General features: G+C 63.0%; 53 protein-coding genes and 1 riboswitch (2 of these 54 only partly in view). Of the genes, 26 read left to right on the top strand and 27 right to left on the bottom strand.

Features of this window, described 5'->3' with window-relative positions:
• The 7 genes from ABID44_RS02780 to ABID44_RS02750 all read left to right on the top strand — a co-directional run.
• On the top strand, positions 1-879 hold the 3' portion of the coding sequence (locus tag ABID44_RS02780) for a trimethylamine methyltransferase family protein (protein WP_354150144.1). Its footprint begins 696 nt before the window's first position; the window shows 879 of its 1,575 coding nt (coding positions 697-1,575); its start codon lies beyond the left edge, outside the window; its stop codon occupies positions 877-879.
• 96 nt (positions 880-975) lie between these two features.
• On the top strand, positions 976-1,677 hold the full coding sequence (locus ABID44_RS02775; protein WP_354150143.1) for a hypothetical protein: 702 nt from the start codon (positions 976-978) through the stop codon (positions 1,675-1,677).
• A gap of 98 nt (positions 1,678-1,775) precedes the next feature.
• Entirely contained in the window at positions 1,776-2,453 is a 678-nt protein-coding gene (locus ABID44_RS02770; RefSeq protein ID WP_354150142.1) for a FadR/GntR family transcriptional regulator, read from the top strand.
• 38 nt (positions 2,454-2,491) lie between these two features.
• Positions 2,492-3,772, top strand: a complete 1,281-nt coding sequence (locus ABID44_RS02765; RefSeq protein WP_378226797.1) for a CynX/NimT family MFS transporter — start codon at positions 2,492-2,494, stop codon at positions 3,770-3,772.
• Positions 3,773-3,827: 55 nt separating this feature from the next.
• Entirely contained in the window at positions 3,828-4,388 is a 561-nt protein-coding gene (locus ABID44_RS02760; protein ID WP_354150140.1) for an RNA polymerase sigma factor, read from the top strand.
• Between the two features lie 2 nt (positions 4,389-4,390).
• Positions 4,391-6,379, top strand: coding sequence for a vWA domain-containing protein (locus tag ABID44_RS02755; RefSeq protein WP_354150139.1), 1,989 nt, complete (start codon positions 4,391-4,393; stop codon positions 6,377-6,379).
• Between the two features lie 134 nt (positions 6,380-6,513).
• Positions 6,514-6,777, top strand: coding sequence for a hypothetical protein (locus tag ABID44_RS02750; RefSeq protein WP_354150138.1), 264 nt, complete (start codon positions 6,514-6,516; stop codon positions 6,775-6,777).
• Here ABID44_RS02750 and bmt read toward each other — a convergent pair whose 3' ends face one another.
• On the bottom strand, positions 6,778-7,788 hold the full coding sequence (gene bmt / locus ABID44_RS02745) for a betaine--homocysteine S-methyltransferase (RefSeq protein ID WP_354150137.1): 1,011 nt from the start codon (positions 7,786-7,788) through the stop codon (positions 6,778-6,780). It abuts the gene before it with no gap.
• A 318-nt stretch (positions 7,789-8,106) separates the two neighbouring features.
• Between bmt and ABID44_RS02740 the strand changes: the two genes are divergently transcribed.
• Entirely contained in the window at positions 8,107-9,483 is a 1,377-nt protein-coding gene (locus tag ABID44_RS02740; RefSeq protein ID WP_354150136.1) for an aspartate aminotransferase family protein, read from the top strand.
• 328 nt (positions 9,484-9,811) lie between these two features.
• Here ABID44_RS02740 and mmsB read toward each other — a convergent pair whose 3' ends face one another.
• On the bottom strand, positions 9,812-10,696 hold the full coding sequence (gene mmsB / locus ABID44_RS02735) for a 3-hydroxyisobutyrate dehydrogenase (RefSeq protein ID WP_354150135.1): 885 nt from the start codon (positions 10,694-10,696) through the stop codon (positions 9,812-9,814).
• Between the two features lie 75 nt (positions 10,697-10,771).
• Positions 10,772-11,941 (bottom strand): isobutyryl-CoA dehydrogenase, encoded by a 1,170-nt coding sequence (locus tag ABID44_RS02730; RefSeq protein ID WP_354150134.1) that lies wholly within the window; start codon positions 11,939-11,941, stop codon positions 10,772-10,774.
• A 192-nt stretch (positions 11,942-12,133) separates the two neighbouring features.
• Between ABID44_RS02730 and ABID44_RS02725 the strand changes: the two genes are divergently transcribed.
• On the top strand, positions 12,134-13,603 hold the full coding sequence (locus ABID44_RS02725; RefSeq protein ID WP_354150133.1) for a cobyric acid synthase: 1,470 nt from the start codon (positions 12,134-12,136) through the stop codon (positions 13,601-13,603).
• Between the two features lie 3 nt (positions 13,604-13,606).
• Here the strand turns inward: ABID44_RS02725 and ABID44_RS02720 are convergent, their stop codons facing one another.
• Positions 13,607-14,392 (bottom strand): TSUP family transporter, encoded by a 786-nt coding sequence (locus ABID44_RS02720; RefSeq protein ID WP_354150132.1) that lies wholly within the window; start codon positions 14,390-14,392, stop codon positions 13,607-13,609.
• A 168-nt stretch (positions 14,393-14,560) separates the two neighbouring features.
• Between ABID44_RS02720 and ABID44_RS02715 the strand changes: the two genes are divergently transcribed.
• A complete protein-coding gene (locus ABID44_RS02715; protein WP_354150131.1) occupies positions 14,561-14,992 on the top strand; it encodes a TerB family tellurite resistance protein in 432 nt (143 codons plus the stop codon).
• 2 nt (positions 14,993-14,994) lie between these two features.
• On the opposite strand, the gene ABID44_RS02710 is transcribed toward ABID44_RS02715, so the two are convergent.
• The 5 genes from ABID44_RS02710 to ABID44_RS02690 all read right to left on the bottom strand — a co-directional run bounded on the left by ABID44_RS02710 (position 14,995) and on the right by ABID44_RS02690 (position 21,296).
• Positions 14,995-16,629, bottom strand: coding sequence for an ABC transporter ATP-binding protein (locus ABID44_RS02710; protein ID WP_354150130.1), 1,635 nt, complete (start codon positions 16,627-16,629; stop codon positions 14,995-14,997).
• The gene (locus tag ABID44_RS02705) at positions 16,626-17,447 is read right to left on the bottom strand and encodes an ABC transporter permease (RefSeq protein WP_354150129.1); all 822 of its coding nucleotides are present in this window, start codon (positions 17,445-17,447) and stop codon (positions 16,626-16,628) included. The genes ABID44_RS02710 and ABID44_RS02705 overlap by 4 nt, the downstream gene beginning before the upstream one ends.
• Entirely contained in the window at positions 17,444-18,391 is a 948-nt protein-coding gene (locus tag ABID44_RS02700) for an ABC transporter permease (RefSeq protein WP_354150128.1), read from the bottom strand. Before ABID44_RS02700 ends, ABID44_RS02705 begins: the two co-directional genes overlap by 4 nt.
• Before the next feature lie 31 nt (positions 18,392-18,422).
• On the bottom strand, positions 18,423-19,901 hold the full coding sequence (locus ABID44_RS02695) for an ABC transporter substrate-binding protein (protein WP_354150127.1): 1,479 nt from the start codon (positions 19,899-19,901) through the stop codon (positions 18,423-18,425).
• A gap of 99 nt (positions 19,902-20,000) precedes the next feature.
• Complete coding sequence (locus ABID44_RS02690; protein WP_354150126.1) at positions 20,001-21,296, bottom strand: acetylornithine deacetylase/succinyl-diaminopimelate desuccinylase family protein; 1,296 nt, start codon at positions 21,294-21,296, stop codon at positions 20,001-20,003.
• Between the two features lie 183 nt (positions 21,297-21,479).
• Here ABID44_RS02690 and ABID44_RS02685 point away from each other — a divergent pair, with 183 nt between their 5' ends.
• The 4 genes from ABID44_RS02685 (at position 21,480) to ABID44_RS02670 (ending at position 26,551) form a co-directional block, all read left to right on the top strand.
• Positions 21,480-21,911 carry a L,D-transpeptidase gene (locus ABID44_RS02685; RefSeq protein WP_354150125.1) on the top strand — a complete coding sequence of 144 codons (432 nt, stop codon included), beginning with the start codon at positions 21,480-21,482 and terminating at the stop codon, positions 21,909-21,911.
• Between the two features lie 96 nt (positions 21,912-22,007).
• Positions 22,008-24,854, top strand: coding sequence for a molybdopterin oxidoreductase family protein (locus ABID44_RS02680; RefSeq protein WP_354150124.1), 2,847 nt, complete (start codon positions 22,008-22,010; stop codon positions 24,852-24,854).
• Positions 24,851-25,624 carry a 4Fe-4S dicluster domain-containing protein gene (locus ABID44_RS02675; RefSeq protein ID WP_354150123.1) on the top strand — a complete coding sequence of 258 codons (774 nt, stop codon included), beginning with the start codon at positions 24,851-24,853 and terminating at the stop codon, positions 25,622-25,624. The genes ABID44_RS02680 and ABID44_RS02675 overlap by 4 nt, the downstream gene beginning before the upstream one ends.
• A gap of 3 nt (positions 25,625-25,627) precedes the next feature.
• Positions 25,628-26,551, top strand: a complete 924-nt coding sequence (locus tag ABID44_RS02670) for a dimethyl sulfoxide reductase anchor subunit family protein (RefSeq protein WP_354150122.1) — start codon at positions 25,628-25,630, stop codon at positions 26,549-26,551.
• Positions 26,552-26,626: 75 nt separating this feature from the next.
• Here the strand turns inward: ABID44_RS02670 and ABID44_RS02665 are convergent, their stop codons facing one another.
• The 6 genes from ABID44_RS02665 to ABID44_RS02640 all read right to left on the bottom strand — a co-directional run bounded on the left by ABID44_RS02665 (position 26,627) and on the right by ABID44_RS02640 (position 31,805).
• A complete protein-coding gene (locus ABID44_RS02665; protein WP_354150121.1) occupies positions 26,627-26,791 on the bottom strand; it encodes a hypothetical protein in 165 nt (54 codons plus the stop codon).
• Between the two features lie 105 nt (positions 26,792-26,896).
• Positions 26,897-27,880: a lipid A biosynthesis lauroyl acyltransferase gene (locus tag ABID44_RS02660; protein ID WP_354150120.1), complete on the bottom strand. Its 984-nt coding sequence runs from the start codon at positions 27,878-27,880 to the stop codon at positions 26,897-26,899.
• Between the two features lie 13 nt (positions 27,881-27,893).
• On the bottom strand, positions 27,894-28,922 hold the full coding sequence (locus tag ABID44_RS02655; protein ID WP_354150119.1) for a zinc-binding dehydrogenase: 1,029 nt from the start codon (positions 28,920-28,922) through the stop codon (positions 27,894-27,896).
• 81 nt (positions 28,923-29,003) lie between these two features.
• Complete coding sequence (locus ABID44_RS02650) at positions 29,004-30,275, bottom strand: beta-ketoacyl-ACP synthase (RefSeq protein WP_354150118.1); 1,272 nt, start codon at positions 30,273-30,275, stop codon at positions 29,004-29,006.
• Positions 30,276-30,290: 15 nt separating this feature from the next.
• Complete coding sequence (locus ABID44_RS02645) at positions 30,291-31,478, bottom strand: beta-ketoacyl-ACP synthase (protein WP_354150117.1); 1,188 nt, start codon at positions 31,476-31,478, stop codon at positions 30,291-30,293.
• A 45-nt stretch (positions 31,479-31,523) separates the two neighbouring features.
• Positions 31,524-31,805, bottom strand: coding sequence for an acyl carrier protein (locus ABID44_RS02640; protein WP_354150116.1), 282 nt, complete (start codon positions 31,803-31,805; stop codon positions 31,524-31,526).
• Positions 31,806-31,983: 178 nt separating this feature from the next.
• Here ABID44_RS02640 and ABID44_RS02635 point away from each other — a divergent pair, with 178 nt between their 5' ends.
• The gene (locus ABID44_RS02635; protein ID WP_354150115.1) at positions 31,984-32,418 is read left to right on the top strand and encodes a GFA family protein; all 435 of its coding nucleotides are present in this window, start codon (positions 31,984-31,986) and stop codon (positions 32,416-32,418) included.
• 5 nt (positions 32,419-32,423) lie between these two features.
• Here the strand turns inward: ABID44_RS02635 and ABID44_RS02630 are convergent, their stop codons facing one another.
• Positions 32,424-32,972 (bottom strand): histidine phosphatase family protein, encoded by a 549-nt coding sequence (locus ABID44_RS02630; RefSeq protein ID WP_354150114.1) that lies wholly within the window; start codon positions 32,970-32,972, stop codon positions 32,424-32,426.
• Between the two features lie 256 nt (positions 32,973-33,228).
• Here ABID44_RS02630 and ABID44_RS02625 point away from each other — a divergent pair, with 256 nt between their 5' ends.
• Both ABID44_RS02625 and ABID44_RS02620 read left to right on the top strand, forming a co-directional pair.
• Positions 33,229-34,686, top strand: coding sequence for an NAD-dependent succinate-semialdehyde dehydrogenase (locus ABID44_RS02625; RefSeq protein WP_354150113.1), 1,458 nt, complete (start codon positions 33,229-33,231; stop codon positions 34,684-34,686).
• Positions 34,687-34,845: 159 nt separating this feature from the next.
• Positions 34,846-35,289, top strand: coding sequence for a FixH family protein (locus ABID44_RS02620; RefSeq protein ID WP_354150112.1), 444 nt, complete (start codon positions 34,846-34,848; stop codon positions 35,287-35,289).
• A 19-nt stretch (positions 35,290-35,308) separates the two neighbouring features.
• On the opposite strand, the gene ABID44_RS02615 is transcribed toward ABID44_RS02620, so the two are convergent.
• A complete protein-coding gene (locus tag ABID44_RS02615; protein WP_354150111.1) occupies positions 35,309-35,758 on the bottom strand; it encodes an Lrp/AsnC ligand binding domain-containing protein in 450 nt (149 codons plus the stop codon).
• Positions 35,759-35,929: 171 nt separating this feature from the next.
• Between ABID44_RS02615 and putA the strand changes: the two genes are divergently transcribed.
• Entirely contained in the window at positions 35,930-39,541 is a 3,612-nt protein-coding gene (gene putA / locus ABID44_RS02610; protein ID WP_354150110.1) for a bifunctional proline dehydrogenase/L-glutamate gamma-semialdehyde dehydrogenase PutA, read from the top strand.
• A 173-nt stretch (positions 39,542-39,714) separates the two neighbouring features.
• Here the strand turns inward: putA and hmuQ are convergent, their stop codons facing one another.
• Together hmuQ and ABID44_RS02600 are read right to left on the bottom strand one after the other, a co-directional pair.
• On the bottom strand, positions 39,715-40,029 hold the full coding sequence (gene hmuQ / locus ABID44_RS02605; protein ID WP_354150109.1) for a heme-degrading protein HmuQ: 315 nt from the start codon (positions 40,027-40,029) through the stop codon (positions 39,715-39,717).
• Between the two features lie 31 nt (positions 40,030-40,060).
• Positions 40,061-40,453 (bottom strand): hypothetical protein, encoded by a 393-nt coding sequence (locus ABID44_RS02600; RefSeq protein ID WP_354150195.1) that lies wholly within the window; start codon positions 40,451-40,453, stop codon positions 40,061-40,063.
• A 473-nt stretch (positions 40,454-40,926) separates the two neighbouring features.
• On the opposite strand from ABID44_RS02600, the gene hemP reads away from it, so the two are divergent.
• Genes hemP through ABID44_RS02575 form a run of 5 tightly spaced genes read left to right on the top strand, consistent with a single transcriptional unit; the run spans position 40,927 to position 45,035 of the window.
• Complete coding sequence (hemP, locus tag ABID44_RS02595; protein WP_354150108.1) at positions 40,927-41,136, top strand: hemin uptake protein HemP; 210 nt, start codon at positions 40,927-40,929, stop codon at positions 41,134-41,136.
• Positions 41,137-41,162: 26 nt separating this feature from the next.
• Positions 41,163-42,224, top strand: a complete 1,062-nt coding sequence (locus tag ABID44_RS02590) for a hemin-degrading factor (protein WP_354150107.1) — start codon at positions 41,163-41,165, stop codon at positions 42,222-42,224.
• 10 nt (positions 42,225-42,234) lie between these two features.
• Positions 42,235-43,125, top strand: coding sequence for a heme/hemin ABC transporter substrate-binding protein (locus ABID44_RS02585; protein WP_354150106.1), 891 nt, complete (start codon positions 42,235-42,237; stop codon positions 43,123-43,125).
• A 13-nt stretch (positions 43,126-43,138) separates the two neighbouring features.
• On the top strand, positions 43,139-44,239 hold the full coding sequence (locus tag ABID44_RS02580) for a FecCD family ABC transporter permease (protein ID WP_354150105.1): 1,101 nt from the start codon (positions 43,139-43,141) through the stop codon (positions 44,237-44,239).
• A gap of 7 nt (positions 44,240-44,246) precedes the next feature.
• Positions 44,247-45,035, top strand: coding sequence for a heme ABC transporter ATP-binding protein (locus tag ABID44_RS02575; protein WP_354150104.1), 789 nt, complete (start codon positions 44,247-44,249; stop codon positions 45,033-45,035).
• A 115-nt stretch (positions 45,036-45,150) separates the two neighbouring features.
• Here ABID44_RS02575 and rirA read toward each other — a convergent pair whose 3' ends face one another.
• Entirely contained in the window at positions 45,151-45,648 is a 498-nt protein-coding gene (rirA, locus tag ABID44_RS02570; protein WP_354150103.1) for an iron-responsive transcriptional regulator RirA, read from the bottom strand.
• A gap of 316 nt (positions 45,649-45,964) precedes the next feature.
• On the opposite strand from rirA, the gene ABID44_RS02565 reads away from it, so the two are divergent.
• Entirely contained in the window at positions 45,965-46,519 is a 555-nt protein-coding gene (locus ABID44_RS02565) for a GNAT family N-acetyltransferase (protein ID WP_354150102.1), read from the top strand.
• Positions 46,520-46,596: 77 nt separating this feature from the next.
• Here ABID44_RS02565 and ABID44_RS02560 read toward each other — a convergent pair whose 3' ends face one another.
• The gene (locus tag ABID44_RS02560) at positions 46,597-47,790 is read right to left on the bottom strand and encodes an aq_1923 C-terminal domain (protein ID WP_354150101.1); all 1,194 of its coding nucleotides are present in this window, start codon (positions 47,788-47,790) and stop codon (positions 46,597-46,599) included.
• 198 nt (positions 47,791-47,988) lie between these two features.
• Here ABID44_RS02560 and parC point away from each other — a divergent pair, with 198 nt between their 5' ends.
• Positions 47,989-50,256: a DNA topoisomerase IV subunit A gene (parC, locus tag ABID44_RS02555; protein WP_354150100.1), complete on the top strand. Its 2,268-nt coding sequence runs from the start codon at positions 47,989-47,991 to the stop codon at positions 50,254-50,256.
• 247 nt (positions 50,257-50,503) lie between these two features.
• A complete protein-coding gene (locus ABID44_RS02550) occupies positions 50,504-51,685 on the top strand; it encodes an AI-2E family transporter (RefSeq protein ID WP_354150194.1) in 1,182 nt (393 codons plus the stop codon).
• A gap of 21 nt (positions 51,686-51,706) precedes the next feature.
• On the opposite strand, the gene ABID44_RS02545 is transcribed toward ABID44_RS02550, so the two are convergent.
• The 6 genes from ABID44_RS02545 to ABID44_RS02520 form a co-directional block, all read right to left on the bottom strand.
• Entirely contained in the window at positions 51,707-52,606 is a 900-nt protein-coding gene (locus tag ABID44_RS02545) for a DMT family transporter (protein WP_354150099.1), read from the bottom strand.
• A gap of 97 nt (positions 52,607-52,703) precedes the next feature.
• Complete coding sequence (locus tag ABID44_RS02540; protein ID WP_354150098.1) at positions 52,704-53,456, bottom strand: arginyltransferase; 753 nt, start codon at positions 53,454-53,456, stop codon at positions 52,704-52,706.
• A gap of 52 nt (positions 53,457-53,508) precedes the next feature.
• Positions 53,509-53,955 (bottom strand): fluoride efflux transporter CrcB, encoded by a 447-nt coding sequence (crcB, locus tag ABID44_RS02535; protein ID WP_354150097.1) that lies wholly within the window; start codon positions 53,953-53,955, stop codon positions 53,509-53,511.
• An 86-nt stretch (positions 53,956-54,041) separates the two neighbouring features.
• A riboswitch (Fluoride riboswitch) is annotated at positions 54,042-54,103 on the bottom strand.
• A gap of 35 nt (positions 54,104-54,138) precedes the next feature.
• Complete coding sequence (locus ABID44_RS02530; RefSeq protein ID WP_354150096.1) at positions 54,139-54,609, bottom strand: RDD family protein; 471 nt, start codon at positions 54,607-54,609, stop codon at positions 54,139-54,141.
• A 78-nt stretch (positions 54,610-54,687) separates the two neighbouring features.
• Positions 54,688-55,041: a DUF423 domain-containing protein gene (locus ABID44_RS02525; protein ID WP_354150095.1), complete on the bottom strand. Its 354-nt coding sequence runs from the start codon at positions 55,039-55,041 to the stop codon at positions 54,688-54,690.
• Positions 55,042-55,118: 77 nt separating this feature from the next.
• Positions 55,119-56,155: the 3' portion of an MFS transporter gene (locus tag ABID44_RS02520; protein WP_354150094.1), read on the bottom strand. It continues 220 nt past the right edge of the window; only the last 1,037 of its 1,257 coding nucleotides appear in the window; its start codon lies beyond the right edge, outside the window — the gene reads right to left on this strand; the stop codon is at positions 55,119-55,121.

Genomic DNA, 56,155 nt, shown 5'->3' with positions numbered 1-56,155 from the left:
GTCGAGAACAACACGGTGCTCACCAGTCTCATCAACGCCAATTCGCCGATGGTGTTCGACGAGACCATGCTGGGCGCGGCCAAGGTCTATGCGCGCCACAATCAGGCCTGCATCGTCACGCCTTTCATCTTGGCAGGAGCTATGAGCCCGGTGGCGGTCGCCGGCACGCTGACACAGGTTCTGGCCGAGGTGCTGGCCGGCGCTGCGTTTACCCAGTTGGTGCGCCCCGGCGCGCCGGTGCTGTTCGGCACCTTCGCCTCGTCCATCTCCATGCAATCGGGCGCGCCGACCTTCGGCACGCCGGAACCGTCGCTGGTTTCCTACGGCGCGGCGCAACTTGCGCGGCGGCTGAACCTGCCGTTCCGCACCGGCGGCTCTCTGTGCGCCTCAAAGGTTCCCGATGCGCAGGCGGCCTATGAGAGCGCCAACACCCTCAACTCCACCGTTCTTGCCGGCACCAATTTCGTGCTGCACGCCGCCGGCTGGCTGGAGGGCGGTCTGGCGTCCTGCTACGAGAAGTTCATGATGGACATCGACCAGCTCGGCATGAGCCAGAAAATGTGTGAGGGGGTCGACCTGTCGGAGAACGGCCAGGCCATGGACGCCATCAGGCAGGTGGGGCCGGGCAGCCATTACCTAGGCTGCGACCATACGCAGGCCAATTTCCAGACCGCGTTCTACAGATCGAGCATCGCCGACAACAACTCCTTCGAGCAGTGGCAGGCGGAGGGCTCCAAAACCGCTCCGCAGCGCGCCAACCAGCTTGCCCGCCAGTGGCTGGAAAGCTACGAGGCTCCGTTCCTCGATCCCGGCATCGATGACGGTTTGAAGGATTTTATCGCCCGCAAGAAGGAATCGATGCCAGACGCCTTCACTTGAAAGGAGCCCGATTCAGGCCGGGCTAAAGTGGCCAATATCATTCACAAGGAAGTCTGGCGGAGCGCTTTCTCCGATCCGGACGGGAAGTGATCCGCCATGTCCGGCCATCTGTGTGGTGAAGGCTGGCGGTTGAAAATTGCCGATGCGCTGGCGGCGCATGGCCTTGTGCCGCGAGGCGGGTTCAATTTCACGTCTGACGACCGCCCCCCGCCCGGCATGGCGGAAACGCCGGCGCGCGCCGTGCTGCTTGTGGGGCAGGCGGGAGCTGCGCCATGGCCGCATTTCATGCGCTGGCGGCGCGAACGGCCGCAGGTGCGGGAAAACCCACTCGATATCTGGTCGCGCGAGATCATCGCGGGTGTGGCCGAGCGCTTTGGGGCAAGGGCGGTTTGTCCCAATGACCGTCCCTTCCTCCCATTCCAGCAATGGGCGATGCGCGCGGAGGGATTGAAGCCGTCGCCGCTGGGTATTCTGATGCATCCCGAATATGGGCTCTGGCATGCCTATCGCGGTGCGCTGCTGTTCGATCATGAGATTCCGGTTGAGGCCTTTCAAAAGGTGATTCACCTTTGCGATGCATGTGCCGGAAAACCTTGCATGAAAGCCTGTCCGGTCGAGACATATTCCGGGCAAGGTTTCGACCACCCCGCCTGCCTGTCCCACGTGCGTGGCTCCACGGGCGGCTCTTGCAGGACGCAGGGCTGTCTCGACCGTAACGCATGCCCCTATGGCGCGGCTTATCGCTATCCGGCAGAGGTGCAGGCGTTCCACATGGCTGCTTTCGCGTCGCCGTGGTGAGAACTGCCAGTAGATGCCCCGACTTCGTTTGCTTGTCTCCATATTGACATCGGGACGCTCCACAGCTTACTAAAAGTCATCAGATGATTTGATGACTTATGAAGCAGCCAGTCCGAACCAATCTTGCCGATAGCGCGGCGAACAGCCTGCGATCCGAAATTGCCGCCGGGCGCTGGGCTGTAGGTGAGCGCGTACCCAACGAGGCGACGCTCGTCGACATGCTCGGCGTCAGCCGCGGCACTGTGCGGGAAGCAGTGCGGGCGCTGGTTTCGCAAGGGTTGCTGGAAACCCGGCAAGGCTCCGGCACCTATGTGCTGGCGACGGCCGACCCCGCAGCTGCCCTCGACCGCGTCAGGCAAACCTGCCTGCGCGACCAGTGGGAGGCGCGTGCGCTTCTCGACGTTGAAGCCGCGCGGCTTGCCGCGCTGCGGCACACACCGGCGGATATCGTGACCTTGCGCAGGCTGCTGGCCGAACGCGGAACGGTGGCGGATGGCGGACGCGAGGCCTTCATCAGGCGCGATCTGGCCTTCCATCGCGCTGTGGTGAAGGCGTCCGGCAATCAGGCGATGGTCGAAATCTACGATTTCTTCACAGCGGCCATAACAGACGTCATCGGGTCAACGCTGCGGGGCGAACTGCCGGAGCCGAACGGCCAGGCTCATGCCGAGATCGTGGAGGCGGTTGCATCCGGCGATCCCGACAGGGCTGCCGCATCCGTTCGCGCCTTCATGGCGCCCGTTCTTCTCCAGCTCGATAGGCTTCTATCCCGATGACCGTCAACATATCCGCCTCCGGCGTATCGGGGTCCCATATGGTGCCCGCTGCGCTCGAAGAGCAACTGGTCGATGCAGAGGCTGACAGCCTGCCACCGCCGGCGTCGCCGAAATTCGGCAGCCCGGCCGCGCGTCTGCTGTTTGCGATCAGCCTGGTGCTGATCGCGTTCAATCTGAGGCCGATCTTTCCCTCGCTTTCGGTCGTCCTGCCGGAGGTGATCCGCGATACCGGCTTGTCGACGGTCGGGGCCAGCCTTCTGACCACGCTTCCCGTGCTTTGCCTCGGGTTGTTCGCGCCTTTCGCGCCGGGCCTTGCGCAACGCTACGGCGCGGAACGCACGCTGATGGGGGCGCTGGCTCTGCTGGCCTTTGGGACGGCGTTGCGCGGCATCGATTCGGTGACGCTGCTGTTCTTCGGCACATTTGCCGCCGGCGCCGCCATTGCGGTTTCCAACGTGTTGCTGCCCGGCGTCGTGAAACGTGACTTTCCCGAGCGTGCGGCCATCATGACCGGCCTTTACACCATGGCGCTCTGCGCCGGTTCGGCGGCGGCGGCCGGATTGACGCTGCCGATCGAGCATGTGCTGGGCTCATGGTCGGCAGCGCTCGCCACATGGGCGGCGCCGGCGGTTGTTGTTCTGCTGCTCTTCATTCCGCAGGCTTTGCGGGTGAAGCCGCAGGCCGCTCACACGGGCTTTCGGGTGGAAGGCCTGTGGCGCGACCGCCTGGCCTGGCAGGTCACGCTGTTCACCGGACTGCAATCGGCATTGGCTTATTGCGTGTTCGGCTGGCTGGCGCCGATGCTGCGCGAGCGCGGTTTCGAGCCGACGGTCGCCGGCGGCATCGTATCGCTGTCGGTCATGGTGCAGGTGGTGACGTGCCTCGCCGTGCCGTCTCTTGCTGTTCGCTGCAAGGACCAGCGTGGCGTCAATATCGCGTTGGTGCTCTGCGCCACGATTGGGCTCGTCGGCATGATGTTCGCGCCGGCATGGTCGGTGCTGTTCTGGGCCGTCATGCAGGGCATCGGGCAGGGCGGACTGATTGCTGCGGCGATGATCGTCATCGTGCTGCGCTCCTCCGATTCTCACGTCGCGGCCCATCTTTCAGGCATGGCGCAGGGCGTCGGCTATGTACTGGCGGCGATCGGGCCGCTGCTTCTGGGATTGATCCGCAGTTGGACCGGCAGTTTCGATGCGGCGGTGGCGCTCATCGTCGTGCTCGGTCTGGGCGCGGGGCTCGCCGGCGCCGGTGCGGGCAGGGCTCTGCATGTCGGCGCGCGTACGGTGCGGCTTGAAAACCGGAAATCCCGATCGCGATAAAATTTTTTGGGCGTCACCCAAGGAATGGCCAAACGGCGTCGTCCAAGACACGATGATGACGATGATGCTGGATGACGGCGATGCCGCCGATGCCGAGTTGATCGGCAGGGCGAGGGACGGGGACAGGGCGGCCTTCGGCGCACTGATCGAAAGATATTACGACTTCGTCCATCGCGTGGCATGGCGCTGGAGCGGCAACCGTACGGACGCCGAGGACATCGCGCAGGAAGTCTGCATCCGCATTGGGCGCTCAATCAGGGCCTACAAGGGCGATGGCGCGTTCACCACATGGCTCTACGCCATGACGCTCAACGCAGTGCGCGATATGGCCCGCAAGAACGTGCGCGAAACAACCAAGGCGAAGGCCTATGGCGCTGAATTCCTCACCGTGGTCGAGGCCGATGGAATGGCGGAGGACGAGACGGAAGCCTTGTGGCGTTGCGTGCGTGCGCTGCCGGCCAGGCAGCAGGATGCGGTTCTGTTCGTCTATGGCGAGGGGCTGACCCACGCCGTTGCCGCCGAGGCGATGGGGATATCCGAAGCGACGGTGTCCTGGCACATCCATGAAGCGAAGAAGCGGCTGAAGGTGCTGATGCGCCAGGCCGGGGAAGTGTGACCATGGTCGAAGACAAGCAACTCGGCAGGCTGGGCATGATGGACGCCCCGGAGGCGAGCCCTGAAGCGCGTCTGCACGCGCTTCATGCCGCAATGCAGGCATTCGAGGTGAGCGAAGAAATTTCCAATGCTCCCCAAGGAAGGGCTGAGAAGCATCGTCTCACCGACAGAGCACGCAAGCTCTGGAGAGATATGATGCAGAAGAAATTGATCGCCATGCCGGCCATAGCCGGCCTCATCGCCCTGCCGATCGCCGGCTATACGGCGGTTTACCTCATGCAGGAATCGCCCTTCGGCTTGAGTCGGCAAGCCCCGCGCGACGCAAGTCAGCAGGCTGACGAACCCGCCGGCCCTGCTCAGGTCAAAACCGAAGCTGCCGGGGATATCGTGCGCGAGAGAGCCGCCGAGGCTGAAATGAAGGCGCTCCCGGCTGCGCCCGCGCCGGTGGATATGTCCGCCGCGCGGACCAATGCGCGTGTGCAAGGGGAGATCGGGCGTTCGGCGGTCATGCCTCGGCATACGATATTGGCCCGCCCCCTGCCGGAGCCTTTTGCGCCGGCGCAGCCTAACCGTGACCGTATCGGCAATTTCGACAGCAATCCGGTGCGGCCTGTCGTCGAACAGCCGGTTTCGACCTTCTCCGTCGATGTGGACACCGCTTCCTATGCCTATGTGCGCCGTTCGCTGAGGGAAGGCGTGCTGCCGCAGGCCGATACGGTGCGGGTCGAGGAAATGGTCAATTATTTTCCCTACGACTGGAAAGGGCCGGAATCGGCGGAAACGCCCTTCAACGCCAATGTGACGGTCATGCCGGCGCCGTGGAACGCCGAGCACAAGCTCATGCATGTCGCCATCAAGGGTTATGATGTGCAGCCGGCCGAAAAGCCCAGGTCCAACCTTGTCTTCCTCATCGACGTTTCGGGTTCGATGAACGAGGCGGACAAGCTGCCGCTGCTGCAATCGGCCTTCCGTCTGCTGGTCAACCGGCTGGAGGCCGACGATACGGTGTCAATCGTCACCTATGCGGGCGAGGCCGGAACGGTTCTCGAACCCACGAAGGCGTCCGACAAGGCGAAGATCCTTGCCGCGATAGACGGCTTGCAGGCGGGCGGATCGACGGCCGGAGAGGCTGGTATCCGTGAAGCCTACCGGCTGGCGAAACAGTCCTTCGTGGAAGGCGGCGTGAACCGCGTCATGCTGGCCACCGATGGCGACTTCAATATCGGCCAGACAGATGACGGTGATCTCAAGCGGCTGGTCGAGCGTGAGCGAAAGGCCGGAATCTTCCTTTCGGTTCTGGGGTTTGGGCGTGGAAACCTCAACGACAGCATGATGCAGACGATCGCCCAGAACGGCAATGGCGCGGCCGCCTACATCGATACGCTGGCGGAAGCCGAGAAAGTGCTGGTGCAGGAAGCGGCCTCGACGCTGTTTCCCATCGCCAAGGACGTGAAGTTGCAGGTCGAGTTCAATCCGCAGACGGTCTCGGAATACCGCCTGATCGGCTACGAGACACGCGCGCTGGCCCGCGAGGACTTCAACAACGACCGCGTCGATGCCGGCGATATCGGCTCCGGCCACTCCGTCACGGCGATCTACGAGATCACGCCGAAGGGGGCCGCCCAGCGCATTGATCCGCTGCGCTATGGCGAGGCGACGACCGACAATGGCGGCGTCGCCAACGCGAAAGAATATGCTTTCGTGAAAATCCGCTACAAGCTGCCGAATGAGGATGCGTCAAAGCTCATCAGCCGCCCGGTGACTGTTGAGCACGAAGTGGCTTTACTGGACGCTGCGAGCGTGGACCAACGCTTTTCGGTCGCCGTTGCGGCTTTCGGCCAGAAATTGCGGGAAGAGGGGGAACTCGCCGGCTTCAGCTATGAGCGCATCCTGCAAATGGCCTCCGAAAGCCGGGGTTCCGATCCGTTCGGCTACCGCTCGGAGTTCCTGTCGCTGGTGCGGCTTGCCGAGGCCCTGTCCGGCCGAAACTGACGATTTGGTTTTCCTGATGAAACCGGCGGTGTTCCGCCGGTTTTTTCCACATCGTTAAAATGCAACCATTCGGGAAGACGGCATCGAAATGCCTGCACGCCATGATGTGCGCAATGGATACGAGGATTTGTTCGATGCGCGTCGATGGATATGCAGGAATTGGCGCTTACGCGGCGCGCGAGGGGGTGACCGGCAACCGCAGCAGCTCCGAAGAGATGATGAGCGCGGTGCAGGCGGCGCGCCAGACCGCGCTGTCGGCGCTGCATAACGAGCGCTTTGGCGCCATGCTGGAGCGGATTTCCGATCCGCGTTCCAGTGAGGCGGTGATGATGATGCGCGGCGGCGAGGGCGCAGCCAAGGATCAGGCGTCGGTGCTCTCCAGTTACACCGAGTTCTGATCAGGCTCTTGAGCGGCGGCGTTCGCGTCTGCCTTGCGCGGCTTCGTTCTGGCTCGCCGGCTTGTTGCGAAGCGGACCGATGCGCTCGACGATCATCTCGACGGTCGGGCGCGACGCCTTGCTGTGGTTGTCCAGCGCCTGACGCATGGCCGCCAGATGGGCGAAGGACGTGCCGCAGCAGCCGCCCACGATCTTCGCGCCGGCATCGATCGCCAGCCGCACATAATCGGCCATCAATTCGGGCGTGCCGGAATAGCGGATTTCCGATCCGTGGAATTCGGGAATGCCGCAATTGCCCTTCACGATGACGGTGGCTTCCGGCCTGGCCTCGGTCATATCAAGCAGCGAGGTGAGAATGTCGGAAGCGCCGACGCCGCAATTCGCCCCGACTCCGAGGGGCGCTTGCGCCAGGCCATCCGTGACGGCGTGGATATCCTTTGGCAGGAGGCCCATCATTGTGCGTCCGGCGGTGTCGAACGAGCCGGTATAGACATAGGGCATGCCGACGCGGATTGCCGCCTCGGCCGCCGCGCGGATTTCGTCGGGAGCGGACATGGTTTCGATCCAGACGACTTCCGCGCCGCCTGCCTTCAAACCCTCGATCTGCTCGGCGAAGGCGTCCACGGCCTCCTCGTAGGTGAGAGCGCCGAGCGGTATCAGGAGTTCGCCGGTTGGACCGACAGAGCCTGCAACGATGACCTTGCGGCCTGCCTTGTCCGCCACGGCGCGGGCGATTTCTGCCGCACGCCTGTTCAGTTCATGAACGCGATCCTGCGCATGATGCAGCTTCAGCCGGTGACGGGTGCCGCCAAACGAATTGGTGAGAATGATATCGGCGCCTGCGTCGACGAAATTCCGATGCAGCGCGCTGATGGTGTCGGGCGCGGTATCATTGAGCAGCTCCGGCGCTTCGCCTGCGGGCAGCCCCATGGCGAACAGGTTCGTGCCGGTCGCGCCATCGGCAAGCAGCACGCCTTTTTCGGCGATCAGGGCCTCGATAGGATTTGTCATGGAGAACTGCCTTCGGCGTCTGTTTCCACAGACATAGGGATTCAGCGGTAACTGCGTCAATGCCGGTTGCGACAGGGGTTTGCCTGTGCGCGGCGTGGCGCAAACTGGCATTTTGCGATGTGCTTTGCTAGGGTCTGTGCATGTGCTCGGCTGTGAACCATTCTGCAAAGGGGTTTGTCGCGGTGACACCATCGCCGCGCACGCGCCATGCCGAGCTTCTGCGCCTGTGCGCGCGCATCGGCTATTCACCGCACCTCCTGACCTGAAAATCCGCCCCGGCCAGCGTGCCGGACAGATTCAGGAAACTGGGGTAACATCATGACCTATCAGAATTATTCGCTGAAGCAGCTTCAGCAGATCGACGCCGCGCATCACCTGCATCCCTTCACTGACCACAAGGAACTGCGGGAGGTGGGATCGCGCATCATAACGCGCGCCGAGGGGGCATATATCTACGATTCGGAAGGCAACGGGATTCTCGACGGCATGGCTGGCCTGTGGTGCGTCAATGTCGGCTATGGGCGTGACGAACTGGCCGAAGCCGCCTACAGGCAGATGAAGGAGCTTCCCTATTACAATTCCTTCTTCAAATGCTCGACACCGACGCCGGTGCTGCTGGCCAGGCGGCTGGCGGAACTCGCGCCGAAGAGCGTCAATCAGGTGTTCTTCGGCTCCTCCGGTTCGGAAGCCAACGACACGGCGCTGCGTCTGGTGCGCCACTACTGGGCGCTGGAAGGCAAGCCGGAGAAAAACCGCATCATCTCGCGCAAGAACGCCTATCATGGCTCCACCGTGGCCGGCACGTCGCTGGGCGGCATGGAGCCGATGCACAAGCAACTTGGCGGCGCGGTGCCCAACATCGTCCATGTGATGATGCCTTATGCCTATGAACTGGCGCTGCCCGGAGAGAGCGATCATGAATTCGGTCTGCGCGCCGCCAGGGCGGTCGAGGACGCCATTGTGGAGGCCGGCCCGGAAAAGGTCGCGGCCTTCATCGGCGAGCCGATCATGGGGGCGGGCGGCGTGAAGATTCCGCCGATGAGCTATTGGCCGGAAGTCGAGCGTATCTGCCGCAAATACGACGTGCTTTTGATGCTGGACGAGGTGATCACGGCCTATGGCCGCACCGGCGAATGGTTCGCCGCGCAATCCTTCGGCATCGAGCCGGACACCATCACCACGGCCAAGGCGCTGACCTCCGGCTATCAGCCGCTTTCGGCGCTGCTGGTCGGTGATCGCATCGCCGGGACGCTGGTGGAAAAGGGCGGCGAGTTCTACCACGGCTACACCTATGCCGGTCATCCCGTGGCGTGCGCCGTGGCGCTCGCCAATCTCGACATCATCGAGCGGGAAGGGCTGGTGGAGCGGGTGAAGAACGACACTGGCCCTTATTTCGCGCAGGCGCTGCGAGAGCGCATCGCGGACCACCGTCTGGTGGGCGAGGTGCGCTCCTTCGGCCTGATGGGCGCGATCGAGATCGTCAGGGACAAGGCGACCAAAGAGCGTTTCGAGGGCGAGGGCCGGGCGGCCGTCGTGGTGCGCGACCATGCCATCGCCAATGGGCTGATGCTGCGCGCCACCGGCGACACAATGATCCTCTCGCCGCCGCTGATCTGGACCCGCGAGACCATCGATCTCGCCTGCGATCGTATCGTCAGGGCGCTGGATCTGGCGGAGAAAGACCTCCACCACTGATTACGATGGCCCCACAAAGCAAAAGCCGCGCTCCTTTCGGGGCGCGGCATTGCCGGATACGCCAGACGGTTTTGCTACTCAACACCGCAAAACCGGTACGCTCATTCGAACTATACGCTCCGGTACGCAACACCTGATCCGGAGCCTGAGGCGGTCGCCCGCCTTCGGATGTGGTTTTACCGCGACATCGTTACCGGACGGTTAGCGAGTGCTTAATCAAACCTAAATTTGCAATATTTCTTGATGGCTTAGACCTAACGCTGGACGTGCAAAAACGCACCCCGACTGCAACCCGGGGGCGAAAAGGCGACGTCCGGATGGGCCGGTTTCAGGCGGTCTTGTCGCGCAGGAACTCGACGATGCCGGAAAAATCCGTGCCGCCGCCACCCTGGGCGTTGAACAGGCTGTAGAGTTGCGCGGCTTCGGCCCCGAGCGGCGTTGCGGCGCCTGCGCCCTGTGCGGCTTCCTGCGCCAGCTTCAGGTCCTTCAGCATGAGTGCGGCGGCGAAGCCCGGCTTGTAGCCGTTGTTGGCGGGTGAGGTGGGCACCGGCCCCGGAACCGGGCAATAGGTGGTCAGCGACCAGCACTGGCCGGAGGAGGTGGAGGCCACGTCGAACAGCGCCTGATGCGACAGGCCGAGTTTTTCGCCCAGAACGAAGGCTTCGGCCACGCCGATCATCGAGATGCCGAGGATCATATTGTTGCAGATCTTGGCGGCCTGACCCGCGCCGGGGCCGCCGCAATGAACAATGCGTCCCGCCATGGGTTGCAGGATCGGTTCGGCGCGGGCGAAGGCTTCTTCAGCGCCGCCGCACATGAAGGTCAGCGTGCCGGCGGCCGCCCCGCCCGTACCGCCCGAAACCGGGGCGTCGATGGAGATGTGGCCGCTGGCGGCAGCCAGAGCATGGGCCTTGCGCGCTGATTCCACGTCGATGGTGGAGGAGTCGATGAACAGCGTGCCGGGCCTCGCCGCCGGTGCGATCTCTTCATAGACCGCGATCACATGCTTGCCGGCAGGCAGCATGGTGACGATCACTTCGGCGTCCCGGACCGCCTCCTTCGCATCGGCAGCTATGGCGACGCCGTGTTCGCGCGCCGTGGCGAGGTTTTCCGCCATCAGATCGAAACCAGTCACGCTGTGACCTGCCTTGACCAGATTGGCGGCCATGGGATTGCCCATATTGCCGAGGCCGATGAAGGCGATGGTGGTCATGTGGTTTCCTCCGGAGTTACGGCAACAGGATAAGGCGGCGGGGCGGTCAGGAAGAGCCGGTCTGAAGAGGCGGCTCTATGGTTTTCCAATCATATGCCTCGCGATGATCACGCGCATGATCTCATTGGTGCCTTCGAGTATCTGGTGGACGCGCAGATCGCGGACCAGTTTCTCGATCCCATAGTCATGCAAGTAGCCGTAACCGCCCAGAAGCTGGAGCGCGTCATTCGCCACGCTGAAGCCAGCGTCGGTGACGAAGCGTTTGGCCATGGCGGACCATTTCGACGCGTCGTGCGCCTTGGCGTCGAGCTTCGACGCCGCAGTATAGAGAAAGATGCGTGCCGCCTGGAGTTCGGTTTCCATGTCGGCGAGGCGGAACTGGAGCGCCTGAAACTGGTCGATGCTTTTACCGAAGGCCTTGCGTTCGCCGGCATAGGCCAGCGCCTTGTCGAGGGCGGACTGCGCCCCGCCCAGCGAACATGCGCCGATGTTCAGGCGGCCGCCGTCAAGACCGGACATGGCGATGGAGAAGCCCTTGCCTTCCTGCGAGAGCAGGTTGCGCGCTGGAACCCGGCAATCCTCGAAAACGACCTGTCGGGTGGACTGCATGTGCCAGCCCATCTTGTGCTCATTAGCGCCGAAGGAGAGGCCGGACGTGTCCTTTTCGACCACGAAGGTCGAAATGCCCCTCGGCCCATCCTCGCCAGTGCGCGCCATCACCACATAAACGTCGCTGTCGCCGGCGCCGGAAATGAACTGCTTGACGCCGTTCAGCACATAGTCGCTTCCGTCGCGCGCGGCCCGGGTGCGCAGCGCCGCTGCGTCGGAACCCGAGCCGGGCTCGGTCAGGCAATAGCTCGCCAGCCATTCCATGGAGGTGAGCTTCGGAAGGAAGCGTTGGCGCTGCTCTTCGTCGCCGTAGCGATCGATCATCGAGGCGGCCATGTTGTGAATGGAGATGAAGGACGAGAAGGCGGGGCAGGCGTGCGACAGCGCCTCGAACACCAGCACCGCGTCCAGACGCGAAAGGGCGGAGCCGCCAACATCGTCGCGCACATAGATGCCGCCAAGGCCGAGAGGCCCGGTCTCGCGGATCACATCTGAGGGAAAGTGTTTTTGCCTATCCCACTCAAGCGCGTTGGGGGCAACGCGATCTTCCGCGAAGGCGCGCGCCATTTCTTGAATCGCACGCTGGTCCTCGGTGAGTTCGAACTGATTGACATGTGTCGAAACAGCGCCGTCCATCGCGTCCTCCCGATCGGTCGGCGGCCGTTTTTTGCTCGCCGGCACTGCTTGGCTATGGATGCAGGACACTCTAGACCAATGAAAAGGTCGCGCAACCCGACCATGGGCGGAGCGGCTGTGCAAAAATTGAAGATCAGGATAGCGCATGCTGACACAAATGCATGAGCCACTTCGCCAGCGGAGCGTCTTTTGATGGCGCGGGCGGTGATGCTGCAAGGCACCGGCTCCGATGTCGGCAAAACCGTTCTGGTGGCCGGGTTGTGCCGCGTGGCGCATCGGCGGGGGATGAAAGTCCGCCCCTTCAAGCCGCAGAACATGTCGAACAATGCAGCCGTGGCCGACATTCCGGGCGAGGTCGGCGGTGGCGAGATCGGCCGGGGGCAATGGTTGCAGGCGCTGGCGTGCGGGGTCGCGCCAAGCGTGCATATGAACCCGGTTCTCCTGAAGCCGCAGACCGACATCGGCTCGCAGGTGGTGGTGCAGGGAAAGGTGCAGGGCGAAGCGCGCGCCCGCGATTACCAGACCCTGAAAGGCCGGTTGATGGGCGCGGTGATGGATTCGTGGGCGAAGATCTGCGAGGGGGCCGATCTCGTCATCGTGGAGGGAGCAGGCTCGCCGGCTGAAATCAACCTGCGCCCGCGCGACATCGCCAATATGGGCTTCGCCACCCGTGCCAACGTCCCCGTGGTGATGGTGGGCGACATTGATCGCGGCGGCGTCATCGCCTCGCTGGCGGGCACGCATCTCATCCTGCCGGAAGAAGACCGTCGCATGGTGGAAGGTTATATCATCAACAAGTTCCGCGGAGATGTCAGCCTGTTCAAAGAAGGCATTGAGGCGATTGGAAAATTTACCGGCTGGCGCTGCTTTGGGGTGGCGCCATGGCTGAAAGCCGCATCGCGCCTTCCATCGGAGGATTCGGTCGTGCTGGAACGTCTGGCCGGAGGTGAAGCGCGGTCGCTCAAGGTAGCGGTGCCGATGCTGTCGCGTATCGCCAATTTCGACGATCTCGATCCGCTGCGGGCTGAACCACAGGTCGAGGTGGTGTTCATACCGCCCGGGCAGAAGCTGCCCGAGGATGCCGGGCTGGTTGTGATTCCGGGCTCCAAGTCGACCATCGGCGATCTCATCCGGTTCCGCGAAAACGGCTGGCACCGCGATCTGGAGGCGCACCGAAGGCGCGGCGGGCACGTTGTCGGAATCTGCGGCGGATATCAGATGCTCGGCCGCAAGGTGCGCGATCCGGACGGTGTCGAGGGCGGCCTGGGAGAAGCGGAAGGGCTGGGCCTGCTCGACATCGAGACCGTGATGGAGGCCGAAAAGACGGTGCGCAATGTCCGTGCCCGTTCGGTTCATTTCGATCTGTCGCTGGAGGGCTACGAAATTCATCTGGGCCGCACTATCGGCCCCGATTGCGTGCGGCCGGTCGCCATGGTTGAAGGCGTCGCGGACGGCGCGACTTCGGCGGATGGCAAAGTGTTCGGCACCTATCTGCACGGGTTTTTTGGCGCGGACGGTTTCCGGGCGCGCTTTCTTGAAAGCCTTGGCGTGAAGGGTTCCGGCCTCGATTATCGCGCGCAGGTGGAGCGGGCGCTGGATGACATTGCCGAAGAGCTTGAAGCCTGCCTCGACTGCGATGCCATTTTCGCGCTGGCGCGGTGATCGCTAGACGCCAAGCGCCAGACGCAGCGGGTTGGCCGGATCGGCCAGCAGCTTCACCGCCAATGCTACGCAGACGACGACCAGCAATGGCTTGATAAGGCCGGCGCCGATGCGCATCGCCAGCGTCGCGCCCAGCCTTGCGCCCAGGAATTGCGCCACGCCCATGATGAGGCCGACCTTCCAGTAGATGACGCCGGCAACCGCAAAGACGCCGAAAGCGCCGATATTCGTGGCGAAGTTGAGCAACTTGGTGTGGGCCGTGGCTTTCAATACGCCGTAACCGGCCAGCATCACGAAGGCCAGCATGTAGAAGGAGCCCGTGCCCGGCCCGAACAGGCCGTCGTAGAAACCGATGGCGGGCACTGCGGTCAGCCCGAAAAGGAAAGGCGAAATCCGCTCGGTACGATCCACGTCGCCCATATTGGGTTTGAACGCGAAATAGAGCGCGATGGCGATCAGCAGGACGGGAAGCGCAGCCTGCATGATTTCGGCCGGCACTATGGTCGCCGCCACCGCGCCGAGAGCGCTGCCGATCAGAGCGAGCGTCGCGGCTGGCAGTTGCTTGCGCAGGTCGACATGTCCCTTGCTCGCATATGCGATCGTCGCCGAGCCGGAACCGAACAGACCCTGCAATTTGTTGGTGCCCAGCGTCTCCACGGGCGGCATGCCGGCCAGCAACAGGGCGGGGATAGTGACGAGTCCGCCGCCGCCGGCAATTGAATCGATGATACCGGCGAGGAAGGCGGCCAGCGCCAGCAGGGCCACGGTATCGGCGGCGAGTTCGAGCATTTTGCACCGGGGAGGATGAAAGCGTGTGAGGCATGCTTCCACCACATGACGCAGGATTGTGCAATGGCCACACTCGAGCTTGTGTTGATGCATGCATGCAAAACCGGGATTCCCCTTTTGTGCGCTATGCTCTAACTATGAGCGCGTTGCCGCATGAGGGGGCTTGCCATGGCGTTCGCGTTTCTGGACCATATCCGCAGCATGTTCGAGGGCGATCCCGGCGTGCGCAAGGTTGCCGACGATCCCGTTCTGTCGGCCGAGTTGCTCATGCTGTTCCGCATGATCCTTGCCGATGGCTCGGTCAGCGACAGCGAGATGGAAACGTTTCGCCGCATCTGCCGCGATGCTTTCGGCATTCCCGAATCCAGCATCGATAGCGTGATCGAGTATCTCAACGAGTCCGGCTATGAGACGACCGGCGCGCAGGCGATTGCGCTGTTCCGCGATCTGCCGGTCGAGCGCCGGCGCATTCTTGCAGGCCACATGGCCGAGATTGCAAAGGCCGACGCCAGCCTCGCCGACACCGAGATCAGGCTGCTGAAACGCACCCTCGAAGTTCTGGACGTCGATCCGGCCGATGTGGTGAAGCGCAGGGATTGAGGTTACCCCTGCTCCCGCAGTCTGAGAGCCAGGGCGCGTTTGAGGTCGGGTGCGGCCGAAACCAGTTCCTGCGCCGCGCCGGATTGCGGATTGTCCAGCACCGCGTGTGTAAGACCGCGCTCGACGATGCGGCCTTCCTCCATGACCATCACCTCGTCCGTTATGGCGCGCGCGACGGTCAGGTCATGGGTGATGAACAGGTAAGCGATGCCGAGCCGTGCGTTCAGATCGGCGAAAAGATCAAGAATCTGGGCGCGGATCGATACATCGAGCGCCGAAACCGGCTCGTCTGCCACCACAAGCCTGGGTCTCGTGATGATGGCGCGGGCAATCGAAATGCGCTGGCGCTGACCACCGGAGAATTCGTGCGGGTATTTGTCGAGCGCGCCCGGCTCGAGACCCACCTCTGACAGCGCGGCGGCTGCCATATCGCGGCGCTCTGTCCTCGATGGTGATTTTTCCAGCAGATGCAGCGGCTCCGTCACCAGTTTTACGACCTTCTGGCGCGGATCGAAGGAGCCGTAGGGGTCCTGGAACACCACCTGCATATCGCGGCGGGCGGGCTTCAGTTCGGCCTCGCTCCTGCCGGTGAGGGTTTCGCCCCGGAAGCGGATTTCACCGGCGGTCGGCCGGTCCAGGGCCAGCACCATGCGCGCCAGCGTGGACTTGCCACAGCCGGAGCGGCCGACGAGCGCCACGGAGCGGCCGGGCGCGATGGAGAACGACACATCGTCGACGGCGCGGGTGGGCGCGCCGCGTCGAAACAGGGAAAGCCGCCGGCCGGGATAGTCACGCGTGAGATTGCGAACGCAAAGGAGCGGGGCTTGCGTGCTATCGGGTTTGTCGTGTGCGGTTTCCGCACGGATTTCCGGCACATGGGTTGAGGCTTGCGCCAGTTGGCGGGTGTAGGGATGCGTTTGCGCTGAAAGCACTTGCGCGGTCTCTCCATCCTCCATCACCTGTCCATTGCGCAGGATGGTGATGCGGTCCGCCATGTCTGCCACGACGGCGAGGTCGTGCGAGATCAAAAGCAGGCCCATGCGGTTTTCCGCCACCAGATCGCGCAGCAGCTCAAGCACCTGCGCCTGCAACACGACGTCGAGCGCCGTGGTCGGTTCGTCCGCGATCAGCAACCGGGGCTTCAGTGCGCAGGCGATGGCGATGACCACGCGCTGGCGCTGTCCGCCGGACAGTTCATGAGGGTAGCGAGACAGGGGGAACTTGGTATCCGGCAAGCCGACACGGTCGAGTATCTTGCGGGCGCGCTCTTCCGCCTCGGCCCGGCTGGAGCGTGTGTGCCAGCGTATGCCTTCGGCCACTTGCTCGCCGATGGTCTTGAGCGGGTTGAGCGCGGTCATCGGCTCTTGAAACACCATGCCGATGTCGTCGCCGCGCAGCGCGCACATCTGCTCCTCGCCGGCGTCCAGAAGATTTTCACCATCCAACAGCACGCTGCCCGATGCCCGTGTAAGATGCGGCAGAAGCTGCATGACGGTCAGCGCCGTCATCGACTTGCCGGAGCCGGATTCGCCGACCAGAGCCATGATCTCGCCCTGCCGGACCGACAGGTCGACACCTTGCAGAACCGGCACGGCTCCGATGGAGAGCGACAGGTTTTCGATCTCAAGCAGGCTCATCGGCGTCGTCTCGATTTGGGATCGAGCAGGTCGGCGACGCCATCGCCAAGCAGGTTCAGCCCCAGCACGGTGATGACGATGGCCATGCCGGGAAACAGCGCCATCCATGGCGCGATGGTCATGCGCGTCTGGGCGTCGAACAGCATGCGCCCCCAGCTCGGCATCGGCGGTTGTGCGCCGAGCCCGAGATAGGAGAGGCCCGCTTCCGCCAATATGCCGAGCGCGAACTGGATCGTGCCCTGCACCAGCAACTGGTTGGCGATGTTCGGCAATATGTGTTCGACGGTGATCAGCGCCTGTCCCTTGCCGGCGGCGCGGGCCGCCAGAATGAATTCGCGCGGCCATACCGACAGCGCGCCGGCGCGCGCCACGCGGGCGAACACCGGCACGTTGAAGATGCCGATGGCGATGATGGCGTTGATGGCGCCGGGGCCGAAAATGGCGGTGATCATGATGGCCGACAGCAGGGCGGGGAAGGCGAAGACGAGGTCGTTCAGGCGCATCAGCGCTTCATCCAGCAGGCCGCCGCGCGCCGCCGCGAACAGGCCGAGCGGCACGCCGGCGCCCATCCCGATGCCGACCGCCACCAGGGCCACGGCGATGGAATTGCGCGCGCCCACCATGATCATCGAGGCGATGTCGCGGCCGAAATGGTCGGTGCCGAACCAGTGGGTGAGGGAAGGCGCCTGCGTCCTGTCCGCCACGATGAGCTTCGTCACGTCATAGGGCGTCCACAGGAAGGAGATGAGCGCCATGAGGGCGACCAGCGCGGTGATCAGGCAACCTGCAACCAGCGGCCGGTTGGCGAGCGCCCTCATGCCCGGTTCCTGAGACGCGGATCGACCAGCGCATAGGACAGGTCGACGATCAGGTTGACGGCGATGACGGTGGCCACCAACAGCATGACCACGCTTTCGACCACGATCAGGTCGCGCTGGGTGATCGCCTGAAAGACGAGGCGGCCGAGGCCCGGCAGGTAGAACACGTTCTCGATGATGATGGTGCCGGCCAGCAGGAAGGCGAATTGCAGGCCCATGATGGTGACGACCGGGATCAATGCGTTACGCAGCGCGTGCCGCCACAACACCTTGCGCCATGGCATGCCCTTGGCGCGGGCGGTGCGGATGTAGTCTTCCGACAGCACATCGACCAGCGCCGAGCGGGTGACGCGGGCAAGGATCGCGGCCTGCGGCAGGGCGAGCGCCAGCGCGGGCAGCAACAGCGCCTTGAGGGCCGGCCAGACGCCGGCGCTCCAGCCTGGAAATCCGCCCGCGGGCAGCCAGCGCAGCCATACGGCGAACAGGTAGACGAGCAGCAGGGCGAACCAGAAATTGGGCACCGCCACGCCAAGCTGCGCCGCGCCCATCGAGATCGCGTCACCGGCCCTGCCGCGTCGTGAGGCGGCGTAGAGACCGACCGGGATGGCGATGGCGGTGGAGAGCGCCAGCGCGATCAGCGCCAAAGGCAGGGAGACGGCGAGCCGTTCCGCGATCAGATCGATGACCGGCACGGAATAGGTGTAGGAACGGCCGAAATCGAGCGACAGAAGGTTGCCGGCCCAATGCAGGTAGCGCTGCATGGGTGAGCCGCCGAGGCCCATCTGCTGGCGCAACTGCTCGACCTGCGCCTCGCTGGCGTTCATGCCCAGCATGACGCGCGCCGGATCACCCGGCACGATCTCCAGCACTGAAAACACCACTATCGAAGCCAGCGCCAGCGTAACGGCGGCGATGGCGAGGCGTTTGGCGAGATAGGCTGTCATCGGATCGGCGATCCGGCGCGGGATTTGGCGCTCAGTCCGTCCACCGCACCTTCGTCACGTCGTTGGCCTGAATGGGGGCGTCCTTCCAGAAACCTTCGAGTTTGGCGTCCCACACGCCCACCTTGGGCAGTTCGTAGAGGAAACCGGCCACGGCGTCGTCGGCGAGGATTTTCTGCGCCTGACCGAGCAGTTCGTTGCGCTTCGCTTCGTCGGAGGTGAGGTTCAGTTCCCCGATCACCTTGTCGAAGGCCGGGTTGTCATAGTTGAAGTAGTAGTCCTTGCGCGCATAGATATCGATGTCGTTCGGCTCGGTGTGCGAGACGATGGTGAGGTCGAAGTCCTTGCGGGTGAACACCTGATCTAGCCATTGCGCCCATTCCACCGGGATAATCTCGGCTTCGATGCCGATCTCGCGCAGTTGCGAGGCGATGATCTCGCCGCCAAGCCGCGCATAGGAGGGCGGCGGCAGTTTCAATGTGGTCTTGAAGCCGTTTTCGAGCCCGGCCGCCTTCAGCAGCTCCTTCGCCTTAGCTATGTCGTGCGGATAAGTTCCGGTGAGGTCCACATAGGCTTTCGAGGCTGGCGACTGGTGCGAGCCGATAGGCGTGCCGAGCCCGGCCGAAGCGCCGTCGATGATCGCCTGCCGGTCGAGCGCATAAGAAATCGCCTGCCGCACCTGCAACTTGTCGAAAGGCTCCTTCTTGTTGTTCATCGACAGCAGCGTCTCGCCCTCGGTCGCGCCCACCTCGATCTTGAAGCGCGGATCGCCTTCGATCTGGGCGACACCATCGGGCTGGAAGAAGGGAAAAGCCTGCACATCGCCCGAAAGCAGGGCCGGCACGGCGGCGGCGGCGTCGGGTACGATGCGGAATTCGACCTTGTCGAGATAGGCCGGTTCGCCCCAGTAGCTGTCTGCCCTGGCCAGCTTTATGGCGGCGCCCTTGGCCCAGTTCTCGAAGCGGAACGGACCGGTGCCGATCGGCTTTTCCTTGTTTGCGCCGGCCGATTCCGGCGCAACGATCACCGCGTCGCCCCAGCCCATATTATAGAGGAATGCGCCCTGCGGGTGCTTGAGGACGATCTTCACCGTGGCCGGATCGACGGCTTCCACAGTGTCGATGGCCTCGAAAAGGATTTTCTGGGCGTTGACCGAATCTTCGGCACGGGCGCGGTCGAGCGAGAATTTGACATCTTCCGCATCGAAATCGCTGCCGTCATGGAATTTCACGCCGCTGCGCAGCTTGAAGATGTAGACTGTGCCGTCTTCGGAAATGTCCCAGCTTTCGGCAAGCGCGGGCAGCACTTCGCCGGAAGGGCCGATGCGGGTGAGACCCTCGAACACATTGGCGTAGAGCACTTCATCGATGGCCGCGGCGGCGCCTGCGGTCGGGTCGAGATGCGGCGGCTCCAGCGGAATGCCGATGACGAGGTCGGTGCGCGCCGCGAATGCCGGCAGGCTGAACACTGTTGCCATGGCTGCCGCCGCGAGGAAAGATGTCCAGCATTTCATCGGCCTGCTCCCTGTCTCCCGATCGGACGGATCAAAGCGCGGAATGACCTGAGAGTAAATCGCCTTTGTCGCGGTTCTTGTGCATTGCGGCATAAGGCGTCATCGCGCGCCGCCGCGCAGCAATACGTTGAGGCCGATGGCCATGACCTTGGCCGCGTCCACCATGTCGTCGATGCCGACCCATTCATCCGGGCGGTGCGCCAGATCCAGAATGCCGGGGCCGTAGGCGATGCAATCGTAGAGATGGCCGAGGCGGGCGACATGCTTCTGGTCGTAGGTGCCCGGTGAAATGACATAATCCGGCTCACGATCGAACAGCGCCATGATGCCTTGCGCAACGGCCTTGACCACCGGCGCGTCGCGCTCGGTCATGGTCGGCTGAACCTCCATCAGGTCGCGAATTTCGTAGTCGAATCTGTTGCGGTCGCGCTTTAACCGGTCAAGGATGGACACGATCTCGCCTTTCACGTCCTCGATCTTCTCTTCCAGCAGGAAGCGGCGGTCGATGGTCACCCGGCAGCGATCCGGAACGTTGGGTGAGGGCAGGCCAGGCCGGAAATCGTCCGTCTGTCCGCCATGAATGGAATTGATGTTCATGGTTGAGCGCCGCGCGCCTTCCGGCACCACCGGCATCACCGTGCGCTTGGCGTCCAGCGCCGGGAAAAGCTCGTCTTCGAACGCTTGCAGCACCGCGCCCATATGGCGAACCGCGCAGTCGCCGAGGAAGGGCATGGAACCGTGCGCCATCTCGCCTCTGGTTTCGATCTCGGCCCACCACACGCCGCGATGGCCGAGGCAGATGCGCTCCTTGTTGAGCGGTTCGGGAATGATGACGTGGTCGACCTTGGGCTTCGAGAAATAGCCGAGCTTCGCCAGATGAGCGACGCCGCCGAAGCCGCCGGATTCCTCGTCCACCGTGCCGGAAATCTCGATTGCCCCCGGAAAATCCGGACAGACCTGCATGAAGGCGAGCGCGGCGACGATGGACGAGGCAAGCCCGCCTTTCATGTCGCAGGCGCCGCGTCCGTACACGCGCCCGTTCTTCACGACGCCGGCGAAGGGATCGAGCGTCCAGCCCTCGCCCGCCTCGACGACGTCGATATGCGAATTGAAATGCACAGTGGGGCCGGGGACGCGCCCATCGAAACGGGCGATCACATTGGTGCGCGGATAGAGGTCGGTGTCGCCGGGCGCGCCTTCACCGCGAATATATTCGACCCCGAAGCCATGCCGCTTCAGGTAATCGCCGATGAATTCAGCGCAAGGGGTGTAGGCCTCGCCGGGCGGATTGACGGTCGGGAAGCGGATCAGTTCCCTTGTCAGCTCCGTGACTTCGTCGCGGCGCGCCTCCACGGCTTCCAGCAGCTTTTCAGGAAAAGAGAGTCGATCTTGCATGCCGACAGTTGAGCAAGGATCGGATGCTCTTGGCAAGCCGTATGTTCAATAAGCGAATGGGAGCAATTGCCGGCTTTCAATCAGTAAAATGTCAATCAATAGGGCAGATCATGGAAAGCTGCTGTCGGTGTTTGAAGAAAATCCGGAGACTGGATTGAAACAGGGCTGTTAAGGGGACTGTCGATGAAGAACGCCATGCTTGTCGTAACCGCGTTGATGGCGATGATGCTGGGATCTCCGGTTCAGGCCGATGCGGGAGTTCTTGAGGCTAAGGTGAGCATTTCCTCGCAGACCATGACGGTCCGGAAACACGGCCGCGTGCTCTACACATGGAAGGTCTCCACGGCGCGCAAGGGATATGTGACGCCGCGCGGCGCATGGCGGCCGAAGCGGATGCACAGGATGTGGCATTCGCGCAAATATGACATGTCGCCCATGCCTTATTCGGTCTTCTATCATGGGGGCTACGCCATTCATGGCACTGGCGCCGTGAAACAGCTCGGCCGGCCCGCCTCGCATGGCTGCGTGCGGCTGCAGACAGGCAACGCCGCGACCTTTTATGCGCTGGTTCGCGAGGTCGGCATGAACAATACCCGCATCGTCGTCACCAATTGAGGTGGAAACCAAACGCGACCGGATGCATTTTGCACTTCATCCGGAGTTTCCTTTCCGGCTGAGCCCGGCTACCACTGGTGGCGAGGAGCATTGCCGATGAAACCCAGAGAGCGTGTCGCGCTTTCAAGGCCGGTCGCTGACGAGGTGCGCAAGACCACCTGCTACATGTGCGCGTGCCGCTGCGGCATCAATGTCCATATCAAGGACGGCAAGATCCGTTACATCGAAGGCAACCGCGACCATCCGGTGAACAAGGGCGTGCTGTGCGCCAAGGGTTCCGCGGGCATCATGCAGCATTATGCGCCGGCAAGGCTGCGCGCGCCGCTGAAGCGGGTGGGACCGCGCGGTTCCGGGCAATTTCAGGAAATTTCGTGGGAGGAAGCCCTCTCCACCGCCACCCAATGGCTGGGCGCAGTGCGCGCGGACGACCCGAAGAAGCTCGCCTTCTTCACCGGGCGCGACCAGTCTCAATCGCTGACCGGCTTCTGGGCGCAGCAGTTCGGCACGCCAAACTATGCCGCCCATGGCGGCTTCTGCTCCGTCAATATGGCGGCGGCCGGCATCATGACCATCGGCGGGGCGTTCTGGGAGTTCGGCGCGCCGGACTGGGAGCGCACCAAGCTGTTCGTCATGTTCGGCGTGGCGGAAGACCATGATTCGAACCCGATCAAGATGGGCATCGCGAAGCTGAAGAAGCGCGGCGCGCGCTTCGTCTCGGTCAATCCGATCCGCACCGGCTATTCGGCTGTCGCCGACAACTGGATCGGGATCAGGCCGGGCACCGACGGGCTGCTGATTCTATCGGTCGTGCATGAGTTGCTGAAGGCGCGCAGGATCGATGTCGACTATCTGGTGCGCTACACCAACGCCAGCTGGCTGGTGATCGATGCGCCCGGAACGGCTGAGCATGGCCTTTTCGCCCGCGACGGCGAGGGCCGCGCGCTCATCCATGAGACCGTGACCGAGCAGGTCGTGCCCTTCGGAAGCAAGGGCGCTCGGGCGGCGCTGTCGGGCCGCGTGCGGCTCGACGACGGGCGCTTTGCCGTGCCCTCGTTTCAGCTCCTTGCCGAAAAATATCTGGACGACAAATATGCGCCGGAGGCCATTGCGGCTGAAACCGGGGTGTCGTCGCAGGTCATTCGCGGGCTGGCCGCCGAAATCGCCCGCGTGGCGTTCGAGGAGGAAATCTTCATCGAGCAGCCATGGACCGACATGAACGGCCAGCGCCATCAGGGCTATGTCGGGCGGCCGGTGTCGTTCCACGCGATGCGCGGGCTTTCCGCCCATTCCAACGGTTTCCAGACGACGCGCGCGCTGCACATGCTTCAGGTGCTGATCGGCGCGGTGGATTGCCCCGGCGGCTTCCGCTTCGAGCCGCCTTACCCGAAGCCCCTGTCGGCGCACCCGACACCGCACGGCAAGGCCGAGCATTTCGGTTCCAACACGCCGCTGGCCGGACCGCATCTGGGCTTTCCACGCGGGCCGGAGGATCTGCTGATCGATGAGGATGGCCAGCCGGCGCGCATCGACAAGGCGTTCTCATGGGATGCTCCGATAGCCGCCCATGGCATGATGCATATGGTGGTCGCCAACGCCCATGCCGGCGATCCGTATCCGATCGACGTTCTGTTCATGTATATGGCCAATATGGCGTGGAACTCGTCCATGAACACGGCCGGCACGATCAGGATGCTGGAGGACAAGGACGAGGCGACTGGCGAATACCGCATTCCCAGGATCATCTATTCCGACGCCTACGCTTCGGAAATGGTGGCCTATGCGGATCTGGTGCTGCCTGACACCACCTATCTGGAGCGTCACGACTGCATTTCGCTGCTCGACCGGCCGATCTCGGAACCGGACGCGGTGCAGGACGCCATCCGCTGGCCGGTCCTGGAGCCGGATCGCGATGTGCGCCCGTTCCAGACCGTGCTGCTCGATATCGGTGCGCGGCTCAACTTGCCGGGATTTTCCGATGGCCACGGCAGGGCGCTCTACAAGGATTACGCGGACTACATCGTGCGCCATGAGCGGCGGCCGGGCATCGGGCCGCTGGCCGGCTTTCGCGGGTCGAATGGTGACAGGGAGGGCAGGGGGGCGGCCAACCGGCGGCAATTGCAGCGCTATATCGAAAACGGCTCGTTCTTTTCCGCGCATATTCCCATGGAGGCGCAGTTCTTCAAGCACGCGAATCAGGCCTATCAGGATTTCGCCGTGCGCATGGGCTTCTTCGACACGCCCCAGCCGGTGACCTTCCAGCTTTATCAGGAGGTGTTGCAGAAATTCCGCCTGTCTGCCGAGGGATTGCGCGAGCCGCTTGCTCCCGAAACCCACCGGGAGCGGATATTGCAGGCTTTCGACCCGCTGCCCGACTGGTATCGTCCTCTCGGCGAGGCGCTGGTGGACCAGAGGGAGTATCCCTGTCACGCGCTCACCCAGCGGCCTGCCGCCATGTATCATTCGTGGGGCTCGATGAATGCGTGGCTGCGGCAGATTCACACGCGCAATCCACTCTATGTGCCGGGTCCGATCTGCGACGAGCTTGGCCTGAAGGACGGCGACTGGGCGTGGGTGAGATCGCACCACGGCAGTATCAAGGTCGAGGTGGCGCGCATGGAGGCGGTCAACGCCTCGACCCTGTGGACGTGGAACGCCATCGGCAAGCGAGCGGGGGCATGGGCGCTGGACAAGGATTCCCCGGAAGCCAGAAAAGGGTTTTTGTTGAATCACTTGATCGCGGAGCTTCTGCCGCCGCGTGAGGATGGAATGCGGCTTTCCAATTCCGATCCCGTCACCGGGCAGGCGGCGTGGTACGATCTGCGGGTGCGAATCGAGAAGGCGGATTCGAGCCTCGTCAGCGATCCGCAGTTTCCGCCGCTTGCGCAACCCGAGGCGGAGCCGCGGCCCGATGAGTTGCGCTACGGGCAGGAGTGGGCGCAATGACCTCCTTGCCTTCGCTACCCACTCCGAAAAAGCTCGGCCTCGTCATCGATCTCGACACCTGCGTCGGCTGCCATGCCTGCGTGGTCAACTGCAAGGAATGGAACACCGGCGGCTATGGGGCGGCGCTGTCCGATCAGGACCCCTATGGAGCCACGGTGTCGGGCGCATGGCTGAACCGCGTGCATTCCTTCGAGATGATTCCCGATGGCGAGGTCGTGGGCGAGGCGGGGGAGGCGCGCATCGTGCATTTCCCGAAGTCCTGCCTGCATTGCGAGGCTGCGCCCTGTGTCACCGTGTGCCCCACCGGCGCTTCCTACAAGCGCGCCGATGACGGCATCGTTCTGGTCGAGGAGGACATGTGCATCGGCTGCGGGTTGTGCGCCTGGGCCTGCCCCTATGGCGCGCGCGAAATGGACCTTGCCGCCGGCGTGATGAAAAAGTGTACGCTCTGTATCGATCGCATCTACAACGAGACGCTGGAGGAGGTGGACAGGACGCCGGCCTGCGTGCGCACCTGCCCGGCCAATGCCCGTCATTTCGGCGATCTTGGCGATCCCGATTCGGAAGTGTCGAAGCTGGTCGCCGAGCGCGGAGGTATCGACCTGATGCCGGAGCAGGGGACGCTGCCGGTCAACAAATACCTGCCGCCGCGACAACGCCAACCCCTTTCCGCAAGCGCCGGGCTGCTGGAGGAATACATGCTGAAAGAAGACGCCGGCGACGCCACCGGTTTCTTCGGATGGCTGGACAAGATGCTGGACAGGATCTGAAATTTGCATCCGGCCTCCTCGATCATCCTGTTCACCACCCTGTCCGGCCTTGGCTACGGGCTCGCGATGATGCTGGGCCTCGGCCTGCTCGATCCGGCCCATATGGCGACGAAAGTCGCGCATGTCCTTGCGCTGGCTCTGATTTCGGCCGGCCTGCTGTCGTCCACCGCGCATCTCGGCAATCCGCAACGCGCCTGGCGGGCGCTCAGCCAATGGCGCTCAAGCTGGTTGTCGCGCGAAGGCGTGATGGCCATCGCCACCTTCGTGCCGCTCACATGGTCGGCATGGCTCGCCGTCATCGAGGGCCGTTATTTCTGGCTGCCGGGGTTGCTGGGCGCGGCGATGAGTCTCGTCACCGTATTCTGCACGGCGATGATCTACGCCTCGCTCAAATCCGTGCAGGCGTGGCACACGCGCCTGACGCCGGCCTGCTACCTGCTCTTCGCGATAGCAGGCGGGCTGGTTCTCACCGTGTTCCTTGCCGCCTGCTCTGGCGCGCTCACACCGCCATTGGCTGTCGGCGCGGTGGTCGCGCTGGCGGCGGCGTGGACGGTCAAGGTGAAATGGCGCGCGCGCTTGCAGGAAGCTGGACCCCTTTCCACGCCGGAAAGCGCGACGGGTCTCGGCGGCATCGGCCGCGTGCGCCTGTTCGAGCGCCCGCATATGACGGAGAATTATCTCACCCGCGAAATGGGCTTTCGTGTCGGGCGCAAGCACGCGGCGAAACTGTGGAAGATCGCGGTGGCGCTTGGTGCGGTGCTCCCCTGCGTGCTGCTGCTCGTTCTGGGCATGTGGGGGCTGGGCGGTGTTGCGGGAGCGTCCCTTGCGGCTCTTGCGCTGCTGGCCTTCGTGACCGGCTTGTTGGCGGAGCGGTGGCTGTTCTTCGCAGAAGCTCGCCATGCGGTTATGAACTACTATGGCGGATAACGAAAAGGCAGGGACATGTATCCCTGCCTGGCTTCGGCTTTTTCGCCTTCGCGGAATTGCGAGGCTTTACTTTGTTCAGTTCGTCGGGTTTTGCGGCGCAAGCTTGAGTTGACGTGCCTTGCGCAATCTGATGGCCAGTCGCCGCAGGGCAGCGAACTTCTCGCCCGGCTGCGCGATCTTCTGTTCACCCCATGGTGTCCACAGCATCGGGGGGCGGTTGCTGTCTCTGGTCGTTCTCATTCGAGCCTCCCTCACCAACATTGCACACGCAGTGTAACACACTGTGCGTGAAGGTGAAGTGACGCAAGGGAATATCGTAACCTGATTTTCATCAGGCTGAAAACGTCAGTTCCGACCGCGAAGGGTGCGGCGGCGGCCGCTCAATTGCCAGCGCTTGTGGAACCACATCCACTGGCCGGGGTCTTCGCGCACCCAGCGCTCGACCACTTCGGTGACGAGCTGGGTGGTCGCCTTGACGTCCACATTGCCCTTTGGCCCCCGCGGCAGGTCGAGCTTTTCCTCGACTTCGAGCCGGAAGCGGTTGCCGGGAAGGCGCACGCAGCGCGCCGGATAGACGTCGCAGTCGTAGTGACGGGCGAGCATGCCAAGCAGGGGATTGGTCTGGCAGGTGCGGCCGAAGAAGGTGGTTTCCAGCCCGCTGATGAATTTCTGGTCGACCAGCACGCCGACATTGCCGCCCCGATCGAGAATCGAGGCGAGCGCAAAGGAAGCTCCGCTCAGCGACGGCAGCAGCGCGCCCATGTTGGATGAACGCATCGACTGGATATATTCGGCTATGTAGGGATTGTTCGGCGGGCGAAACAGCGCCGTCACTTTCATGCCGAAGGTCGCCGCCGCCACCGGCAGCAGCTCGAAATTGCCGAGATGGCCGGTGAAGATGATGTGCGGGCGATCCTCGGCGGCGATGCGCTCGAACAGCGCGATGCTCTCGCGCGAGACTTCGATGCGGCCGGGCGTATCCGACCAGGGGTCGAGATCGAACAGCTTGTCGAGGAAGATATATTCCGCGCCGAGCCGCGCCATGTTGCCCCACATATCGAGGGCGATGGCCTTGATCTCTGCCTCGCTCTTTTCCGGGTAGGCATGGCGCAGGTTGTCCAGCGTCAGGCGATGGCGGCCGGTGAGCGGGCCGATGCGGCGCGCGACCCGGTCTGTGAAGTTCAGCGCGCTGTCAGCCGGCAGCAGCCGCAACACGGACATGACGCCGATGGCGAGCTTCGCCACCAGCCAATGACGCACCTTGCGAAAGCGCAGAACGGCGCGGAACTTCAACTCACGCCGCCAATTGCCGGTCGGACCGGGGGCCAAGGCGAGAATCCCCTCAGCCGACGTTGAGGATGATCTTGCCGAACACGTCGCGGCCTTCCATGCGCTTCAGCGCCGCGTCGATGCCGTCGAACTCGACAGCCGTGTCGATGACCGGATGAACCAGCCCCGCCGCCATCTTCTGCATGGCGTTGGCCATGTTCTCCATGCGGCAGCCGAAGGAGCCGAGCAGCTTGAGCTGCTGCTGGAAGAGCATCATCAGATTCACTTCGGTCGATACGCCGGAGGTCGAGCCGCAGGTGACCAGACGGCCGCCGCGTTTCAGGCACAGCATCGAACCGGCCCATGTGTCCTTGCCGACATGCTCGAACACCACGTCGACGCCCTTCTTCTTCGTCAGCTTGCGCACGACGCCCTCGAAGCGGTCCTCGCGGTAGTTGATGACATGATCGGCCCCCAGCGCCTTCGCCTTTTCGATCTTGTCGTTGGAGCCGACCGTGGTGATAACCGTGCAGCCCATCTTCTTCGCAAGCTGGATGGCGGCCGAGCCGATGCCGGAGCCGCCGGCATGGACGAGGATCGTCTCGCCTGGTTCAAGCTTCGCATTGTCGAACAGCATATGCTCGACCGTGCCGAAGGTGACGGGCGCGACGGCGGCGCCTATGGCGTCGACGCCGGGCGGGGCGGGCACAAGCAAACGGGCGGGCAGGTTGATCTTCTCCTGCGCAAAGCCGTCAAGGTGGAAGCCGTGCACGCCGGAGACATGCTCGCACAGATTGTCGCGCTTTTCACGGCAGGCGCGGCACAGGCCGCAGGTGCGTGCGCCATAGATGGAAACAAGCTGGGCGGGCAGTAGGTTGGACACACCGGGACCGACCGCCTCCACCTCTCCGGAAGCCTCCGCGCCCACGGTGAGCGGCAGCTTGCGTTTGGCGAAGGCCATGCCACGCCAGCCCCACACGTCGATATGGTTGAGCGCCACGGCCTTGATGCGCAGGGTCACCTCGCCCTGTCCGGGCGCAGGCGGCGGGGCGATGTCGACCGTCTCCAGACGGCGGTCTTCGATGAGTTGCAGTGCCCGCATCGAACGACGCTCCTTTAGAAAAACCAGCAGGAGGGGCGGCGGGGCCGCCCCATCCGTGCAATTAATTTCACCACAGGGGGATTAGAGAGGTTCCCTGGCCATGACAAGGCAGGTGTTCTGGCCGCCGAAGCCGAAGGAGTTGGAGAGCACCGTTTTCACCTCGGCCTCGCGCTTCACATTCGGAACCACATCCAGCGCAATCGCCGGATCGGGATTGTCGTAGTTGATGGTCGGCGGAATGACGCCCGCGCGCATGGTCATGAGCGAGAACGCCGCCTCGATCGCGCCGGCCGCGGAGAGCGTGTGGCCGATCATAGACTTGTTGGAGGAAATCGGGATGCGGTTGATATGCTCGCCGAACACGGTGGACAGCGACAGATGCTCCATCTTGTCGTTTTCCGGCGTCGAGGTGCCGTGGGCGTTTATATAGTCGATGCCGTCCTCGCCGAGGCCGGCGTCTGCAAGGGCGGCGCGCACGGCCGCGATGGCGGGAGATCCGTCCGGCTTGGAGCGGGTGCGGTGGAAATCGTCGGCCTTTTCTCCGCAACCCTGGATGATGCCGAGGATCGTCGCGCCCCGGGCGGTGGCCGCCTCCAGCGATTCAAGAACCAGCGCGGCGGAACCTTCCGCCAGAACGAACCCGTCGCGATCCTTCGAGAACGGCTTCGACGCCTTCTCCGGCATATCGTTGCTGGTGGAAAGCGCCGACAGAAGCGAGAAGCGGATCAGCGCCTCGGCGGTGGCCGAGCCGTCCGCTCCAATGGACAGGGCGCGCTGCGCTTCACCGCGCCGGATCGCCTCGACGCCGAGCTGGATCGCCGTCGCGCCAGAGGCGCAGGCGGTGGACAGCGTGATCGGCAGGCCGGTGGCGCCGAAACGGTCGGCCAGACGGTCGGCGATGCTGGCGAACTGGGAGGTGTCGAACATGTCCAGCGAATTGAGGTTTCGCGCGACCTCCAGCAGACGGTCTGAAGCCGGCTCACGTTCGCCGCCCTTGTAGAGCGCCAGGCGATCATGCCAGTCCAGTTCGACCGGCGGCGAGGCGAGGAAGAGCGGCCCGCCGAAATCGTCGATGGCGAGACCCGCTTCCGCAACGGCCTCTCCGGCGGCCGTCTCGGCCAGCTCATAGGTCAGCGCGCTGGAGCCCCTAGAGCTGGAAGCGAGGAAATCCACCGTTCCGGCGATGCGCGTGTTGAGATGATCTACGGGGAAGCGGGTGATCGGATGAATGCCGGACTTGCCGGCGGTCAGCGCTTCCCAGTTGTCCTTCTTGCCGACGCCGAGCGATGTCACCACGCCGATGCCGGTGACGGCGACGACGGGACGCCCTAGATGATCCGTGAATTTCGTCATGCCAGGCTCCGGGCTTCAGTCGAGCGCGCTGACCAGCGCCATGCCCTCGAAATGGTGATAGCCGATGGTCGTTGCCAGAACGGATTTGAGCGGCCCCTCGAAAGCCTTCTCGCCAGCCCCGAAAGCCGGATAGGAGGCTTTGTTGCTGACGGCAAGGGCGGCGAGCGCCACCGCGAACGGAAATTGCGCTTCCTTGAGGTGACCCGTGAATGTGGAAAAGGCGCGAAGGGTGGCGCCGTTCCTTGTGTCGAACGCCGCTTTTTCCGTCGAGGTCGCCTTATGTGCGCCGGATGCGCCGGAAATGACCAGCATCCCGCCCTCGGAAGCATCGACCGTATCGAGCAGCTTGCCGATACCGGCATCAAGCTCGCCCTTTTGGCGGCGGGCGCGGCTGGAGGCGACCGGACCAAGCGTTGCATAAATGCGCTGGCCGCGTTTTTCGGCATGCTCGCGACTTTCCAGCACGAGGAACGCGCCGCCGGAGCCGGAAACGACCCCGCCGCCTTCCGCACCCTGTCTTTGCCAGACCGGCTTCCATTCGCCGCGATGCAGATAGCCGGCCAGTTCGTAGCCCAGCAGCATGTCGGGATGCTCGGTCTGGAACGCGCCGCCCACCAGCATATGGGTGGACTGGCCGGAGCGGATGCGTGCGGCCGCCGTCTCGATGGCCGAAACGCCTGCGCCTTCCTCGCCCATGAAGGTTCGAGAGGAGCCAGTGACCTTGTGGACGATGGAAATATTGCCGGCCAGAAGGTTGGAAAGCTGCGCGAGGAAGAGGGTGGGGCGCAGTTCCGTGGTCAGCTTTTCATTGAGCAGCACGTCGAAATCGTCGCGCTTTTCCGAGGCGGCCAGAATGTCGGAATCGACGGCCACGTCGCGCTCACCGCCGCCTGCGGCCACAACCATGTCCATGGTGGCGCACAGTTCCTCATCGTCCTTGATGCCGGCGTCGGCCAGAGCGAGGCCGGCCACATAGGCGCCGAGGCGCTGCCACGTTTCCATCTGGCGCTGGTCGCCGCGCTTGGCGATCTGCAGGCTCCAGTCTATCTGTGGCAGCGGATGGACGGTGTAGGGCGCAAAGCGTTCTGCGTCGATCACTGGCTCCGTGCCGGGAGCGGACAGTTTCCGCCAATGTGTGTCGGCGCCTTCTCCCAGAGAGGAAACGAGGCCGATGCCGGTGATGACGACGTCGCGGGGGCTCATATGGCTTTGACGATCCTCTGCCGATCCTTGGGCTGCTCTCTTGGTTCAGGCGCCCTTGGCGGCGATCAGGCCGTCGATCTTGGCGCAGAGGTTCTTCATGACGAAATATTCGTCGGTGGAGGCCTTGCCGTCGTTGACCTCCTGCGTCCACTTTTCCAGCGGAACCTTGATGCCGAATTCCTTGTCGATGGCGAACACGATGTCCAGGAAATCGAGGCTGTCGATGCCCAGATCATCGATGGTGTGGCTGTCGGGCGTGATCGTGGCGAGGTCGATCTCGCTGGTCTCGGCGATGATCTTGGCGACTTTATCGAACGTGGTGGACAAGGGCTTTTCCTTCGGTTTTCCGGCGAAAGCTGTATTCAAGCGTTTGGCCGCTGTCTAATCGGTTTTTGCCGGCAGGAAAAGGCCGAATGTGCCGCAGCCCCGGCCATGGCCGCGCCGCCGACATGTGGCGACGCCTTTCCGTGCCGGCCTGATGTCGGATGCTTTGATGGAGATTGCAATGCCAGACCTCGATGTAAGCGAAGCCAACGGCGCCTGCCATTGCGGAGCGGTTCGGTTCCATGTGCGACTGCGGGAAGGGCTGCGCTCGGCGCGCCGTTGTACATGTACCTACTGCCGGATGCGCGGCGCGGTGGCGGTGACGGCCGAACTCGGCGACCTGCAAATTCTGGAGGGGAAGGAGAAACTGACCCTCTATCGGTTCAACACGGGTACGGCGAAGCACTATTTCTGTTCGATCTGCGGAATATACACCCATCACCAGAGACGCTCCAACCCGAACGAATACGGTGTCAACGTCGCTTGCCTCGAAGGGGTGAGCCCTTTCGATTTCGAGGAGGTGGTGGTGACGGATGGCATAAACCATCCCTCGGACGGCAAGCGCCGCGGAGCAGGCGTCGCAGGCGTGTTGAAATTCATCGCCGCCGAGGCCTGAGGATATCAGAACACCACGCGGCCCAGAACCCGCACGCCATCGCCATCGGGAGCGACGATGACCGCCTCGCCCTCGCGGGGCGAAACGCCGGTGACTTCCTGGATGTTTTCCAGGTGGGTGACGAGCACCAGCAGGTCCGAACCGGAATAGGTGCGGATCTCCTCCAGGATCGCTTCCTTCTGCCGGGCCCGCTCCTCCGCGTCCTCGCTCAGCGGATCCAGTGCGTCCAGAGCTTCCGGCTGACCGCCGAAGGCGAGGCGCGCGGTTTCGAGACAACGGCAATAGCGGCTTGATTCCACCCTTTCGATACGGGCGGCGCGCGCGCCGAACAGCGCACCGATCTTTCGCGCCTGCTGCTTGCCGCGATCGGACAGGTTTCGTTGCGTGTTGCATTTGTCTATGTCGAAATTGGCTGGTTCGGTGCTGCCGCTGATCATGGCGTGCCGCAGCAGAACGACATGTCCGCCATCACGCAACGCCGCCCAGCCCGCATCCGTGGCGTGGGCAGGGGAAACAAAAAGCAGGACCAGCAGCGCTGTGAGGTATCGGAGCATGAACATTCCTGTTTCGATTCGTGGCATATAGGGATGCTAAAGCCCTTTGAAAAACAAGAAGGCGAGCTTTGCGGGCGAATCAACTATTCGTTTGGACGCCGCCTGCGATGCGCTGGACCATCGCAAAGATGGGCGACAGCGGTTGATCCGTGTAGTTTGCCTGCGATAAGAGCTGCGTGCACGCGTGTTCTCATTGCGCGTCGTTTCACGAATTCCTGACAGCGGCGCTGGAACAGCGCCCAGCGGAGGCAAGAATATGCTCCAGAAGACCAGCCATTTCATGAAGCAGGCGAATCTCATCAACGGTGAGTGGGTACAGGCTGATTCCGGCCAGACCGTCGACGTGATCAATCCGGCCACCGGTCTCAAGATCGGCACCGTGCCGAAATCGGGCGCCGCCGAAACCCGCCGCGCCATCGCGGCTGCGGAAGAGGCGTTCCAGTCGTTCCGCAAAACTTCGGCGCTGGAACGCTCGAAACTGCTGCGCAAGCTGCATGACGCCATCATGGACAACCAGGACGCGCTGGCTGAACTGCTGACCCTGGAGCAGGGCAAGTCCCTGACCGAGGCCAGGGGCGAGGTCGGCTCTTCCGCCGCCTATGTGCTGTGGTTCGCCGAAGAGGCGCGCCGCGCCTATGGCGACGTGGTGCCGTCGCCATGGGCGGACCGCCGCGTTCTGGTCACCAAGGAGCCGGTCGGCGTCATTGCCGCCATCACGCCGTGGAATTTCCCGTCCTCCATGCTGTCGCGCAAGCTGGGTCCGGCGCTTGCCGCAGGTTGTACGGCTGTCGTGAAGCCTGCCTCGCAGACGCCTTATTCGGGTCTTGCATGGGGCGCGCTGTGCGAGGAAGTCGGCTTCCCCAAGGGGGTGGTCAATATCGTCACAGGCTCGGCCGGCGCAATCGGCGACGAGCTTTGCTCCAACCCGCTGGTCAGGAAGCTGACTTTCACCGGCTCAACCGAAGTCGGCAAGATGCTGATGGAAAAGTGCGCCTCGACGGTGAAGAAAGTGTCGATGGAACTCGGCGGCAACGCTCCGTTCGTCGTCTTCGACGATGCCGACATCGACCGCGCGGTGGAGGGCGCGATCGCCGCCAAGTTCCGCAATTCCGGCCAGACTTGCGTGTGCACCAATCGCTTCTTCGTGCAGGCCGGCATATATGACGCCTTCGTGGAGAAGCTTGCGGAGGCTTCCCGCAGCCTCAAGGTAGGGTCGGGGCTCGACGAGGGCGTCCAGCAGGGTCCGCTGATCGATGTCAACGCCGTCGAAAAGGTCGAGGAATTCATCGAGGACGCGGTCGCCAAGGGCGGCAAGGTCGTCACCGGCGGCAAGCGTCATGAGCTGGGCGGCTCCTTCTTCCAGCCGACCGTGATTTCGGGCGCGACCGCGCAGATGAAGTTCATGAAGGAAGAAATCTTCGGGCCGCTGGCGCCGGTGTTCAGGTTCGAGACAGAGGAAGAAGCCGTCGCGCTCGCCAACGATACCGAGTTCGGACTGGCCTGCTACTTCTACACCGGCGATCTGGGCCGCGCCTTCCGCGTCATGGAGGGCCTGAAATACGGCATGGTCGGCGTCAATGAGGGCATCATCACCACGCCTGAAGCGCCGTTCGGCGGTGTGAAGGAATCCGGCCTCGGCCGCGAGGGCGGCCATCAGGGCATGGACGACTATCTCGACACAAAATATGTCTGCATCGGTGGGCTTGGCCTTTGATGCTGAGGCTGTGATCCGTTGATATCAGAGGCGCGCTTCGGCGCGCCTTTTTTGTTTGAGGCGCGCAATTTCTGGTCGTGGCGACCATGAAGCCCATATACTCTGTTCCTGATCCGGTTTTCCGGGCGATCAGGTTTCATTTTCCGCCGGGGCAACGTTTTGGCATCCTTGGGACGCTATCTTCTCATCTCCGCCGGCATCACGGCGGCGCTCGTCGCCATCGTGGTCGCTATCTACATGATACGGGCGGACAGGAACGGCGGACAGGACATTGCGAGGGCCAAGCAAAGCGAAAGCGGCCTGTTCAGCGTCACCATGCAGCCTGAGAAGGGCCAGGTTCGCATGGGCGAAACGCAGGTCTGGCTGGTGACGGTGAAATCGAAAGAGGGTCAGCCGGTGGAGAATGCGGCGCTGCATGTTTCCGGCGGTATGCCGGAGCAGAATCAGGGACTGCCGACCAGCCCGCAGGCGACCGGCTATCTCGGCAACGGACGCTACCGGATCGAGGGCGTGAAATTCCCGGTCCCCGGCTGGTGGCAATTGCGCCTGTGGATATTCGCGGCGGCCGGAACCGACACCGTCGTTTTCAATATCACGCTGTAACGGGCAGGAAGCAGGGGCCTTACCTGTCCTTCACCGTTTCCATCGCGACAAAGGTCGAGGTTTGCGCGACGTGGGGCAGCGCCGAGATTTGCTCTCCCAGAACGCGCCGGTAGCTGGCTATGTCTCTGGTGCGGACTTTCAGGAGATAGTCGAAGCTGGCCGCCATCATATGGCATTGCTCGATCTCCCGCACGCTCTGGACAGCCCGGTTGAACTCGTCAAGCGCCGCGGAGCGCGTATCCGACAATTTCACCTGCACGAAGGCGACATGACCTTCGCCCATCCGCTCGCGGTCGATGATCGCGCTGTAGCCGCGGATGAAGCCCTCGCGCTCCAGCCTTTTCACGCGCGCCTGCACCGGCGTCTTGGACAATCCTACCCTTGCCGCCAGTTCCGCCATGGAAAGGCGGCCGTCGCGCGCCAGCGCGATCAGGATGTTGCGGTCTATTCGGTCCAGTTGATCTTCCATATTCAGATACGCAGTCTATGTATGGTAAAAATTACCCGATATGATAGTTCATTTGAACCAAACAGTCGAGTTCTTTGGACCGGGCAATTTTGCAGGCGCGTGGTAGGCTTTCCTCATCGGTCGTGGCGGCCGCCAGACCGTTGAGATTGTATTTGTTTCGACAGGAACGCCATGTCCACTCTTGCCGCTATCCGCCAGCAGATCCGCGCCAGCTATTTGCCCGACGAGGACGCCGCCATCAAACGGCTCGTCGAAACCGTCGCTCTTTCGCCTGAAGAGCGCGAGGCGATCACCCGACGGGCGGTGGAACTTGTGAAGTCGGTGCGCGGATCCTCCGATCCAAGGCTGATGGAGGTTTTCCTTTCGGCCTATGGGCTTTCCACCAAGGAGGGCGTCGCGCTGATGTGTCTGGCCGAAGCGCTGCTGCGCGTGCCGGACGCCGAGACCATGGACGACCTGATCGCCGACAAGATCGCTCCGCATGACTGGTCGGCCCATTCGGGCTCGTCTTCGTCCATATTCGTCAACGCCTCGACATGGGCGCTGATGCTGACCGGGCGGGTGCTGGACGAAGGCGAGGGCACCATCGACAAGACCCTACGCTCCATGGTGCGGCGTCTGGGCGAGCCGGTCATCCGCAAGGCGGTGGCGGCGGCGATGCGCGAGATGGGCGAGCAGTTCGTGCTTGGCCGCACCATCGCCGAGGCTATGAAGCGCGGCAAGTCGATGACCGACAAGGGCTATCTCTATTCCTTCGACATGCTGGGCGAGGCGGCCCGCACGGAGGCGGACGCGCTGCGCTATCTCAAGGCCTATGCCGACGCCATTGGCGCGTTGGATACGTCCGCCAACGGCCCTGACATCCGCAAGAATCACGGCATTTCGGTGAAGCTGTCGGCGATCCATCCGCGCTACGAGGTCGCGCAGAAGGAAGCCATGCTGCCGGTGATGGCCGAGCGGTTGCTGTCACTGGCGCTGGCGGCGAAGAAGGCCAATATGGGCCTCAATATCGACGCCGAAGAGGCCGACCGGCTCGACCTCTCGCTCGATGTCATCGAGCGCGTGCTGGCCGATGAACGCCTTGCCGGCTGGAACGGGTTCGGCGTCGTCGTGCAGGCCTACGGGCCGCGCTGCGCCTTCGCCATCGACTGGCTGCATGCGCTGGCGACGAAGCTCGACCGCAACATCATGGTGCGGCTGGTGAAGGGCGCTTACTGGGATACGGAGATCAAGCGGGCGCAGGTGATGGGCCTTTCCGGCTATCCGGTCTTCACCCGCAAGGCCAACACGGACGTGTCCTATCTGGCCTGCGCGAAGAAGCTCCTGTCGATGACCGACCGCATCTATCCGCAGTTCGCCACCCATAACGCCCATACGGTCGCCGCGATTCTCTCCATGACGACGAACCGCGATTGCTTCGAGTTCCAGCGTCTGCACGGCATGGGCGAGCAACTGCACGAGACGGTGCGCAAGGCGGAAGGAACGCGGTGCCGCATCTATGCGCCGGTGGGCGCACATGCGGACCTGCTTGCCTATCTGGTGCGCCGTCTGCTGGAAAACGGCGCGAACTCGTCCTTCGTGCATCAGCTCACCGACGAAGCGGTGCCGCCGGAAGCCATCGCCCGCGACCCGCTGGAGATCGTCGAGACGCAAGGGCCGGCGGCCAATCCGAACATCGTCCGGCCTGATGCGATCTTCGGAGCGGACCGTCCCGCCGCCAGGGGCTGGGACATCACCGATACGGTGACGCTGGACAGGCTGGATGAGGAGCGACGACCGTTCGCCGCGCCGCATGAATGGCAGGCGAAGCCGCTCACCAGCGCCCGGGGCGATGGTGGCGCGCGCGATATCATCAACCCCGCCAATGCCGGGGAAACTGTTGGAAAGGTGACCGAGGCCACCGAAGCGCAGGTGAAGGAGGCGGTCGGCTTCGCTGTGAAGGCCCAGCCGGGCTGGGCCGCGCGCCCGGTCGCCGAGCGGGCCGGTGTTCTGCGCCGCGCAGCCGATCTTTATGAAGCGAATGCGGCCGAGTTCTTCGCGCTCGCCACCCGCGAAGCGGGGAAGACCTTGGCCGATGGCGTGGCCGAGGTTCGCGAGGCGGTGGATTTCCTGCGCTACTACGCATCCGAGGCGGCCAACGCCGAGACGGGAACCGAGGCGCGCGGGGTGATAGTCTGTATCTCGCCGTGGAATTTCCCGCTGGCCATCTTCAGCGGCCAGATTGCGGCGGCGCTCGTCACCGGAAATGCGGTTGTCGCCAAGCCGGCCGAACAGACGCCGCTGATCGCGTATCGCGCCGTCGAGCTGCTGCGCGAGGCGGGTGTGCCGCAAGACGTGATCCAGCTCCTGCCGGGAGATGGGCCTTCGGTAGGGGCTGCGCTGACCGCCGATCCGCGTATTGCCGGCGTTTGCTTCACCGGTTCCACCGAGGTTGCAAAACTCATCGAAAAGCAGCTTGCCGAGACCGCTCAGCCCGACGCGATGCTGATCGCCGAAACCGGCGGCCTCAACGCCATGGTGGTCGATTCCACGGCTCTGCCCGAACAGGCGGTGCGCGACATCCTCGCCTCCGCCTTCCAGAGCGCCGGCCAGCGCTGTTCGGCCTTGCGCATTCTCTACGTCCAGAAAGATGTGGAGAAGAAGGTGCAGGAAATGCTCACCGGCGCGATGAAGGAACTGCAACTGGGCGATCCATGGTTGATTTCCACCGATGTCGGACCGCTGATCGATGCTGAAGCGCAGGACGCGATCGGCAGCTATTGCCGCGACATGGAGGCGCGCGGCAAGGTGGTGGCGAAGCTGGATGCGCCTGAAGGAGGCCGTTTCGTCGCGCCGCATGTCATCTCGGTGCGCGGCATCGAAGAGATCGAGCGCGAGGTCTTCGGCCCGGTGCTGCATGTGGCGACCTTCGACGCCGACAAGCTCGACAGGGTGATCGGGGCGGTCAATGCACGCGGCTACGGCCTCACCTTCGGCCTGCATACCCGTATCGAGGGCCGCGCCCAGCATTTTGTCGATGGGATTCATGCTGGCAATGTTTATGTCAACCGCAACCAGATCGGCGCGGTGGTCGGCTCACAGCCGTTCGGAGGCGAGGGGCTGTCCGGCACGGGTCCGAAGGCTGGCGGGCCGCATTATCTGCGCCGTTTCCGCAAGGGCGCGGAGGCGGGGTCGGCGCCTGGCCAGTCACGCGTCGCGACGGCGAGGGAATTGAGGGACAATATGCCCGATCCGGCGCTTGGCCGCTGGTCGACGCGGCCGGATCGCATCGCCATCCTGCGCAAGCATCTGCGCGGCAAGGGAGCGGTGGCGGTCGCCGCCGCTGCGGGCATCGATTTCGGGCAGGTGGACCTGCCGGGTCCCACCGGCGAAGCCAACACGCTGGCGCTCGTTCCTCGTGGCCGCGTGCTTTGCCTCGGCCCGGACGCCGATACGCTTCTGGCGCAAGCAATACAGGCGCTGGCTGCTGGCAACGCAGTGCTGGCCGTCGCACCCGATGCCGCCGCCGCACTTTCGGCGCTGACCGGCAAGGGCTTGCCCGTAGCCGTGCTGGATGCGCGCCCCGACGAGGCGGAACTCTCATTGCTGGCGGTCGATGTCATGGCCTTTTCAGGAGCCGCTGAAGAGGCGGGGGCCATTCGCCGCGCCCTGGCGAAACGGTCGGGTCCGATCGTGCCGCTGATCACCGAGGTGATCTATCCCGCGGCTTATGCGCATGAGCGTGCGGTGTGCGTCGATACGACTGCGGCCGGCGGCAACGCCAGCTTGCTGGCGAGCGCCTGAGCATCTGCGCTATGGGGCGTCGGCATCGTCGACGCCCGCTCGTCATTTAGAGCGGTTCTGATTTTCACCGAACCGCTCCATCTCTTTGCTTTAGCCGCATTTCCGGACGCAAAACCGCTTCACACTTTTGCTGGAAACGCTCCAGGCCATCGGTGTGATGTCTGTTTCGCGCTTCAGGCGCCTTCGACCGCCGAAAAGCCTTCGAATACGGGATGTCCCGCCGTCATAACCTTGCCGGTTCCGGCGCTCTTGTGGGAATCACGGAAGTTCTGCGACTTCGTCCAGGCGACGAAGTCGTCCTCGCTTTCCCACACCGTGTGCGAGGCATAAAGCGTGTAGTTTTCGGCTTCGTTCACCGGCCCGCGCAACAGGTGGAAAGTGCGAAAGCCGTTCATCTCATGCAGCGTCGAATTGCGATTTTTCCAGACGTTCTCGAAATCCGTCTCCGAGCCCTTCAGGACCTTGAAACGGTTCATGGCGATGTACATTGGGTATCCTCTCAAATTAACGGGAGCCGGCTTACAGGCCGAAGCTGATGTCCGTCTTCGAAGCGGGCTTGAGCGCCTTCATGCAGGCTGAAGGCTCTATGCCGTCTCCGGCGCAATCGTTGGAGCCGTTGACGAGCACGCGCGAGATCTTCGTGCAGTCCGTGCCTGCGAGGTCGAAGCGCGTCACCTTGGTCTTGCCAGCCGGCAATTCCTTGAAGTCGAGGACCGTCATGCGATCGACGACGCCCGAATCATTGAACAGGGCGATCTCGTATGACGCCTTGGTGAGGTCCGAGCCAAGACCGTTGTTGACGACGAATGTCAGCCGGCAGCCCTTGTCGGACGGCTGGGCGGCGTTGAGTTCGAGCGAAAGCATGGCTGCTTGTTCGGGAGCGGGGTCCTGCGCGAGGGCGGGGGACGCCATAATGCAGGCGCAAGCCAGCATCGCGATCGGGAAAAGGGCGGGGCGTTTCACGGTCGTCATCACCTTTCTTGCCGTTCAGTACAAAGTTGGCCAGCACGCTGGTCGTATATCGCCGGATACCGGATTGGAACCGAAAACTTGAACCATCTTGACATGTTATAAGTCCTGCATGCTCGCAAGACGATTGTCGAGGGCGCAAACACAGGCCCTTCGCCAAAATATCGAACGCCAGCGGAGCCTGGGCACTGTTGCGTGCTGTTTGGCGGAATGACCGCCTTCATGGAGGCAGCCGCTGGGGAGCCTTGCAGCGACCATCCACATGGCGGCTGTCATCTGCGGTTTTTTGTTCTGGCGCCTGTCTTTAATGTTGACTAATTTGGTCCGGTATTGCAGTGGTTATAAACATGATCGTTTCAGTCAAGAAATGATCATGTCGAGCAGCCCTAGCCACCCAATGAGAGGGACCGAGACCGATGACTGCGCACACTTCCAACGACTTCCGCTACCGCATCCGCCACGCGGACCAGCCCGTTCCGGTACAGGTCGAGCGCATGCCGTTTTCAGTCAGGACGCTGTCTTCCAACAGCCTTTTCCAGGGGGAGCACGAGATCGGCATCGAGCATCATGGTGCGCTCTATCGGCTCAAGATCACCCGTCAGGGCAAGCTGATCCTGAACAAATAAGCCGTCGCCTTTCAACAGGTGGAGCCATGGACCAGCGCGTAAAGCCGAGCCCGTTGGAAATCAGGCGGGCTCGGGCCGAAAATCCGAAGATGCGTGAGCGTGATCTGTCGGCGCAACTCGGCATTTCCGAGGCCGAGCTTCTGGCCGCGCATTGCGGCCATGAAGTCGTGCGCGTCGATACCCGGCTTGCCGCCGTTCTCAATGGCCTTCGCGGGGTGGGCGAGGTGATGGCGCTGACCCGCAACGATAGCGCCGTGCATGAGAAGATCGGCGTCTATGACAAGGTTTCGGCAGGAAAGCACAATGCTCTCGTGCTTGGCCGGGACATCGACCTGCGCATTTTTCCGAAAGCGTGGGCGCACGGATTTGCGGTGGAAAAACACATCGGCGACGAGGTGCGCCACAGTCTGCAATTTTTTGACCCCGCCGGCTATGCGGTGCACAAGATCCATCTGCGCAACGCCTCCAATCTTTACGCTTTTCACAAGCTGGTCGATGAGTTGCGCAGCTCCGATCAGGGCCTGAATATCGACATCGATCCGGTTTCGGGGCCTGCGCCTTCTTCTACAGAAGGGGCTTCGGTTCGTGTCGAGGACCTGCGCGACCGCTGGGGTGCGCTCACTGACGTGCACCAGTTCTTCGGAATGTTGCGCGAGCTGAAAATCAGCCGCCTCCAGGCCATGCGCATGGTGGGGCCGGATTATGCCTGGAAGGTCGACGGGGACGCGGTTTCCGCACTGATGCATCATGCCGCGGCCGAGGGACTGCCGATCATGTGCTTCGTCGGCAATCACGGGTGCATCCAGATCCATACCGGTCCGATCAGCTCCGTGAAGCCTATGGGGCCATGGCTGAACGTTCTCGACGAGACGTTCCACCTGCATTTGCGCCTCGATCACATTGCCGAGGTGTGGGGCGTCCGCAAGCCGACGCGCGACGGCTTCGTGACCTCGATTGAGGCCTATGATTCACAGGACAGGCTCATTATCCAGTTTTTCGGTGAGCGCCATGAAGGCGAAATGGAGCGTGACGACTGGCGCTTCCTTGCCGAAAATCTCCCCAAAGTGCCGGTTTCGATCCCGGTTTGAAGGTGCAGTAATGACAATATTTTCCCGTTTCGCTTCGCGTGCGGCCATGCTGTTTTGCCTGGCCGCCGCGCCGTTTTCCGCTCAGGCCGATGAGACGAACGGGAAATTCGATGATCCTTCGCGGATTGCGGCCATTGGCGGCTCGATCACCGAAATCGTCTTCGCGCTGGGGGAAGGCGACCGTCTCATTGCGCGCGATACAACCAGCGTGTTCCCGCCGGAGGCGATGGAGCTTCCCGATGTCGGCTATATGCGCCAGCTTTCCCCGGAGGGCGTCCTTTCCGTGAGCCCGGGCGGTATCCTGGCCCTTGAAGGCAGCGGGCCGAAGGAAACCGTCGACGTTCTGAAGAAGGCCAGCGTGCCTTACATCGAGGTTCCGGAACGCTTCGATCATGAAGGCATCCTGGCCAAGATCCATGCCGTCGGCGAAGCGCTCGGCGTCGGGCGGAAGGCTGATGCTCTGGCAGGCGAGGTCGATGCGAAGCTCAAGGAGGCCGAAGCGCGCACCAAGGATGTGACGGAACGCAAGCGTGTCCTCTTCATCCTGTCGATGCAGGGCGGCAAGGTCATGGCTTCCGGGGTCGACACCGCCGCCAATGGCGTCATCCGCCTTGCCGGCGCGGTTAACGCCATAGAGGGTTATTCCGGCTACAAGCAACTCACGGAAGAGGCGATCGTTGAGGCGCACCCCGATGTCATCCTGATGATGAGCCGGGCGGGCGGTCATGCCGCAAACGACGACGAAATCCTGAGCCATCCCGCCATTGCGACCACGCCTGCCGGTAAGGCAGGCAGGATCGTGCGCATGGATGGCGCCTATATGCTCGGCTTCGGCCCGCGGACCGCCGACGCCGTTCGCGACGTCGCGGTTGCGCTATACGGCGACCAGGCCGCTGACTGAGCGCGGACACGGGATGACGAATCATATCGCCGCGGCTGGAAGTTCCAGCCTGAGGAATGCCTTGGCCACTGGCGATCGTTCGGCGCTCGCCCGGCTGGTCATGATCATGCTGGTCGTCCTGCTTGGGCTGACCATGCTGTTCAGCCTTGCGTCCGGAGCTTCCGACGCCTCGGCCGTGTCCGTTGTGCGCGGCTGGCTTTTCGGCGCGGGCGAAGATGCGCTGAGCGTGCGCGACCGCATCATCATCAACGATATACGCCTGCCGCGCATTGTGCTGGGCGCGCTTGTCGGCGCTTCGCTGGCCGTCTCCGGCGCGGTGATGCAGGGGCTGTTCCGCAATCCGCTGGCCGATCCCGGCCTGATCGGCGTTTCCGCCGGGGCCAGCCTCGGCGCGGTGCTGATCATCGTTCTTGGCGGCACCCTTCTTGCGCCGCTGACAACGGCGCTCGATACGTTTTCGCTGCCCATCGCGGCTTTTTTCGGCGGTCTGGCCGCTACACTCGTGCTCTACAAGGTGGCGACGCGTCAGGGGCGCACATCCGTCGCCACCATGCTTCTGGCCGGCATCGCACTGGCCGCTCTTGCGGGGGCCGTCACCGGCATTCTGGTGTTTGTGGCCGACGACCGGCAATTGCGGGACCTGACCTTCTGGCAGCTCGGCTCTCTGGCCGGAGCCACCTGGCTCAAGATCGGCGCAGTAGCGCCGATCATGGTTCTTGCCATGGCCGCCACGCTGTTTCTGGCCCGCGGCCTGAATGCGCTGGCGCTGGGCGAGGCGACGGCCACCCACCTCGGCATTCCGGTCCAGAGGCTGAAATATTTCGCCATCGTCAGCGTGGCCGCCTCGGTCGGCTCCTCGGTGGCGGTCAGCGGCGGAATCGGCTTCATCGGCATCGTCGTGCCGCACCTGCTGCGTCTGGCCATGGGACCGGATAACCGCTACCTGCTGCCGGCCTCGGCGCTGCTGGGCGCTTCGCTGCTTTTGCTGGCGGATGCGGTTGCGCGCACCATCGTGGCGCCCGCCGAACTGCCGATCGGCATTGTGACCGCCGTGGCCGGCGCTCCCTTCTTCCTGTGGATATTGCTGCGCAAGCGCGGCGTCATCGATCTGTGAGGCCGTGATGATCGAAGCACAGGGCATTTCTGTTCGTATCGGCTCGAAACCTATCGTCCATGACCTCGATTTTTCGGCCCGTCCCGGCGAACTCGTCGCCATCGTCGGTCCCAACGGTTCGGGCAAAACCACAATGCTCAAGGCGCTGTGTGGCGAACTTTCCTGTTCCGGGCGCGTCACATTCAACGGCCGTGACATGCGGTCGTTGAAGCCGGTGGAAGCTGCGGCCATCCGCGCCGTGCTGCCGCAGGCGACAGTGCTTGCGTTCCCTTTCACAGTGCGTGAGATCGTGAAAATGGGCCTCATTGGCGGCCGATCCGGCGTCATTGGAGCGGACGCGGATCGCTTGCCGGAGCAGGCGCTGGCGCGCGTCGATCTGGAGGGCTTCGCAGGCCGCTTCTATCAGGAATTGTCCGGCGGCGAGCAGCAGCGCGTGCAACTGGCCCGGGTGCTGTGCCAGGTATGGATGCCGGTTCTGGACGGGCGGCCGCGTTACCTGTTCCTCGACGAGCCGGTGTCCAGCCTCGATATCAAGCACCAGCTCATCATCATGGACATCGCCCACGATTTCGCACGCGCCGGGGGTGGGGTTGTGGCCATATTGCACGACCTCAATCTGGCGGCGATGTATGCGGACCGCATCCATGTGATGCATGCCGGCAAGCTGGATACGGTGGGCGCTCCGAAGGATGTGCTCACAGACGCCATGATCGAACGGGTTTTTGGATGCAAGCTGCGCGTCGGCGCGGTCCCTGCCGCAAACATGCCGTTCGTTCTGCCGCAATCGGTGACCTGAACCGCCCCGATACTTCAGGTTCGCGCGCGGTTCGCTTTCGGGCGACATGCTTCAAAAAGAAAGCGGCCGGCAAAGCTGGCCGCTGACGATTGGATCACACGGTGCAGTCGCTGGGTCAGGCTGCGGGCACGCGCTGCTCCGCCGCGGCCTTGCGCGCGCTCACCTTGCGGGGCGCGATATTGTCGATACCGAGCGCTTCGCGCATGTTGGGACGGGCAGCGACCATATCTGCGATCGTGTGCTTTTCCAGAACGGCGAAGAAGGCGCCCAGAGCCTCGCGCAGCGCGGCGTTGAGCCCGCAACTGTCGATCAGGGGACAATCGGCGGTGTCGCTGTCGAAGCATTCGGCCATGGAAAAATTATCTTCGGTGACACGAACGACCTCGAACAGGGTGATGTCTTCTGCCGGCTTGCCGAGACGAACGCCACCATTGCGGCCACGCACGGTTTCCACCAGACCGTTCTCGACGAGCGGCTGCAGGATCTTGAACAGGAAGAGCTCCGAAACCGTATAGGCCGCGGCGATTTCAGGGATACGGCTCAACTGGCCGTCATTGGTCGCGCAATACATCAGGATGCGTATGGCGTAGTTGGTCTGGCGCGTGAGTCGCATGGTTCACCTCGCAGGAAGCTGTGCGTTATATATGGCCTATACCTTGGAATAATTCTAGACAAGCCTGTTAAAAATTATGAATTTTCTTGTCACCTTTATGGGTGCTTTTCTATGACGTCAGATGTGGCGATGCACGCTTTATCTTTGAGCAGTTCGCTCAAACCGCAGAAGCGGCATTGCGAGCCATTCGATTTCGCATGGCAGCCTCCCGTTCCTGCCGCCCTGCAAGGCGCGCCAACCACTTGATATTCATGTTGCATTGCACAATATGAAGCATGTCGGAAGCGACTCAGGGAGGAACCCAGAGGAGTGCGACATGGAGCAGAATTTCAAGAGCCCCGCTCGCCTGACGGGGACCATACGCCAGCTGAGGCCTTCGGACCTGCCGAGGTTTCGCGAGCATCTTCTCAGGCTCGACGCCGAAAGCCGGCGTGACCGTTTCAATGGTCTTGCCGACGATCGATTCATTTCAACCTACGTCTACCGTTCCTTCGCCGCCGGCACCACGATGATCGGCTATGTCGAGGGAGACAAGGTGCTGGGCGCAGCCGAACTCCACGAGCGCGCCGAGGAAAGCCAGCCGACAGCCGAGATCGCGTTCAGTGTTGAACGGCATCTTCAGCATCGGGGCCTCGGCGGCAAGCTCTTCGAGCGCCTTATCGAGAAGGCGAGGGATTTCGGCTACGCCAAGCTGCTGGTCACCACCCACCCGCAAAATGCGGCGATGCGGGCGCTTGCGCGGCGCTACAACGCCAAGCTGGTGTTCGAGGATGGCGAAACGCTTGGCACCATTCACCTCGATCCGCTGATGCCGGTTGGCGTGCTCGCGGCAGCCCATGGCCAGCAGAAGGCCGTCCTTGCGCCGGCCTGAAGAACAGCGCGGCGTTCCAGCCTGCGAAAAAAGGCCGCATCGTTTCCGATGCGGCCTTTTGTTTGCGCCTTTGCCGCTCAGTTCTGATTGGCCTGGACCGCGACGCCGAGCGTCCTGGTCAGGTTGGCCGGATTGGCCATGGCGTCGGCCATGATCATGGCGAACGGCACAGGCGATGCGGGGTTGGCCAGAATTTCAAGGCTGCGCGGATCATCGAAATACTGGTTCACGGCCGCCGAGGCCTGCGCCGCCAGATCGGGGTTCTGCAACTGGGCGAGGCCGAACGGCACGATGGCCTTGGCCTGGTTCGCGACATCCTTGCCGGACATGCCCTGCTGCTTTCCGACATAGTCGAGGACCTTGTTGGTCAGCGAATCGTCGGTGAAGCGGATCGTAGCGCCGTTGAAGCTGAGCTGTTGCATGAGGCCGAGCATCGCCATGCCCTGCGCGGAATTGTCAGCGTCCTCGGGCATGGCCGCCATCTGCTTTTGCAGTTCCTGCACGGACTTGATGAACTCGACGGTATATCCGCCGATGCTGAAGGTTATGCCGAAGGTGCCGGCGTCATCGACCTTTATGTCGTACTTTGAGATGTCCATCTTGCCGTCGGCCGGGTCCCAGCTTCCTTCCATCAGCGCGGAGCCGTTGATGTTCTGATAGCCCAGAGCCTCGATGGCGTCCTTGTACCTTGGATCTTCAACCAGTGTGAGATCGCTGGTGAAAGCGGGAACAGTGGCCGACATGGAAACAGGCTTGCCGCCATCGAACTCCGACATTTCAATCGCAATGCCGGATGCGGAGAACGCCGTCTTGCCGGTTGATTTGACGACAAGGTTGTCCAGATTGGCCGCGCGGTAATAAAGCATGCCGCCGAACGGGCTGTTGGTCCCATCGGCGAAAAGAACCACGTCGCGCATGATGAACGGGCTCATTTCGAACGACAACTCGCCTTCACTGCGGGAATAGGCGGACGTGGAAACGGTGTTGATCGTGTAATCGCCGTTCGCCTCGCTGACGCCTTCCAGCGTCACATCGCCGATGTCCATGGCGTCCTCCACGCCGGCCGGCTTGAACTTCACGCCCTGAAGCCGCATGGAGGATGTGTCGCCGGAAACGCCGGCCCAGTCGATTTCGATGCCTTGCTCGCTGAAGGTGGACTTCAGGCGCGCGGCCACGTCATCGACGCTCTGAGCCGACGCCGGACCAACAGCCAGCGCGAAAAGGAAGGTCGAAACGGCCAGCCTGTTCCAGTTTTTGCGTTGAAGGCTCATCATGGGCTCCAAAGATTTCTTGAAAGGAATATTCCTGCATCTGTCCGTAGCAGCAGGGCATGAGCAAGGCCAATTTTGACCCATTGGTGGAAATTCACGTCAAAATAGCGAAGCCGGTTGCATTTTTCGGTGATCGAAAGGGTTCTTGACGACCCTCTTGCCCTTGCCGCGAATCGGAGCCTCGGATAGTCAAACCCCATGGGAAAGAGCCTTCTGCCGCCCGGTGATGGCGGCGATCATATCGAACCGGTCGACCTGAAGCAGGCGCTCGAAGAGCGTTATCTTGCCTATGCGTTGTCGACCATCATGCATCGCGCGCTGCCGGACGTGCGTGACGGCCTCAAACCCGTCCACCGGCGCATCATGCACGCCATGCGGTTATTACGCCTGAATCCCGATCAGGGTTTCGCTAAATGCGCCCGTATCGTCGGCGAGGTCATGGGCAAGTTCCATCCGCACGGCGACCAGTCGATCTATGACGCGTTGGTGCGGCTGGCGCAGAGTTTTTCGATGCGCTACCCGCTGGTCGACGGGCAGGGAAATTTCGGCAATATCGACGGCGATAACGCCGCCGCCATGCGCTACACGGAAGCGCGCATGACCGACGTGGCGACCGAACTGCTCGCCGGGATCACCGAGGATGCGGTCGATTTTCGCCTGACCTACAACGAAGAAGACGAGGAACCGGTCGTTCTGCCGGGCGCGTTTCCGAACCTGCTCGCCAATGGTTCCTCCGGAATTGCGGTGGGCATGGCGACTTCAATCCCGCCGCACAACGCCGCCGAGCTGTGCGACGCAGCCCTTTGCCTGATCGACGGCGTCAAGTCCGGACAGGACGTTTCCGACGGCCGTCTGATGGATTTCGTTCAAGGGCCGGATTTCCCGACCGGCGGCATCGTCATCGACAGCCGCGCGTCGATCGCCGAGGCCTATCGCACCGGCCGCGGCTCCTTCCGCGTGCGGTCCCGCTGGCACCAGGAAGACCAGGGGCGCGGCACATGGGTGATCGCGGTCACCGAAGTACCCTATGGCGTGCAGAAATCGCGGCTGATCGAGAAGATCGCCGAACTGCTGATCGCGCGCAAGCTGCCGTTGCTGGAAGACATCCGCGACGAGAGCGCGGAGGATATCCGCATCGTCCTGGCGCCCAAGAGCCGCACCGTCGATCCCGGCATCCTGATGGAGTCGCTGTTCAAGCTCACCGAGCTTGAGAGCCGCTTCTCGCTCAATATGAACGTGCTTTCGCGCGGCAAGGTGCCGAACGTGCTTTCGCTGAAAAGCGTGCTGCGCGAGTGGCTGGATCACCGCCGCGAGGTGTTGCTGCGCCGTTCGCGCCACCGCCTGGCCGAGATCGAGCGGCGTCTGGAAATCCTCGCAGGCTACCTCATCGCCTATCTCAACATCGACGAGGTGATCCGCATCATCCGCGAGGAGGATGAGCCCAAGCCCGTCATGATGGGGCGTTGGGATCTCAGCGACATGCAGGCGGAAGCCATCCTCAACATGCGGTTGCGCTCCCTGCGCAAGCTGGAAGAGTTTGAAATCCGCAAGGAGTTCGACGCCCTTACCGAGGAAAAGCAGCAGATCGAAACCCTGCTTGGCGACGAGCAGAAGCAGTGGAACACCATCGCCTGGGAAATCCAGACCATCCGCCGCGATTTCGGCCCGGAGGAAAACAAGGAACTCGGACCACGCCGCACGACCTTCGCCGAGGCCCCGGAACATGACCTCACCGATATTGCGCAGGCGATGATCGAGAAGGAGCCGGTCACGGTGGTCGTCTCGGAAAAGGGCTGGCTGCGCGCCATGAAAGGGCATCTCGCCGACTATTCCCAGCTTTCCTTCAAGGAGGGCGACAGCCTCAAGCTCGCCTTCCATGCCCAGACGACAGACAAGATCCTCGTCTTCACCACAGGCGGCAAGTTCTACACCATAGGCGCCGACAGACTGCCCGGAGGGCGTGGTCATGGCGAGCCGATCCGCATCATGGTCGATATGGAGACCGATCAGGATATCGTCACGGCCTTCGTGCATGAGCCGAAGCGCAAACTGCTGCTCGCCTCGCATCAGGGCAATGGGTTCCTTGTCTCGGAGGACGAGGTCGTCGCCAATACCCGCAAGGGCCGCCAGGTGATGAACGTCAAGACACCCGACGAGGCGCGCTTCTGTATTCCGGCGACGGGCGATCATGTCGCCATCGTCGGTGAAAACCGCAAGATGCTGGTCTTTGTAGCGTCGGAAATCCCGGAAATGACGCGCGGCAAGGGCGTCCGGCTGCAGAAGTACAAGTCCGGAGGCGTGCTCGATCTCAAGACCTTCGCCATGGATGCCGGCCTGACCTGGCAGGATTCCGCGGAGCGCACCTTCACGCGCACGCAAGCGGAACTCGACGAGTGGATCGGCGCGCGTGCATCGGCCGGGCGGATGGTTCCAAAGGGGTTTCCGCGCACCGGCAAGTTTGGCTGAGCTGAAACCATTCTGATTTCAGAATGTTGGCAGAGTTTTCTGACCGTTTGAATCAGGATTCGGGCTGGCTGGGACTCGCTGCGAACACGCTTCCGACACTATTTTTCTTCATCTTCACGGTGATTGGCTTGTCGTAATGTTTGCTGCACTATGCTGAAGCAAGGTGGAGCCGAGCGAAACGAGTCGACTGGAGGCGCGGCGTTTGAAAGATCAGGACAGCCAGACGAACGGGCGCCAGCTCCGCCTCATGGGGCGCGCCGCGCCGGTGAGGGCGGCGCTGATCCAGCCGCTGTCGGCGGCTCGCTGGCTGCTGATCCTGATCGTCGCTGCGGGCGTCTACTTCTTTCACGGTTTTCTCGTGCCGGTTCTGGCGGCGCTGGTCATCGCCTTCGCGAGCTGGCCGCTTTACCGTCGCCTGCTGGCCGCCGTTAACGGCAACAGGACGATGGCGGCGAGTTGCGCGCTGTTGCTCATCCTCACCTTCCTCATCGTGCCGATCGTGCTCGCGGGCATGTACGCCTTCAACGAAATCCATGACTGGGTGGTCTGGGCGGTCGAGGCCAATCGCCACGGCGCTCCGGTTCCCGAATGGATTGCGGCCCTGCCAATCATCGGTGAGTGGCTGGCGCTGCAATGGTCCACGACCATCGATCATCCCGGCGGCATCGGCGAAGTGATCCAGCTCGTCAGCGGCGCAAATATCGGCAGCATCTATCGCGGCGTCGTCGCCGCCGGCGGCAGCGCTTTCAGCCTGCTGCTCGCCTTGCTGTTCATGCTGATCGCATTGTTCTTCACGTATCGCGACGGCGAAGCCTTCGCGGCGCAGGTCGACCGCATCGGCGAGCGTATCCTGCCAGCGCGGTGGGAGCGTTTTTCGCGCGTCGTCCCCGCCACCATCAGTTCCACCGTCACCGGCATGACGCTGATCGCAATAGGCGAGGGCGTGGTGCTGGGCATCGCCTACTGGCTGGCCGGTGTGCCCTCGCCCGTGACGCTTGGCGCGCTAACAGGGCTGATGGCCCTCATTCCCGGCGGCGCTCCGCTCTCCTTCACCCTTGTCTCGCTCTATCTCGTGGCCAGCGGTTCGCCACTTGCCGGCATTGGCCTGTTCATATGGGGTTCGGTCGAACTTTTCATCGTCGACAAGACCTTGCGCCCCAAGCTGGTCGGCGGGCCGATCAAGCTGCCGTTCCTGCCGACCTTCTTCGGGCTGGTCGGCGGCGTGAAGACGATGGGCTTTGTCGGTCTCTTCGTCGGTCCCGTGTTGATGGCGCTTCTCGTCGCCATCTGGCGTGAGTGGCAGCATGAGGTCGACGTCACCGAAACAGCCATCGTGCCTGTGGTGACGACGGAGGCCGTCGTCGAAGCGGAGCAAGGTCCGTCAGCCGCGCGTTACAAGGCGGGCGAGACCGCGCCGGCTGAAAGCTGATTTTCGAGGCCTAGCCTGCTTTCAGGCAGGATGGCGCAGGGCCAGCGTAGCGCGTCTCCTGCGGCCCTCGCGCAACTGCCAGAACGAATGACCGACGAGCGTCAGGATGAGGATCGCGCCGCCGATCAGGCTGTTGCGGGTCGGCGTCTCGGAAAAGATCATCCAGACCCAGACCGGAGCCAGAACGGTCTCCAGAAGATAGAACATCGCCACCTCGGGCGCGGAAATGTATCTGGGGCCGTTGGCGAGGCAGAAGAACGATATCGGCATGACCACCGCGCCGTTGAAGATGATCCAGCCTGGCTCGGCGATGTGCAGGCCGTTTTTCGAAACCATGAAAGCCGCGACAAGGCATGGCAGGATGACGCCGACGAGCGCGGTGAAACCCATGTCCTGCCCGCTTGAGCGCGAAACGGTGATTGCGCAGGACAGCAGGAAGGCGGCAAGCATGGCGACGAGGTTGCCGAACAGGTTGCCTGTTCCAAGCGACGAGCCGACGATGATCGAAATTCCCACGATCATAAGCGCCATGGCGAGCAGAGTTTGCGGACGGGGGCGCTCACGCAAAAACAGCCATGACAACAGCGCCGAGAACATGGTGTTGAAGGCAAGGATGAAGACGAGGTCCGCCGTCGAGGTGTTGAAGACGGCGGTGATGAACATGATCGAGCTGACGCCGTAGAGTCCCGCGACGATCAATCCGGTGCGGCCGGGCACGAGCCTGGGCGCGTCGGCGGAAAAGAACCGCCAGATCGCCCACATCAGGAGCCCCACCGTGAAGGTCGTGGCGCTTCGTACGAACAGGATCGACCAGGAATCGCCATCCGCGAGCTTGATAAGGGGAATGTCGATGGTCAGCGCCATGCCGCCGAAGGCTGTCAGTAGCAGACCCCTTGTGTGCTGGTCGATATTTTTGGGCAAGGCGACAACTCCGGCAGGCGGCGGGAACAAGACAGAAATATTCAGCAAATGCAGCCCGGTTCGGGCGTATTTCCCGCTGTGAGGCGGCGGGGGCGCTTTATTTGACCTGATAGCGCTCCCAACCCTTCGGACCAAGGTGCTCCTGGGGCTGGAAGCGCATCTTGTAGCCCATCTTGCGCGAGCCATTGACCCAATAGCCGAGATAGACATGGGGCAGACCCATGGCGCGCGTGCGCTCGATATGGTCGAGGATCATGAAGGTGCCCAGCGAGCGCTCGTCCATATCGGGATTGAAAAAGGAATAGACCATGGACAGTCCGTCGGCCATGCGGTCGGTGAGGGCGACAGCCATCAGTTCGCCTTCGCCCTTGCCGGTGATGAAGCTGTCAGGACCGCGCCTGCGGTATTCGATGATCTTTGTGTCGACATGGGTGTCCTCAACCATCATCGCATAGTCGAGGACCGTCATGTCGGACATGCCGCCAAGGCGGTGGCGGGCGTCGAGATAGGTTCGGAACAGGGAATATTGTTCCGTCGAGGGCTGGGCGTCGCTCATGGTGCTCACCAGATCCTGATTCTGCTGAAGCACCCGCCGCATGCTGCGGCTGATTTCAAATTCCTGCGCGAGGATGCGTACCGAAACACAGGCGCGGCAGGTCTCGCAGGCCGGGCGATAGGCGATGTTCTGCGAGCGCCGGAACCCGCCTTGCGTCAGCAGGTCGTTCATCTCCGCAGCCTTGTTGCCGACGAGATGGGTGAAGACCTTGCGTTCGAACTGCCCCTCAAGATAGGGGCAAGGCGAGGGCGCAGTCAGGAAGAACTGCGGCGATTGGGTCAGGTGCTGCGTCATCTGGCAAGCGAACTCCGCGACAATTGATAGCTTGGCCCGTTCTCCGAAAAATTCAAGACGTTTGCGCGGGCCCGCTTTCTTCCTCGATGGCCAACTGAACGATGCGCACGTCGCGGTTGAACCATGTGGCGGTGAAATGGCCGACGGCGACCGCGCCGACGCACAGCACCACGGAGGCGATCACATTGATTGCGGCTCGCCCCATCGCTCCGCTACGCATGAGCTCCAGCGTCTGCAGGCTGAAGGCGGAAAAGGTGGTGAAGCCGCCGCATATGCCGACCATGACCAGAAGGCGCACATTTTCCGAAACCGGATAGCGGCCCTGCGCCAGCGTCAGCGTGCCGAACAGGCCGATGAGGAAGGAGCCGGCTATGTTGATGATGATCGTGCCCCATGGCAGCGAGCCGCTGATCGGCTGCGCCGCCGCGGAAAGCAGGTAGCGTGCGAGACTTCCCAACGCGCCCCCGAGAGCGACTGCGAGACAGGAGGTGAACGACATCGGTTTCCGTTCCTTCTTACCGGCCGGGCACAAAAAACCCCGCCATGCGGCGGGGCCTTTTTCAGACGCACTCCTGCCGCGATTTCGTTGCGACAGGAGCCATCAGCCGTTCCCGGCGGTTTCGGGGAGCTCCATCCCCATCGGTTCGCAGCGTAAGCCTTGCGCCTGACGCGCGCAAGGCTCTCAGCGATCGCTACGCACCACGACCGTGCCGAGCAGCAGGTCGTGCAGAGTGCGCTTGCGATCCGAAAACAGTGTGATCAGAAGCACGAGCGGCGTCAGGATGACGTTGCCGGCCCAGAACAGCACCGAATGCACCATCGCAAAGACGCCGTCGACCGGCCGTCCATCCAGCCGTTCGAGGCGAAGGTTCATCAGCTTCATGCCGGTGGTGGCCTGATTCCTGCCGCCCAGCGTGAACCAGACATAGGTGAGCGCCACGACGGGCAACAGAAAGCCGTACAGCGCCCAGCCAAGGCCGAAGGTGATGATGCCGAGAAGCAGCACAAGAACGGCGAACGGGATCGAAAGCAGGCCGACCATCAGATAATCGATCACGAAGGCCAGCACGCGGCGCGTGCGCACGCCGTCATAGGCGCGGATGTCATCCAGCCGGCTGGTGATGATCTCACCGTCGAGAACGCGGGCGTTCATTTGGATTCGAAGCCTTTCGGTTACGGGTTCCTTCAGGCTTCAGATGGTGCATGTCGGCGAATTTTCAAGAATCGCACCCTATTCCGCAGCTTTTGCGGGGCGAAGCGCGGCAAGCGCGATTGCGAGCCAGCCGGTCATAAGCAGGGTTCCGCCTGTCGGAGCGGCGAACGGAAACAGGCGCGCACCAGCAAAATCGCGCATCAGAAGATCGCCGCAGAACAGCACAAGGCCTGCAATCAGGATGAGGCTGGCGACGTGCAATGTGCGGTTGGCGGTGAGCAGCCCGATGGCGAGCAGCACGGGCGCGTGCATCAGCATGAATGACGCGGCCGTGGCGGTGAAGGGGCCGCCTCCATGCGAGGCCGCCGCCGAAAGCGCGACACCTGCCGTGCCGACAAGACCGGCGACGAAGACGGGAATACGATTGTTCATCTGGAACTGCTCCTCGCACGAATCGGAAGCTGAAAACATGGTTGCGGCGCGCAGCTATGGGCGCGATGCGTGACAAATCAATCCGGCAAATCGCCCCTGCGGATAAGCCAGTTCCACAAGGCCCCGAGACCAAGCAGCACCGACGTGCCGAGGAAGACGGCCTCCATGCCGATATGCCCGCCCACGAAGCCGCCGAGCACTGGTCCGGCCACCTGTCCGACATATTGTGCGGAGATCGCATAGCCGAGCACATTGCCGCCGACGCCGTCCGGCACATTGTGGCGGATGACGCTGGTGATCGACGGCAACAGGCCACCCAGCGCCAGCCCCATGAGGAAACGCAGCGCGACCAGTTGCCAGCCTGCGGTGACGAACGCCTGCGGCACGAGCAGCAGGGCGGCTGCGCCCAGCGCGCCGATCACCACATTCCAGTGGCCCACGCGGTCCGCCAGCTTGCCGAGCCATGCTGACGACACGATGCTGCCAAGCGCCGTTGCTGACATGACGACGCCGGCCATCAGCGTGACATGCGCCTGGTCCTCGATCAGTTGGGCAACATAGACGGTGATGATCGGCTCGATCGACATGTTGGCGAACATCAGCAGCATGCCTGTCGCCAGCATGGCCACCACCGGTCGCTTGCCCGGAATGGCGGCCCACGCGCCCGCTCGCTTCCTGCTGGCGGTTTTCCCGGGCCTGCGCTCCTCCTTTATGAGCAGGGCGGTGGCCAGAAAGGCAATGAATATAGCTCCGCCGGAAAGCATGAAGGTGGCGCGAATGCCGATCAGGGGCGGCAGCAGGCCTCCAATGAGCGGGCCGACAAGATTTCCGGCCATGATGCCGGTGGAAAGAACGCCCAGCGCCCAGCCTGACCGCTCTTTCGGCGTCTGCATGGCGACGAGGATGGTCGAGCCCGAAGCATAGCCGCCAGCCAGACCAACCAGAAGGCGCAACAGGACGAGCTGCTCCACGCTCTGGGCCATGCCCATCAGCGACATGCATATGGCCATGCCGAGGCTGGCGCGCACCAGCATCAGCTTGCGGCCGTAACGGTCGCCGAGCCGGCCCCAAAGAGGAGCGACAAGCGCCGCGGCGAAGAATGTCGCGCCATAGG

The organism is Aquamicrobium ahrensii (genome assembly GCF_040545755.1).
In the GTDB taxonomy this organism is placed as follows: domain Bacteria; phylum Pseudomonadota; class Alphaproteobacteria; order Rhizobiales; family Rhizobiaceae; genus Mesorhizobium; species Mesorhizobium ahrensii.
This window is presented reverse-complemented; position numbering and strand designations above follow the sequence as displayed.

Excerpts from the sequence above, each read along its gene's own strand:
- ABID44_RS02690 (WP_354150126.1), bottom strand. The coding sequence starts at position 21,296 with ATGCAAGATCGACTCTCTTTTCCTGAAAAGCTGCTGGAAGCCGTGGAG.
- bmt (WP_354150137.1), bottom strand. The coding sequence starts at position 7,788 with ATGACAAATCCTATCGAGGCCCTGATCGCCGAAAAAGGCGTGCTGCTT.
- mmsB (WP_354150135.1), bottom strand. The coding sequence starts at position 10,696 with ATGACCACCATCGCCTTCATCGGCCTCGGCAATATGGGCAATCCCATG.
- ABID44_RS02635 (WP_354150115.1), top strand. The coding sequence starts at position 31,984 with ATGCCAGACCTCGATGTAAGCGAAGCCAACGGCGCCTGCCATTGCGGA.
- ABID44_RS02775 (WP_354150143.1), top strand. The coding sequence starts at position 976 with ATGTCCGGCCATCTGTGTGGTGAAGGCTGGCGGTTGAAAATTGCCGAT.
- ABID44_RS02560 (WP_354150101.1), bottom strand. The coding sequence starts at position 47,790 with ATGAGCCTTCAACGCAAAAACTGGAACAGGCTGGCCGTTTCGACCTTC.
- rirA (WP_354150103.1), bottom strand. The coding sequence starts at position 45,648 with ATGCGACTCACGCGCCAGACCAACTACGCCATACGCATCCTGATGTAT.
- hemP (WP_354150108.1), top strand. The coding sequence starts at position 40,927 with ATGACTGCGCACACTTCCAACGACTTCCGCTACCGCATCCGCCACGCG.
- ABID44_RS02525 (WP_354150095.1), bottom strand. The coding sequence starts at position 55,041 with ATGAACAATCGTATTCCCGTCTTCGTCGCCGGTCTTGTCGGCACGGCA.
- ABID44_RS02715 (WP_354150131.1), top strand. The coding sequence starts at position 14,561 with ATGGCGTTCGCGTTTCTGGACCATATCCGCAGCATGTTCGAGGGCGAT.
- ABID44_RS02720 (WP_354150132.1), bottom strand. The coding sequence starts at position 14,392 with ATGCTCGAACTCGCCGCCGATACCGTGGCCCTGCTGGCGCTGGCCGCC.
- ABID44_RS02665 (WP_354150121.1), bottom strand. The coding sequence starts at position 26,791 with ATGAGAACGACCAGAGACAGCAACCGCCCCCCGATGCTGTGGACACCA.
- parC (WP_354150100.1), top strand. The coding sequence starts at position 47,989 with ATGGGAAAGAGCCTTCTGCCGCCCGGTGATGGCGGCGATCATATCGAA.
- ABID44_RS02630 (WP_354150114.1), bottom strand. The coding sequence starts at position 32,972 with ATGCTCCGATACCTCACAGCGCTGCTGGTCCTGCTTTTTGTTTCCCCT.
- ABID44_RS02765 (WP_378226797.1), top strand. The coding sequence starts at position 2,492 with ATGGTGCCCGCTGCGCTCGAAGAGCAACTGGTCGATGCAGAGGCTGAC.
- ABID44_RS02585 (WP_354150106.1), top strand. The coding sequence starts at position 42,235 with ATGACAATATTTTCCCGTTTCGCTTCGCGTGCGGCCATGCTGTTTTGC.
- ABID44_RS02540 (WP_354150098.1), bottom strand. The coding sequence starts at position 53,456 with ATGACGCAGCACCTGACCCAATCGCCGCAGTTCTTCCTGACTGCGCCC.
- hmuQ (WP_354150109.1), bottom strand. The coding sequence starts at position 40,029 with ATGTACATCGCCATGAACCGTTTCAAGGTCCTGAAGGGCTCGGAGACG.
- ABID44_RS02565 (WP_354150102.1), top strand. The coding sequence starts at position 45,965 with ATGGAGCAGAATTTCAAGAGCCCCGCTCGCCTGACGGGGACCATACGC.
- ABID44_RS02675 (WP_354150123.1), top strand. The coding sequence starts at position 24,851 with ATGACCTCCTTGCCTTCGCTACCCACTCCGAAAAAGCTCGGCCTCGTC.
- ABID44_RS02530 (WP_354150096.1), bottom strand. The coding sequence starts at position 54,609 with ATGAACGCCCGCGTTCTCGACGGTGAGATCATCACCAGCCGGCTGGAT.
- crcB (WP_354150097.1), bottom strand. The coding sequence starts at position 53,955 with ATGTCGTTCACCTCCTGTCTCGCAGTCGCTCTCGGGGGCGCGTTGGGA.
- ABID44_RS02655 (WP_354150119.1), bottom strand. The coding sequence starts at position 28,922 with ATGCGGGCACTGCAACTCATCGAAGACCGCCGTCTGGAGACGGTCGAC.
- ABID44_RS02615 (WP_354150111.1), bottom strand. The coding sequence starts at position 35,758 with ATGGAAGATCAACTGGACCGAATAGACCGCAACATCCTGATCGCGCTG.
- ABID44_RS02730 (WP_354150134.1), bottom strand. The coding sequence starts at position 11,941 with ATGGACGGCGCTGTTTCGACACATGTCAATCAGTTCGAACTCACCGAG.
- ABID44_RS02650 (WP_354150118.1), bottom strand. The coding sequence starts at position 30,275 with ATGACGAAATTCACGGATCATCTAGGGCGTCCCGTCGTCGCCGTCACC.
- ABID44_RS02740 (WP_354150136.1), top strand. The coding sequence starts at position 8,107 with ATGACCTATCAGAATTATTCGCTGAAGCAGCTTCAGCAGATCGACGCC.
- ABID44_RS02760 (WP_354150140.1), top strand. The coding sequence starts at position 3,828 with ATGACGATGATGCTGGATGACGGCGATGCCGCCGATGCCGAGTTGATC.
- ABID44_RS02710 (WP_354150130.1), bottom strand. The coding sequence starts at position 16,629 with ATGAGCCTGCTTGAGATCGAAAACCTGTCGCTCTCCATCGGAGCCGTG.
- ABID44_RS02580 (WP_354150105.1), top strand. The coding sequence starts at position 43,139 with ATGACGAATCATATCGCCGCGGCTGGAAGTTCCAGCCTGAGGAATGCC.
- ABID44_RS02575 (WP_354150104.1), top strand. The coding sequence starts at position 44,247 with ATGATCGAAGCACAGGGCATTTCTGTTCGTATCGGCTCGAAACCTATC.
- ABID44_RS02770 (WP_354150142.1), top strand. The coding sequence starts at position 1,776 with ATGAAGCAGCCAGTCCGAACCAATCTTGCCGATAGCGCGGCGAACAGC.
- ABID44_RS02700 (WP_354150128.1), bottom strand. The coding sequence starts at position 18,391 with ATGACAGCCTATCTCGCCAAACGCCTCGCCATCGCCGCCGTTACGCTG.
- ABID44_RS02695 (WP_354150127.1), bottom strand. The coding sequence starts at position 19,901 with ATGAAATGCTGGACATCTTTCCTCGCGGCGGCAGCCATGGCAACAGTG.
- ABID44_RS02600 (WP_354150195.1), bottom strand. The coding sequence starts at position 40,453 with ATGGCGTCCCCCGCCCTCGCGCAGGACCCCGCTCCCGAACAAGCAGCC.
- ABID44_RS02645 (WP_354150117.1), bottom strand. The coding sequence starts at position 31,478 with ATGAGCCCCCGCGACGTCGTCATCACCGGCATCGGCCTCGTTTCCTCT.
- putA (WP_354150110.1), top strand. The coding sequence starts at position 35,930 with ATGTCCACTCTTGCCGCTATCCGCCAGCAGATCCGCGCCAGCTATTTG.
- ABID44_RS02685 (WP_354150125.1), top strand. The coding sequence starts at position 21,480 with ATGAAGAACGCCATGCTTGTCGTAACCGCGTTGATGGCGATGATGCTG.
- ABID44_RS02625 (WP_354150113.1), top strand. The coding sequence starts at position 33,229 with ATGCTCCAGAAGACCAGCCATTTCATGAAGCAGGCGAATCTCATCAAC.
- ABID44_RS02750 (WP_354150138.1), top strand. The coding sequence starts at position 6,514 with ATGCGCGTCGATGGATATGCAGGAATTGGCGCTTACGCGGCGCGCGAG.
- ABID44_RS02725 (WP_354150133.1), top strand. The coding sequence starts at position 12,134 with ATGGCGCGGGCGGTGATGCTGCAAGGCACCGGCTCCGATGTCGGCAAA.
- ABID44_RS02755 (WP_354150139.1), top strand. The coding sequence starts at position 4,391 with ATGGTCGAAGACAAGCAACTCGGCAGGCTGGGCATGATGGACGCCCCG.
- ABID44_RS02705 (WP_354150129.1), bottom strand. The coding sequence starts at position 17,447 with ATGAGGGCGCTCGCCAACCGGCCGCTGGTTGCAGGTTGCCTGATCACC.
- ABID44_RS02680 (WP_354150124.1), top strand. The coding sequence starts at position 22,008 with ATGAAACCCAGAGAGCGTGTCGCGCTTTCAAGGCCGGTCGCTGACGAG.
- ABID44_RS02550 (WP_354150194.1), top strand. The coding sequence starts at position 50,504 with ATGGGGCGCGCCGCGCCGGTGAGGGCGGCGCTGATCCAGCCGCTGTCG.
- ABID44_RS02590 (WP_354150107.1), top strand. The coding sequence starts at position 41,163 with ATGGACCAGCGCGTAAAGCCGAGCCCGTTGGAAATCAGGCGGGCTCGG.